Below are 54694 nucleotides of genomic sequence, written 5' to 3'. Positions count from 1 at the left end.
GGCTGAGCTGGGCGCGCAGCAGCTTGATCGCCACGTCCCGCCCGCTCTCGCCGCGTCCCAGGAAGACGACGCTCTGGCCGCCCTCACCGAGCCGCCCGCGTACCTCGTAGGGGCCCAGCCGCACCGGGTCTTCGGGCAGCAGGGGGCGAACGGCCGTCATCGGTTTCCTCCGTCAGGTGCGGACCCGCCACGGAAGCTCTACCCGCGGGCGGGCCGGGAGGCGCATCCTTCCCGTAGGTCGTTAGACGTCTGTGATCGGCCGGACGTTCTCGGTGACCGGCGACGGATGAGAACCGGCCGGTGACAGAGGAGAACGGAGGAGAACCGAGGAGAGGCCGGGCGGGCGGGGCGCTCCCACCCCAGGGCGCCCCGCCCGCGTTCCGGGAACGGCGTCAGGCCAGCGCCCAGCGGGCCTGGGTGCGGACGCCGGGGTCGGGGTCGGTGAGCGCCTCGGTGAGGGCGACGACGACCTCGGGACGGTCGCCGGCCCACCGCTCCAGGGACTGCACGGCCGCGCGCCGCACGTCGACGGTCTCGTCCCGCAGCGCACGGATCAGCGGGCGCACGGCGATCTCGGGGGCGGCCTCGGCGAGCGCGAGCGCGGCCCGCCGCCGGACCTGCCAGCCGGTGTGGACGATGCCGGTCACGACGCGGCCGGCGAGCGGTTCGGGCACGCCGAGCGCGGCGGCGGCGTCGAGGGCCGCCATCCGGACGACCGGGTCGTGGTCGGCGAGCAGGTCCTCCAGGGCGGGCAGCCCGGCGGTGCCGCCGAGCCGGGCCAGCCCGTCGGCCACCGCCACCCGGACCTCCCGGGCGGGGTCGTCGGCGGCCTCGGCGACCTCGGTGACGGCGGACAGGGCGACGAGCCCGAGGACGGCCTGGAGCCGCACCTGCGGCTCGCCGTCGTTCAGGCCCTGGGTGTAGAGGTCGCCGGCGCGCGCGATCTGATCGGTGTCGGGGGCGGTGGACGTGTCATGGGCGATCGACATGGATGTGCCTCCAGGAAGCGTCGGATCCGGTGGACGGGCATCAGCGACGCGGACAGAGCATGCTCGCCTGCCGCCTGAGGTCGACGTGATGCCGCACGGTGAGGTCCTCGCTCGGATTCACGCCCTCCATGCTGGGGAGGATTCCCTATAAAGTCAACCGGATTTATAGGGTACTTATGCCTTCTCCAGGAAGCCGGTGCGGTCCTCGTCCAGCAGCACCGCCAGCTCCGCGGCCAGCCCGGGGTGCTCGGCCAGGTCGGGATCGGCCTCGACGAGCAGCGTCGCCTCGTCCCGCGCCTTGCGGATCACGTCCTCGTCCTTCTGCAGCGTGAGCAGCCGCAGGCTGGAGGCCCGCCCGGCCTGCGCGGCGCCCAGCACGTCGCCCTCGCGGCGCTGCTCCAGGTCGAGCCGCGACAGCGCGAACCCGTCGGTCGTGGAGGCGACCGCGTCCAGCCGCTCCCTGGCCTTGCTGCCCGGCTCGGCGTCGGTGACCAGCAGGCACAGGCCCGGCAGCGTGCCGCGGCCGACCCGGCCGCGCAGCTGGTGCAGCTGCGACACCCCGAACCGGTCGGCGTCCATGATGATCATCGCGGTGGCGTTGGGGACGTCCACCCCGACCTCGATCACCGTCGTGGCCAGCAGCACGTCCAGCTCGCCGGCCGTGAAGCGGCGCATCACCGCGTCCTTCTCGTCCGGGTGCAGCTTGCCGTGCAGCACGCCGATCCGCAGCCCGGCCAGCAGCTCCTCCAGGCGCGGCAGCAGCTCCATGATCCCCAGCGGGGAGCGGCGCTCGCCCTCGTCCGGGGGCGGCGGGGCGTCGCCCTCGTCGCCCTCCCGCTCGCCGATCCGCGGGCACACGATGTAGATCTGGCGCCCGCCGGACGCCTCCTCCCGGATCCGCTCCCACGTACGCGCCAGGAACGCCGGCTTCTCCGGCGGCACCACATGCGTCCTGATCTCGGAACGGCCGGCCGGCAGCTGCCCCAGCACCGAGGTCTCCAGGTCGCCGAACACCGTCATCGCGACCGTGCGCGGGATCGGCGTCGCCGTCATGACCAGCACGTGCGGCCGCCCGCCCGCCACCTTCTCGCGCAGCGCGTCCCGCTGCTCGACCCCGAACCGGTGCTGCTCGTCCACCACCACGAGCCCCAGATCGGCGAACTGGACGTGCTCCTCCAGCAGCGCGTGCGTCCCGACCACGATCCCGGCCGCGCCCGACGCCGCGTCCAGCAGCGTCGCCTTGCGCGCCTTGGCGCCCTGCGACCCGGTGAGCAGCACGACCCGCGGCGCCACGTCGGCGCCGCCGATCTGCCCGGCCTGCCCCAGCTCGCCGAGCATCCCGCTGATCGACCGGAAGTGCTGCTGCGCCAGCACCTCGGTGGGCGCCAGCAGCACCGCCTGCCCGCCACCGTCCACCACCTGCAGCATCGCGCGCAGCGCGACCACCGTCTTGCCCGCCCCCACGTCGCCCTGGAGGAGGCGGTGCATGGGGTGCTCCAGGGACAGGTCGTCGGCGATCTCGCGGCCGACCTCGCGCTGGCCCTCGGTCAGCGCGAACGGGAGTCGGGCGTCGAAGGCGTCCAGGATGCCGCCCTCGATCGCGGGACGGGACTTGGCCGGGAGCGCCGCGGCGGCCAGCCGGCGCTGGGCCAGGGCGATCTGGAGGACGAACGCCTCGTCCCACTTCAGCCGGTGCTTCGCGCGGCCCAGCTCGGCCCAGTCCTTGGGCCGGTGGATACCCTCGTACGCCTCGCGAAGCCCGATGTAGTGGTGCCGCTTGAGGGTCAGCTCGGGCATCGGGTCCGGGCCGAGGTCCAGGTTGTCCAGGACCGTGCCGACCGAGATGGAGATCGTCTCGATGTCCAGGCCCTTGGTGGACGGGTAGATCGGGATGATCTCGTCCGCCCATTCCTGCGCCGCCTCGTGGCCGGCGCGCGCGGCGACCACCTTGTACTGCGGGTGGGCGAGCTGGCGCTGGGCGCGGCCGGAGCGCGGCCGGTACGTGCTGATCTTGCCGGCGAACAGCCCGCGGGTGCCCGGCGACAGGTCCTTCTCGGGCTTGTACGAGCCCTTGCGGCCGAAGAAGCTCAGCTTCAGCTCGCCCGTGCCGTCGGTGACGGTGATCTCCAGGACGTACCCGGGGCTGCGCGACAGGGTGCGGCCCTGGACCTTCACCACCTCGGCCATCACGGTGACGTGCTCGCCGTCGGCCAGCTCGTTCAGCGGGGTCAGCTCGCCGCGGTGCGCGTACCGGCGCGGGTAGTGGTGCAGCAGGTCCCCGACCGTGTGCAGGTCGAGCCCCTTGGCCAGCACCTTGGCGGTCTTGTCCCCCAGCACCTTGCGCAACGGCTCGTCGAGTTTCGCCACGATGCCCTTTCTACCGCGCCGGTCGGTCACTCGCGCCGGTTCGTCATTCGACGCCGATCAGGAGGGGGTAGAGCACCTGGCCGCCGTCGTAGACGCCGACCTCCACGTCGGGATGCCGGTCGCGCAGGTGCGCCTCCAGCAGGGCGGTCAGGCCCTCCGGCGCGTACGTGCCCGAAATCAGCGTGACCAATTCGCCACCGCCCGACAGGAGCCGGTCCAGGACGTGCCGGGCCACCTCGGCAAGATCCTCGCCGATCATCGCCACATCGCCCTCGATCAGGCCGAGGACGTCGCCCGGCTGGCACAGGCCCACGCTGGTGAACGCCTCCTCCGCGGCGACCTCCAGGTTGCCGAAACGGGTCGCGCCGGCCGCCCGGGTCATCGCGATCACGTCGTCGGCGAACCGGCGGAGCGGATCGTGGACGGCCAGCGCGGCCAGCCCCTGGACGGACGCCTTGGTCGGCACGACCGCGATCCGCGCGCCGCTCTCCCGGGCGCGTTCGGCGGCGGCCTCGGCCAGCGCCGCCACCTCGGGCTCGTTCGGCAGCACCGCCACCTCGTCGCCGGCCGCCAGGATCGCCTCGGCCAGCAGCGCCAGCGGCGGCAGCGCGCCCGGCTCGCGGCGGACGACCTGGGCACCGGTGCTCTCGAACAGGGCGGCGAGGCCGTCGGCGGCGGTCACCGCGACGACCGCCCGGCCCGTGCAGGGCGCCTGGGACCGGTCCCCGGCGTGCAGGTACGTCACCCGGATGCGGTGCGGGCGGCCCGCCGACAGGCCCGCCTCGATCGCCGCGCCCGCGTCGTCGACGTGCACGTGGACGTTCCACAGCCCGTCGCCGCCGACCACGACCAGGGAGTCGCCGAGCGCGTCGAGGACGGCGCGCAGCCGCGGCACCCGCTCGTCGGCGGCGTCCAGCAGGTACATGACCTCGTAGCCGGGGCCGGCGGGCTCGGCGCGGCCCTCCCGCACGGTCCCCTCGCCGGGGGTGCGGGCGGGCACCTCGTACCGCTCCGGGTACTCCTCGGTGATCACGGCGGCCAGCGCCTCCAGGACCACGCACAGCCCCGCGCCGCCCGCGTCCACCACGCCGCTGCGCGCCAGCACGTCCAGCTGGCCGGTGGTGCGGCGCAGCGCCTGCCGGGCGCCGGCGACCGCCGCGCGGGCGACGCCGGCCAGGCCCGGTCCCCGCTCGTCCAGGCCCGCCGCGGCGGCCGACTCCAGGACGCTGAGGATCGTCCCCTCGACCGGGCGCTCGACCGCGCCGCGGGCCAGCACCGACGCGTACCCGAGCGCCTCGGCCAGCGCCGCGCCGTCCCCGGCCGTCTCCGGCCGCCCGACGATCTCCGCCAGCCCGCGGAACACCAGGCTGAGGATCACCCCGGAGTTGCCGCGCGCCCCCAGCAGCGCGCCCCGGGTCAGCGCCTGCCACGCCTCCCCCGTGCCGGACCCGGCGGGCAGCGCCGCCACCGCGTCCGCCGCCGCCAGCACGGTGAGGTGCAGGTTCGTGCCGGTGTCCCCGTCCGGTACGGGGAACACGTTGAGCGCGTCGATCTCCCCCCGGGTGCGGCCCAGCGCCTCGGCCGCCAGCCCGCTCCATCGCCGTACCGCCGCCCCGTCGAGGACCTCGCCCACCCTCGCTCCCCTTCGCCGTCCGCCACGGATACCTCATATCGTGCGGACCGTTCCCGTGGGAATCCGGCGGAACCCGGCGGCCGCGCGCGGTCGCGGAAACGAGGCTTGCGCGGCCCGGCCGATTCGCCTAGGGGGCCGGGCGTGGGCTAACCTGATTCGTGCGCCTCGTCCGGGGCGCTTTCTGAGCGCCCCCAAAGTGCCCGGCACACGGCATCGCGGGTCGCTCCGTTTCACAGCATCGACACCCACTTGGAGTTTCCCGTGGCTTCCGTCTGCGACGTCTGCGGCAAGGGACCCGGTTTCGGCATGCGCGTCTCCCACTCGCACCGCCGCACCCCGCGCCGCTGGAACCCCAACATCCAGCGCGTGCGCGCCGTCGTGAACGGCAGCACCAAGCGGATCAACGCCTGCACGTCGTGCATCAAGGCCGGCAAGGTCGTCAAGCCGACGGTCTGACCCGCGAAGGCCCTCGGCCGGCTCACCGATCTCCCGGTGAGCCGGCTTTCTGCCGTTCTCAGCCGCGCAGCCGCCAGGCGTGGTCGACGGGGCCGATTCCGGACCCGAGGGGGAAGCCGGCCGCGATCGCGCCCGTGACGTACTCCTTGGCCTTGCCGACCGCGCCGGGGACGTCCTCGCCCAGCGCGAGGTACGAGGCGATCGCGGAGGCCAGGGTGCAGCCGGTGCCGTGGGTGTGCCGGTTGTCGTGGCGGGACGCGGTGAAGCGGTGCTCGCGCTCGCCGTCGAAGAGCAGGTCGGCGGGCTCGCCGGGGAGGTGCCCGCCCTTGATCAGGACCCATTCCGGGCCGAGCGCCTTGACCGCCTCGGCGGCCTCCCGCAGCCCGGACTCGTCGGCGACCTTCACGCCGGTGAGCTGCTCGACCTCCCACAGGTTCGGGGTGACGACGGTCGCGACCGGCAGCAGCGCCGTGCGGACGGCGTCGACGGCGTCCGCGGCGAGGAGCGTGTCGCCGTGCTTGGAGACGCCGACGGGGTCGACCACGACAGGCGCCCCCGCGTCCGCGAGGCCCGCCGCGACGGTCTCCACGAGCGTCGTGGACGCGAGCATCCCCGTCTTGACCGCGTGCACGCCGATGTCGGACAGCACCGAGTCCAGCTGGGCCCGTACGGCCTCGGCGGGCAGTTCCCAGTAGCCCTGGACGCCTAGGGAGTTCTGCGCGGTCACCGCCGCGATGACGCTCATGCCGTGGACGCCGAGGGCGAGCATCGTCTTGAGGTCGGCCTGGATGCCGGCGCCGCCGCCGGAGTCGCTGCCGGCGACGGTGAGCGCGAGGGGCGGGGCCGCGGAGGCGGGAGCGGGCGGGACAGGGTTCTGCGTCATGGCGCCCACTTTAAGGCCCTATGTACGCTTCCCTACACGCGGTGGCAGGGGGAGCCGTTCATCCTGCACACCGACGGGCGGGCGATCTTGCCCTTGGCGACGAACGTGATGCGGACCGACTGGCCCGGGGTGAGCGCGGGGGCGCCGGTACGGCTGCGGACCCAGGCCACCTCGCCGGTGCGGACCACGGCCGCGCCGCTCGCGGACACCACCGGCGCGTTGGGGATCTTGAAGCCCAGCGTCCACTTGGGCACCGGGCGCTGCCCCCGGTTGGCGACGGTGGCGGTGAACCGGAAGCCGGCCGGCGTCTCGCTCACCTTCTTGAAGGCGACGACGAGGCCGTCGGCGCGCTGCGCGTCCCGGCTGGCGCGGTCGCCCGGCCCCCGCTGGGACATCTGGTTCTCCTTCACGCCGGTCTGCGGCGTCTGCGGGGCGCCGCCGGCGAAGTTGAGGGAGATCTGCTGCGTGCTCATGGCGTACGAGACGACGCCCACGGCCAGCACCAGCGCCACGATCGGCAGCAGCGGCACCGGCGTCATCGAGAAGATCCTGAACCGAGGGCGGCCGGAAGGAGGTTCCGCTTCGTCCTGCGGGACCTCGTCTTCGGGTTGTCCGAGCCTGGTGTGTCGTCCCATCCCATCCCTCTTCGATCACAGGATGTATACCAAACCCGCCCCAAGCATGCCTACCAGACGAGCAAAGGGGTCCTTCGGGAGAAGGGGTCGCCCGCATGCTCTCACATGGCCTCACCCGCGGAAGTGGTCCCAGCCGGATCCGCTGTACGGACCCCCGTCGACCAGCACTCCGGCACCCTCCGCGACCGTGCCGACCACCGTCCAGGACGGCGGCGGGACGGTGTCCGGGCCGATCGTCGCGGCGAACGCGTGGTCCTCCCCGCCGGTGAGGACGTGGCGGAGGCCACCCCGGCCGAGCACGGGCGGCACCGGGACGCGCGCCGTGTCGACCTCGATCCGCACGCCGCTGGCCTTGGCGATGTGGCCGAGGTCCTGGAGCAGGCCGTCGCTCACGTCCAGCAGGGCGGTGGCGCCCATCGCGCGGGCCTCGTCCCCGGCGGTGTACGGCGGGCGCGGCCGGCGGTGCGCCTCGATCAGCTCGGCGGGCCCCTCCTTCCCGCTCTCCAGCAGCTCCAGGCCCGCCGAGGACAGGCCGAGCGTGCCGCGCACCGCCACCAGGTCGCCGGGGCGGGCACCGGCGCGGGTCAGCGGCGGCCGGCCGCCGAGGTCGCCGAGCGCGGTGACCGCCAGCATGATCCGCGGGGCGGCGACCACGTCGCCGCCGGCCACCGAGGCGCCCGCCAGCCCGCACTCCTCGGCGAGCCCGGCGTACAGCTGCTCGGCCCACTCCACCGGCGTCTCGGCCGGGACGGCCAGCCCGACCAGCAGCGCGGTTGGCCGGGCGCCCATAGCGACGACGTCCGCGAGGTTCTGCGCGGCGGCCTTGCAGCCGATCTCGTACGGGCCGGACCAGTCGCGGCGGAAGTGCCGCCCCTCGGCCAGCAGGTCGGTGGTGGCGACGGCGCGGCCGTCGGGCGCGCACACCACCGCCGCATCGTCGCCGGGCCCCAGCTCCACCTGCGGCCCCTGCGGCAGCCGGTCGGTCAGCCTCGTGATCAGCCCGAACTCGCCCAGCTCCCCGATGGTGCTCATCGGCCCCCGTCCTCGTGCGTGCTCCCCGGCGCCGGAACGGCACCCGGACGGCCCAGGGGCGCCCCCGGGCGCCCGCCGCGGCCGCTAACACGATACGGTGACCGTCCGACGGCATTTTCTCCGCCCGGGGAGGACGTGATGGTGCAGGCCTACATCCTCATCCAGACCGAAGTGGGCAAGGCGGCCGAGGTGGCCGGCGAGATCGCCGGTATCTCCGGCGTAGCCCTGGCGGAGGACGTGACGGGACCCTACGACGTGATCGTCCGAGCGGAGGCGCGCAATGTCGACGAGCTGGGCAAGCTCGTCGTCGCGCAGATCCAGGCGGTCGAGGGGATCACCCGCACGCTCACGTGCCCGATCGTCCACATCTGACCGCTCCCTACCGCGAAGCTCCCCCGTGCTCCGACGCTCCACCGCGCCCAGACGTCCCGCCGGGTCCGGGCGTCCCGCCGCCCGTGCCCTGGCGCTGCTGCCGGCGGCGCTGCTGGCGGCCGGGTGCGCGGGCGGGGCCGTCCAGGTCCCGGTGCCGGAGCCGGACGCGGCGGGCGAGCGGCTGTGCTCGGGGCTGCGGCTGCCGGAGAAGGTGCACGGCCAGTCGCGCCGCGACACCTCCCCCGAGTCGCCGCTGACGGCCGCGTGGGGCTCGCCCGCCATCGCGCTGCGCTGCGGGGTGCCGCGCCCCGCCGAACTGCGGCCGGAGTCGCAGCTGATGACGGTGAACGGGGTCGACTGGTTCGGCGTGCCGGCCGACCGCCCGGTGACGTGGACGGCGGTGGCGCGGCAGGCGTACGTCGAGGTCACCGTGCCGGCGAAGTACACCCCGCCGGGCGATGTGCTGATCGAGCTGGGCCAGGCGATCGCGGCGACGATCCCGAAGAAGCCCGAGGGCCAGATCTGAGTCCGGCCCCCGGGCCTCCCGGGCGCGTCGCTCACCAGATGGCGACGGGGCCCTCGCCGCGCTTGTAGTAGCCGGGCAGCGGGCCCTTCAGCGAACGGTCCATGCGCCGCTTCATCCCGTCCGACAGCACCCCGGCCTTCATCATCTCCACGAAGACCGCGGTGGCGTTGCCGAGGTCGAACCAGTCGCGCTGCCACGACCACTGCCGGTTCCCCGCGTACCGGAACCAGCTGCCGCCGATCCCCGCGACCTCGTAGGCGCCGCCGTCCTCCCGGCGGACGTCGGCGATCTGCTTCCAGAACCCGACGACCTCGCCCTTGCGCTCGTCGACCAGGATGCTCTGGTACGGGTAGGTCCAGCCGTCCAGCCCGCCCATCTCCTGGCCGAGCGCGATGTCGCGGATCTCGTCCCGGCCGATCGCCATGAAGTCCTGGCTCGGGCCCATGTTCCAGCCGTAGGTGGCGTCCTCGGTGTAGAGGTCGGCCAGCGGGCGCCAGTCGCCCGCCTCCTCGCAGCGCCTGTTCTCGTCCAGCCAGTGCTGGACCATGTCGTCCATCTCTTCGCGGGAGAATTCCGGCATCACATCTCCTGAAGCTTGATCGCCTGGGTGGGGCAGTAGCGGACGGCGGCGGCCACCTCGTCGCGGTGGTCCTCGGACGGCTCCGCGTCGAGGACGCGGACCTTGCCCTTGCCGGGGACCTCGAACACGTCCGGGGCCTCCAGCTCGCACATGGCGTGGCCCTGGCACAGGTCCAGGTCCACCTCGATCCTCATCGGCCTCATCGGCCCGTCACCTCCGCCTCCTGCGGTAGCGCGCCTTGCAGGGCCGGGCCAGCTGGACGACCATCTTCGAGTGGTCGTTGCGGTAGGTCTCCGGCGGCTGCGCCAGCTCGAACTCCCAGTCCCGCAGCAGCACGGAGAAGATCGCCTTCAGCTGGATCATCGCGAAGTTGGCGCCCACGCAGCGGTGCCGGCCGGCGCCGAACGGCACCCACGTCCACCGGTTCAGCAGGTCCTCCTCGCGCGGCGCGATGTAGCGCTCGGGGCGGAACGCGTCCGGCTCGGGGAAGTCCTCGGGGATCCGGTTGGAGACGGCGAGGCTGCAGCCGACCATCGTCCCGGCCGGGATGCGGTGGCCCACGACCTCCTGGTCGGACTGGGCGACGCGCAGCAGCAGGATCAGCGGCGGGTGCAGCCGCAGCGCCTCCTTGATCGCCGCCTCCAGCCGCGGGATCGCGCGCAGCGCCTGGAAGGACACCTCGCTGCCGTCCGCGTACAGGCCGTCCAGCTCCGCCACCACGCCGGCCAGGACGTCCTGGTGGCGCAGCAGCTCGATCAGCGTCCACGCGGCGGTGCCGGAGGTGGTGTGGTGCCCGGCGAACATCATCGAGATGAACATGCCGGTGACCTGGTCGGCGGAGAACTTCGGCGAGCCGTCCTCCTCCTTGATGGACATCAGCACGTCCAGGAGGTCGCGGTCCTCGCGCGGCGGCCGCGGGTCCCGGCCGTCCATGATCCCCTGGACCAGCGCGACCAGGCCCCTGCGCGCCTCGTCCCGCTTGCGGAAGCTCTCGATGTCGGCGTACGGGTCGACGTACGCGATCGCGTCGGTGCCGCGTTCGAGGTCGTGGTACAGCTCGGCGAACCGGCCGTCGAGCTGCTCGCGGAACTTCTTCCCGATCAGGCACGCCGACGAGGTGTAGATGGTCAGCTCGGCGAACCAGTCGAGCAGGTCGATCTCGCCCTCGTCGCCCCAGCCGGCCGTCATCCGGTCGACCTCGGCGGCGATGGTGGCCGCGTGCCCCTTGAGGAACGACCCCTTGAGCGCCTGGTTGTGCAGGGCCTCGCGGCGCTGCTCGGGGGTGGCGTCGAAGACCACGCCCTCACCGAAGATCGGAGTCATGAACGGGTACGCCTCGGCCTGGTCCAGCTCCTCGTCCGGCGACCGGAAGAAGAACTCGTTCGCCTCGGCGCCCGACAGCAGCACCACGCGCCGGCCGGCGAGGACGAACTCGCCGACGTCGCCGCACTCGTCCCGGACCCGCCGCATCAGCCCGATCGGGTCGGTGCGCAGCTCTTCGAGGTGATCGGGGCCGCCCGAGACGACGGGCGGCGCGAGAAGCTCGGTCATCTCTCCTCCGTGCCTTTCTCTTCCAGGGGGGCCTCGGGCTGGACCTCGACCATGTGCAGGTGGGCGCCGCGCGGCGTGCCGACCACCGTCGCCACGACGGCGGCGACGTCGGAGGGCCGCAGGAAGTACGGGTGCCGGGCCGCGCCCCACTTGACCCAGTCCTCCAGGACGTTCCCGGTCGTCCCGGCGTCCCAGCCCATGCCCATGCCGGTGGCGGTGGGCCCGGGCCGGATGATCGACGCGCGGACGCCGGTACCCTCCAGCTCCATCTGCATCGTCCGCGCCATGCCCTCGACGCCGTTCTTGGCGGCCACGTAGGCGCCCGTCCACGTCCGCGGCACCCCGACGGTGTCGGAGGAGATGAAGACCACGTCCCCTCGCCGCCGCGCGACCATCCCGGGCACGAAGGCCGCCACGAGCCGGTGCACGCCCACCAGGTGGACCTGCACCTGCGCGAGGAACGCGTCGGGATCCAGCTCGTGGACGCGCCCGGCCGCCAGGTCCCCGGCGCCCGACACCACGATCTCGGCCGGGCCGAGCGCGTCCTGCGCCGCCGCCGCGAACGCCTTCACCGAGTCGGAGTCGGCGACGTCCAGGTGGTGCGCGAACGCCTCGCCTCCCCCGGCCCGGATCGTCGCCGCGAGCTCCTCGCACTTCTCGACCCGGCGGGCGCCGAGCGCGACCGGGTGCCCGGCCGTCGCCAGCGCGGTCGCGGTGGCCTCGCCGATGCCCGACGAGGCACCGGTGACGATCGCCGGGCGGCGTCGCGGGTGGGGTTCGAATCTGGGCACGGCTACCGGACCTCCAGTCGTACGGGCAGGGTCGCGAAGCCGCGGACGTTGGCCGCGTGGACCCGTTGCGCGCGGGCTTCGTCGACGTCGTAGGAGGACGCCGCGCGGACCAGCTCGCCGAGCGCGATCCGCGCCTCCAGCCGGGCGAGGTTGGCGCCCAGGCAGAAGTGGCGGCCGGCGCCGAAGCTGACGAGCTGGGAGGTGTCGCGGTCCAGGTCGTACTCGGCGGCGCGGTCGAACACGCGCGGGTCGCGGTTCGCGGAGCCCACGAGCAGCAGCATCCGGTCGCCCGCCGGGACCTTCCGCCCGTACAGCTCCTGCTCCTCGGCCACGGTGCGGGCCAGCATCTGGCTGGACGTGTCGTACCGCAGCGTCTCCTCGACCCAGTCGTCGACGCGCGCCGGGTCCTGGAACGGCTTGGCGCCCTGCGCGGGATTGCGGTGCCCCCAGTAGAGGGCGTTGGCGAGCAGCTTGGTCGTGGTCTCGTTCCCGGCGACGACCATGAGGAAGAGGAACGCGATGATCTCGCGGTCGTCGAGCCGGTCGCCGTCGATCTCGGCGTCCAGGAGCGCGGAGGTCAGATCGTCCCGCCTGGCCTTCTTGCGCTCGGCCAGCATCTCCTCGTAGTAGCCGACGAGGATGAGGGCGGCCTCCATGCCGGCCGGCGGCACGTCGTTCAGGCCGTCCTCGCGGTGGACGACGAGATCGGCGAGCCGCCGCACCTCCGCCCGGTCCGCCTCGGGGACGCCCATCATCTCGGAGATGACGTCCATGGGCAGGAGCCCGGCGAAGTCGGCGACCCAGTCGCCCTCGCCCTTCTCCAGGAGCGGGTCCAGATGCCGGCGCGTGAGCCGCAGGATGTCGTCGCCCATCTCCTTGACCCGCCGGGGCGTGAACCCCTTGGAGACGAGCGCGCGCATGCGCGTGTGCCGGGGCGGGTCGAGCGCGAGGAACGACATCGTCTTGGACGCGTGCGGGCCCCACGCGCTCGGCTCGACCGAGACGCCGTTGGAGCTGGAGTACGCGCCGTGGTTCCGGAACGCGGCGGACACGTCGGCGTGCCGGGACAGCGCCCAGAAGCCGATCTCGTCGTTGCGGTAGAGCGGCGCCTCTTCCCGGAGCCGCTCGTACGTCGGGTAGGGGTCTTCGTGGATGGCGTAGTCGAACGGACTGTAATGGACCGGGCTGTCATGGACCTGAGCGGTCCGGGGGGACGGGGAGGAATGGCCCATGGCCGTCACCTCATTCGGGGTCGGGCAGGATGAGCTCTGCCATCTCGGCGAGCCGGTCGGCCATCCGGGCGTACGAGGTGTAGCCCATTCCGGCGTGCACCAGCGCACCGGCGTACGCGAGTTCGAGCGCGCCGAGGATCTTCGGATCGGCGCCGTCGCCCATGGCCGCCTCCAGCCGCCGCCTGATGGAGACGCCGATCCGCATCCGCAGCTCGCGGACATCGGGGTCGCTCCCGAGCATCGCCGCCGTACAGGCCGCGGCCAGCTCGGGCTCGTCGGACACCAGGAGCGCGACCTCGCGCAGCACCTCGTTCACCCGCTCGCGGCGCGTTCCGCCCGCCGGTACCGGCGGGAGCGCGTTGAGCCGCCGCCAGAACACCTCGGTGATCAGGTGGTTCTTGGAGGCGAAGTAGGTGTAGGCGGTGGCGGGGGCCACGCCCGCGCGCTTGGCCACGTTCCGTACGGTCAGGCCGTCGAAGCCGGTCTCGCGGATCTCCTCCACCGCCGCGTCGGTCAGCCTCCGCACGGTGTCGGCCTGCCGCTCGGTGAGACGCCGGCGGGTGGACTCGGTGATCAGCTCCTGGTTTCCGGACACGTGTCCAGACAATAGTTCAGCAAACGCCCGGCGGCAACCTCCCCCGCCGCCGCGGGCATGGAACTGATCTCCGTGCCCTGGGACCATGGGCCGATGCCGCCCGTCGAGGTCTCCGCGCGCGAGGCCGAGGTGCTCGCCGCCGTCGGCCGCCACCTGACGAACGTCCAGATCGCGCACCGGCTGCACATCTCGGTGCGCACGGTCGAGAGCCACGTGTCGTCGCTGCTGCGCAAGTACGGCGTCCCCGACCGGCGGGCCCTGGCCATCCTCGCGGCGCAGGAGCGTACCGGCGAGGAGGCCGCCCCGATGGCGGGCCTGCCCGCGGCCCGCACCTCGTTCGTCGGGCGGGCCGCCGAGCTGGCGGAGATCGAGGCCGCGACCCGGACGGCCCGGCTGGTCACCCTCCTCGGCCCCGGCGGCGCCGGCAAGTCGCGGCTGGCGGCGGTGGCCGCGGCGGCCTCCCGGCACGGCGGCGCGTTCGTGGACCTGGTGCCGGTGCGCGGCGGGTTCGTCGCCCGCGCCGTCGCGGCGGCGCTCGGCGTGACCGAGAGCCCGCGGGCGCCCCTGGAGGCGGGCATCGCCGAACGCCTCGGCCGCCGCCGCGCGCTCGTCGTCCTCGACAACTGCGAGCACCTGCTGGACGCGGCCGCCGGGTTCGCCGACCGGATCCTCGCCGCCTGCCCCGGCACCCGGATCCTGGCGACCAGCCGCGAGCGGCTCGGCGTCCCCGGCGAGCGGATCGTCCGGGTGGGGCCGCTGTCGTCGGACGCCGAGGCGCTCTTCACCGACCGCGCCCGCGCCGCCGACCCGGGATTCACCGCCGACCCGGCCACGCTGGCGGAGATCTGCGCCCGGCTGGACGGCATGCCGCTGGCGATCGAACTGGCCGCCGCCCGCAGCGCCGCGCTCGGCGCCCCCGGCGTGCTGGCCGCCCTGGACGACCGGCTCCGGCTCCTGGCCGGCGGCCGCGGCCGCGACGAGCGGCACCGCTCCCTGCGCGCGGTCCTCGACTGGAGCCACGACCTCCTCGACACGGAGGAACGGGACCTCTTCCGCCGCCTGTCCGTCTTCGCGGGCGACTTCGACCTGAACGCGGTACTCGCCGTAACACCAACGACAGACCCGAACGCGCCAGGCACGGACGCGGTTGACGCAGTCCCGGCAGACTCGGACGCGGCGGGCGCAGGCTCGGCAAACCCGGACGCGACAGGCACGGACGCGACAGACTCCAGCGCAGCAGACTCCAGCGCGGCAGGCGCGCCAGACACGACAGACTCAGGCGCGGCGGACGCGGCGCGCGCGGCAGACTCGGGCGCGGTAGGCGCGGTAGGCGCGGCAGACGCGGTGGGGGCGGCAGACGCGGTGGGGGCGGCTGTGGTGGCTGATGTGTTGGGGCGGTTGGTCGACAAGAGTCTGGTCGGGAAGGTGGCGGCGGGGCGCTGGCGGCTGCTGGAGACCGTGCGCGCGTTCGCCGCCGAGCGGCTCGTCCAGAGTGGCGAGCGGGACGCCGTCCACCGCCGCCATCTGCGGTGGGCGGCGGCGACCGCCGCCCGTTCGGCCGCCCGGATCGACGCGCCGGACGCCGGTGAGGCGGGTGTCCGGGAGGCCGTGGCGGAGTTCGACGCCGTCGCCGGGGATCTGCGGGCCGCGCTGGCGCGGGCGCCGGCCGATGCCGGGGACATCGCTCATCGGCTGGCGCGGGCGCTGGGGCGGCTGGCGTACGCGCGGCGGTTCCAGGCCGAGGCGTACGAGCACTTCCTGGCGGCGGCCGAGCGGGCCGCGTCCCCGGCGGAGGCGGCCCGGGACCTGAAGAGCGCGGCCGACTGCGCGCATGTCGTCCCGACGGGCGGCGAGCGGCATTTCGCGCTGCTGTGCTCGTCCGCCGAACGGTCCCGCGCGGGCGGGGACGCCGCGGGCGAGGCCGTCACGCTCGCCACGGCGGTCGTCACCACGGCCCGCAACCCCGGCTGGTACACCGTCCCGCACGGCGAGCTGCGGCGGCTGCTGGACCGGGCCGAGAGCGCCGGCGCGCGAGGTCCCGAGGTCGCGGCCTGGCTCGCCGCCGCCCGCGCATGGCTCGCCTCGCCGGAGCCGTACAGCGCCGACCGCGCGCTGGCCGGGGAGGCGCTCGCGGCGGCGCGCGCCGCCGGTGACCCGGTGCTGGTCAGCGCCGCGCTCGACGCGACGATCAGCGCGGCGCTGCGGGACGGGCGGCTGCGGGACGCGGCGCGCGGCGGCCGGGAGCGCCTCGGCCTGCTGGCCGCGCTGCCGGAGCACGACCCGCGCTGCGCCGCCGAGATCGTCGACATCTTCCATGTGGCGGCCAACTGCGCCACCGCCGCCGGGGACCTGCCCGCGGCGCTGGACGCCGGCCGGCGGGCGCTGGCCGACGACCTGCTCGGCGGGCAGTACTTCCTGTCGACGAACACGATCGTCCTGCCGCTGGCGCTGAGCGGCGCGTTCGACGAGGTGCTGCGGCACGCGGAGGCGGCGCTGGAGAGCTGGCGGCGGGCCGGGGGCCCGGACAGCGGGATGATGCGGCCGGTCGCCGTCGGCCCGGCGCTGGTGCACGGCCTGCGCGGCGAGCGCGAGGAGTACCTGGCGTGGCGGGAGCGGGCGTCCGGAACGGCCGCCGGGCAGGTGTTCGACCACGCGACGCTGACCGGCTTCGTCGACGCCCGCGTCGCCGTGCACACCGGGCGGCTCGACTCGGCCGCCGATCTGGCCGGCGCCCTCGCGGACGACCGCACCCTCTACCGCGGCTACGCCCACGCCGCCGGAGCCGAACTCGCCGTCGTCGCGGGCCTGCCCGGCGCCGCGGAACGGGTCGCCGCCGCCGGACCCGCCGCCGAGAACGCCTGGGCCGCCGCGTGCCTGGCCCGTACGCGGGGACGGCTGCACGGTGATCCGGACGAGCTGGCCTCCGCGGTCGAGCAGTGGGAGCGCATCGGCGCCCGCTTCGAGCGCGCGAGCACGCTGGTGCTCCTGCCCGGACGCGCCGCCGAGGGCCGCGCGGAACTCGCGGCCCTCGGCTGCCTCTGACCGGATCTCCCGGCGCGGCGGGTCAGGAACGGCTCGTCCGCCGCGTCCCGCCGCCGCCCGCGAGCAGGGGCGCCAGCATCAGCGCCGCCACCAGGCCGAACGCGGCCGGGTAACCGGTGTGGACGGCGATCAGGCCGAAGCCGGCGGCGCCCAGGCCGATCCCCGCGTCGTAGGCGACGTTCCACAGAGCGCTGACCGTGCCGTACGACGAGGGCGGCACGCGGTCGAGCATCACGGCCATGCTCGCGTTGCCGGTGAGCCCGAACCCGATCCCGAACAGGACCATCCCGGCCAGCACCGCGAGCGGCTCGGACACCAGAACCAGCGCGGCGATTCCCGCGGCCGAGATCAGCAGGCCCGGCACCAGCTGCCGCGCCGCGCCGTTCCGGTCGCCGCGGCGCCCGGCCCACCACCGGGTGGCCGTCGCCGCGAGGGACTGCGCCAGCAGCGCCCACGCCGACACGCCGCCGGCCGCTAGCGGCAGGAACGTCGCGGTGACGCCCGTCGCGACCGTCACCGCCGCGAAGATCCCGCAGGGGACGAGCAGCGCGGGCGTGCGGGCCGCCGCCAGGACGCCCAGCGGCTCCTCGGGCGCGGGCTGCCGTCCGGGCAGCCGCCGTACCGCCGCCAGCCCCGCCAGCGCGGACACGCCGGCCAGCACGAACACGACCCGGTATCCGGCCGCGTCGCCGAGCCACAGCCCCAGCGGCAGCGCCACCACGCCGGGCACGCCGCACGCCACGCCGTACACGCCGAGGCCCTCGCCGCGCCGCGCCGCGGGCACGATCGAGGCCACCAGCGCCCCGCCCAGCACCACGGCCACCGCCAGCCCGGCGCCGCGCAGCAGGCAGGCCGCCAGCACCGTCGCCATCCCGCCCGACACCACCAGCGCCAGCGCGGGCGCCCCCAGCAGGACGAGGCCCGCGCCGAATACCAGCCGGTACCCGTACCGGCGCACGCACCGCGGCACCGCGAGCTCGGCGGCCACGGTCGCCGCCATCATCACGCCCGTCGTCAGCCCGGCCCCCACGCCGCCGGCCCCCGACGCCTCCGCGTACCGCGGCAGCGCCGAGAACAGCAGGTAGAAGCTGGTGGCCGACCCGACACCGGCGGTCATGACCAGCAGGAACGCGGGGGTCAGCAGGCGTTCGCGGTCCGTCCGGCCCGTCCGGTCCAGGGTGGTGGTGGTGCTCATCGCGTGGCCTCCTCGGCAGCCGTCCTACTGCCGAGAAGGGTCGCCCGGACCGCCACGGACGGGCATCCGTGGCCACCACGGATTCGCCACCGGCCGGTGGTCAGCGGATGAGGTCGGCCGCCCGCCAGGCCAGCGCCATGACGGGCGCGTTCAGGTTGCCGGAGACCAGCACGGGCAGGACGGAACCGTCGACGACGCGCAGGCCGGCGACGCCGCGGACGCGGAGCCGGGAGTCGACCACGTCGTCGTCGTGCGGGCCCATCGCGCAGGTCCCCACGGCGTGGTAACCGCAGTAGCCCCGCGTCAGCGCCGCCTCGACGAGGTCGTCCCGGCTCCGGACGGCGGGGCCGGGGACGGTCTCGGCGGCGATGCTCTCCGCGATCGGGCCGGTGGCGAACAGCTCGCGGATCCTGCGGACGAGGTCCGCCCCGACGGTGCGGTCGTTGTCGGTGGCGAAGTACCCGGGGTCGATGTCGAGGGGCGCCGCCGGGTCGTCCGAGGTGATGCGGACGCTGCCCTGGCTGTCGGGGCGCAGCGCGTACGCGATGCACATGATGCCCGGCTCCCGTTCCGGCGTCGGCGAGCCCGCCGGCGCCGAGCCGAGGGACAGCGGGACGACCTGCACCTGCGCGTCGGGCCGGTCCAGCCCAGGACGCGAGCGGAAGAACCCGACGAGGTCGAACGCCGGCGCCGCCAGCACTCCCCCGCGGGTGGCGAAGTACCTCAGCATCGCCATCGCCTGCCGTGGCCGCGTGTTCAGCAGGCGGTTGTACCCGCGGTCCTCCTTCAGCCGGAACTGCAGGCCGGCGGCCCGGTGCTCGCGCATCCGGGCGCCGACGTTCGGGCTGTCGACCAGCACGTCGACGCCCGCCGCCTTCAGCGTGCCGACAGGACCGATGCCCGAGCGCTGCAGCAGTGCGGGGGTGGCGACGCCGCCCGCCGAGACGATCACCTCGGCGGCGGCGCGGTGATCGGCCGTGCGGCCGCCGCACCGTACCCGGACACCGGTGGCCCTGCCGTTCTCCACCAGGACGCGCAGCGCGAGGGCCCCGACCATGACGGTCAGGTTGCCGCGGTCCTCGACCGGACGCAGGAACGCGCGGGCCGCGCTGACCCGGCGGCCGTCGCGGACGGTCGCCATCGCGTAGCCGATGCGTTCGCCGTCGGTGGCGTTGTAGTCCTCCACGCGGCTCCACCCCAGCCGGGCCGCGGCTTCGAGGACCTCCTCGCACAGCGGTTCCGGCCCGGCGGCCGGCGAGACGCCGAGCGGTCCCCCCGTACCGCGCGTCCCGCCGGCGCCGAGCCGGTGGTCCTCGATCCGCCGGAACGCGGGCAGCATCGCGTCCCAGCCCCAGCCGGGGTTGCCGAGCCGTTCCAGCTCGTCGTAGTCCGCCTGGCTCCCCCGGTTGTAGATCAGGCCGTTGATCGCGCTGGTGCCGCCGAGCGTCCTCCCCCGCGGCCACACCTCGCCCCGCCCGGACGCGCCGATCGGCCGGGTCGGGTACGCCCACGCGTACCGCGGGCTCTCCATCAGCCGGGCGAACCCCTTGGGCATCGCGATGGCCGGGCTCCTGTCCCGCCCGCCCGCCTCGATCAGCAGCACCCGGCAGGCCGGATCGGCCGAGAGGCGATGGGCGAGCACGCAGCCCGCCGAACCCGCCCCGACCACGATGTAGTCGTACTCCGCCACGCCACCTCCGACCTAACGCCCGCCGACGCAGCATCACCGCGCCGGCGCGTCCGCCGCAACGCATTCGGCTGGAGCCGAAACGTCACCGGCCGTTGGCGTTGATCAGTTCGAGGCCGAGCGGGGTGGCGTGGTGGAGGACGGCCCTGCCGTCGCGGCGGCTGGTGACCAGGCGGGCCGCCCGGAGCGCGGCGGCGTGCTCGGACGCCGAGGCCGGGCTGATGCCGACCTGCCGGGCGATGTCCTTGGTGACGGTCGGCCGGGCCAGGAGCCGCAGCACGGCCGCCCGCGTGGGGCCGAGGACGCCCGCGAGCGGATCGCGGCCGGACCCAGCGCGCAGGACGGTCCGCGTCCGCGACGGGTAGACCAGCAGGACCGGCTCGTCCGGGGACTCGGCGACCAGCGGCGGGCCCGTCCAGAACGCCGTCGGCACCAGCGCGAGCCCGCGCCCCCGCAGCCGCACCTCCCGCCGCCCCGGCGTGGCGATCTCCAGGCCGCCGTCGCGCCAGGCCGCGCCCGGCACCAGCTCGGCCAGCATGCCCGCCGTACCGCGCCGGGCCAGCACCCGGCCGTGATGGGCCAGCTCGGCATGGTGCCCGGCGCGGATCTCCGGCCAGTACGGCCGCAGGATCGCGGCATGGGCGCCGCGGAACCCCCGCATCACGTACCGCACGGCGTCGCGGTCCCCGGCGGCGACCGAACGCGCCCACGAAGGCGCGGCGCGACCGCCGGCGCCGGACCACAGCCCGGCCTCGTGGCGCATCCCCGCGGGCGTCAGGCCCCACGCGATCTCCAGCGCCTCATCGAAGTCGCCGCAGACGGCCGTGGTCGAGAGCGCCCCGGAGAAGCCCGCGCCCAGCTCCCACACCGGCCGGGCCGACTCGGGAAGGCTCGCCAGCGCGGCCCGCCGCCACCCGTCCAGGCGGGGCACGGCATCCGCCCGGCGCAGCGCGACCAGCGCGAGCTTCAACTCCAGCATCGGCGCGGGCTCGGGCAGGAACCTCGTCCGCCCGAGATCGTCCGCGGTGAAATGGATCCGCAGCATTGGCGACCGCCTCGTCCGCGCGGTGCGAGCCCTGGATCGTCCAGGGTACTCAGCGGGCGGCCGTCACACGCGCCCGGAAACCGCGAACCTCGTCCGATTCCCACGCGCCGGTGAAGCCCGTCCACCACACGTTCTGCTCGCCCGGCGCCGGCACGCTCAGCCGGTCGACCAGCGTCGATGGCGCGCCCGCCTCCCGGAACGCGCACTGCGCGGCGTACAGCGCCATGGCCCTGGTCACGATCCCGACCGGCGCGGGATTGACCACGCGCAACGTCCCCTGGTCCGGCGCCAACTCGAAGAACTGGTCGGCGGTCAGCTCATCGGAATGCGCCTTCAGCGCCCCGGCCGTCTTCGCCACGCACGCCTCCCGCACCTTCGCGAGCCCAGGCGGCCCGGACGGAGAAGGCGTACCGCCCGCCGCCTGCGTACCGGAATCGCACCCCGCCACTAACGCCACCAGGAACAGAACGGGCACGACACCCGTGAGAGTCCTCATGCCGCCGATCCTCCCCCGCCGAACGCTAAGGAGCATGCCGAGCCGCCAAACGCGCCCACACCCACTTCCCTCCCCGCGGGTCGCGCGTGTACCCGCAGCAGGTCGAGAGCGCCTGCACGAGCGGCAGCCCCCAGCCGCCGTTCCTGTCGTACGACTCCTCGGCCAGATCGAGATCCTCCAGCCCCAACTCGACGACGGCCTTCGGCTCGGGAAGCCGCGAACTGGAATCCCAGACCGCGATGATTACCCCTTCGGCATCGCGACTGAGCTGAAAGCGAATCTCCCTCAGCGGCGTCGCCTTCGCGGCATTCGTGACGAGTTCCGCGACGACGAGCAGCGCATCATCGAGAATGCCAGAACAGTCCCATTTATTCAGCTTTTGCCCGGCCAACGTCCGCGCCAGCCCGATCGACGCAGGTGTCCCCAGCAGGGGGATGAACAGGCAGTCTGTCTTCGGTGCCAGCATTGTCGCCTCCTGGACGCAGTTCCCGAATTCCGCGTCCAAGATTCGCTCGCACTTTCTAAGCTTGCGCGGTACTCACGGAGACCGAAAACACTGGAGGAGCAATGCCGCTCGTCCGCGAACCCCTCGACCCCCGCATCTCGATGTGGCACTTCCTCGCCTTCTACCTACGCTGGTGGCGAGAGAAGGAAGGGCTGTCACTCACCCAATGCGGACAGGTGATCGGTGCCGCCCGTTCGACTGTTTCCAACATGGAGGCGGGCAGGCAGCGGCCGCACGACGACTGGATGCGCATGCTCGACCTCAAGTACGGCACGGGCCTCCTCTTCCAGATCCTCCTCTGGTACGCCCGCATGGCCCACAACCCCGACTGGTTCCGCCAGTACGCCCAACTGGAGATGCAGGCCCTGGCGATCAGAGTCTTCCAAGGTGGCGGCATACCGCTTTACCTACAGACGGACGAAGTCACAGCACACAACCTGGAGAACAGCCGCCACGACGACAACAAGCCCGACCTCACCGACCACCTCGCGCGCAAGAGTTCACTCCTCGACAAGGATGGTGCGCCGGACATCTGGGTCATTCTGGACGAAGCAGTACTCGCTCGCCCGATAGGCACTGCCGAGATCATGAGAAACCAGCTACGCCACCTGCTCGACATAATGACCCTTCCTCGCGTCAGCGTGCGCATCATCCCGTTCTCAGTCGGGCCCCACCCCGGAGCCGACGGGTTCTTCCAGGTCATCAGCCTGGAAAGCCGAGACGTCGCCTATGCGGGCGCCCAGGGCGGCGGCCGCCTCATCGAGTCGCCGAGCGAAACCCGGGCACTACGAGATAAATTTGACCGCATCGGCGCGAAGGCGTCCTCCGAGGACGACTCGCACAACATCATCAAGCACTACTTGGAGCGGTACTCATGACCGTGTTGTGGCGGAAGAGTTCGCGAAGTGTCGTCGGTGACGACAAGGTGTGCGTCGAGCTGGCGCGCATCGCCGACAGCGTGGGCGTCAGGGACTCCAAAAACCCGGATGGCGGTCACCTCACCCTGGCCCCAGAGCAGTTCGCCTCCCTCGTGAACCAGATCAAGCGCGGCTCGTACGACGACTGACGGCGCAGCCTGGCGCTTGCATGCGGACGGGCGCGTCGGGTGCGGACGCGAGGTACGCACCCGACGCCCGCCGCCCTGGGGAGAGAAAGCATCCGTTCGTGCCTTCACACAGAGACCCGTCGCAGACGCCTGAAGCAGGACACATGGCCGTTCAGTGGAAGAAGAGCGCCCACAGCGACGGGGTGGACGACAAGGCGTGCGTCGAGCTGGGACGGCTCGCGAGCGGCGTCGCCGTCAGGGACTCCAAGAACCCGGGCGGCGGTCACCTCACCCTGCCCCCAGAGCAGTTCGCCTCCCTCGTGAACCAGATCAAGCAAGGCGCGCACGCCGGCTGACGGCGCAGCCTGGCGCTTGCATGTCGCAAATCATGGAGCGGGACACATGGCCGTGCAGTGGAAAAAGAGCACACACAGTGGCGGCGTCAACGACGAACAGTGCGTCGAGTTGGCGCGTCTCGCACAGGGTGTGGGGGTCAGGGACTCCAAGAACCCGGATGGTGGGCACCTCGCCCTGAGGGCCGATAACCTCGCCGCCCTGCTTCACCAGATCAAGCGAGGCGCGTACGACGCTTGACGGCGCATCATGGCGACCGCATCTCCTGGTGATCGCGGTGGTGGATGGTCGAGGGTTCAGGTCTGGGTGAGGCGTTCGGCGTGGCCGGTCTCGTCGTTCCGGATCAGATCAGGTCCGGTGCTGCGGAGCTGCCAGCGTGTGATGGTGCCGTCCGGGCCGGCGAGGGCCTCCCGGGACAGGGCTGCTTCGATGCGGGTGCGGACTTCGGATTCGGACGCGGGTTCGGTGGCGAAGAGCACCCGTAGTCGTACCTCGTCGCCGGAACGCTCGGCGGTGGTGTGGTGGGGCGCGAGCGGGCACGGCGGCTCGTGCTCCCAGTGACCGCAGAGCGCGGCGGTAACCGCTGCTCCCGGCGCTCGCACGTCATCGTCGGCCGCCATGCTCACCACTGCGTCATGGACGAATGCTCGGCGCATGGGGTCAGTATCCATCCGAGTCGGAGCCGGGTCCGGTTGTCGGGTGCGGGTGCGACACTCGTCCTCCATGACGGCACCGCCCCTGTGGAACGACGACCTGTTTCCGTTCCCCACTCCGCCCGCGCTCGCCAAGGTGGTCGACATCGCTTGGGAGGAGGGGTTCCTCGCGACGGATCTGTACGAGGAGGGTCTGTACGACGCCATGCGCGTCCAGACGAGCTTCGCGCTGCCGTTCGAGCTGTGCGAGGTGCCGCTCGCGCCGCCGGGGTGGGAGGACTGCTACGCGGGGGAAGTGTTCCGCCGGCACCATGTGCCGTTCATGTCCGTGCCGGAGCTGCTGCCGTTCGCCGATCTGGGGAACGGCACCTGCGTCGGGTGGGTGTTCCCCGCGCCGGAACTCGGGCGCACCGACCATCCCGTCGCCTCCTTCGGCCACAAGGAGCCGGGCGTCATCGGCCGGAACACTCTGGACGGTCTCACCTTCCTGCTCTCCCTCGCCCTGCGCGGCGGAGGGGAGCGCCGCCGCGCCCAGGTGGCGCGCCTGGCCGCTGAGCTGGGTGTCCGCCCCATTCCGGAGTACGGCGGCGATGCGGTTGTTTCCCTCGATCTCGCGCCGCCGGCCGGGTGGCGCCACGAGCCCGACCCGTCCGGCATCGGCATCGGCGTTCTCGCGCCGGACGACGCCTTCGCCGACGAGTACCCCGCCTTCACCGGGGGCACGAATGTCGTTCTGGCGGACGCCTCCCGGATGCTCGACGCGGGCTACCCGGCGAGCGCGCTTCTGGGACTTACCGCCGCGTATCACGAGGATGTGCGGCTCCTCCCGGCGCTGCATCCCTTGTGGGCCCGCGCTTACGACGATCTCGGCCGGACGCTGCTCCGCGAACGTCTCGACGTCATGGTGGAGGACCACCGGAGCTGAGGCATGTCCTAGCGCTCGTTCGCGGGGAAGTCCGCCGATCGGCTCACATCGGCCCATTTCCGGGTCTCGGCGGTGCGGATCTCCCCGGCCTCCAGGGCCAGGGTGAGGGCGTCGCCGCCGAGGACGAGGCGCCGTGGCGGGTCGTCGGCGGCCACGACGTCGATGATGATCCTGGCGGCCCGGGCCGGGTCGCCGGGCTGGGTGCCGTCGTTGTCGCGCCGGTAGCGGTTGATGGCGCCCACCGTCTCCTCGTAGTCGGGGCCGACCGGGTGGAGTTCCATCGAGGAGCCCTGCCAGTCGGTACGGAACGCGCCCGGCTCCACGATGACGACCTTCACGCCGAACGGCGCGACCTCACTGGCGAGCACCTCGGAGAACCCCTCGACCGCGAACTTGGCGGTCTGGTAGGCGCCCATCCCGGGCGTGCCGCCCACCCGTCCTCCGATGGACGAGAACTGCACGAAGACGCCCGACCGCTGTGCCCGGAGGACGGGCAGCGCGGCGCGCGTGACGTTCACGACGCCGAAGAGGTCGGTCTCGATCTGGGCGCGGAAGTCCTCGGCCGCCATCTCCTCGATCGGCGCGCTGTTGGCGTAGCCGGCGTTGTTGACGACCACGTCGAGGCCGCCGAAGGCGCCGGTGGCCTCCCGTACCGCGCGGGAGGCCGCGGCGGCGTCGGTGACGTCCAGCGCCACCGCTCGGACCCGGTCACCGTGGCGGGCCACCAGGTCCTCGAGCTGCTCCGGACGCCGCGCGGTGGCGGCGACCCGGTCGCCCGCCTCCAGGACGGCCTCGGCGAGCCGCCGTCCGAAGCCGCGCGACGCTCCGGTGATCAACCATGTGCTGGGCATGGGGTCGTTCCTTCCGTTCGGGATTCGGGCCGTCAGGCTCTCCCGGCGACCTAACTGTCTCATCAATGTAGCACTTAGATATTCAAGTTGGTCAGTGTTGCGGCAGTAAGGTCGCCATGTGCTACGTGGACGGTAATGTTGGGAGGGTGAGAGCAGACGCGGCACGCAACCTGGAACTTGTGCTGAGCACGGGCGCCCGCCTGCTCGCCGACGACCCCTCGGCGAGCATCGCCGCCATCGCCGCGGCGGCGGGCGTGGACCGCCGTACCGTCTACCGGCGCTTCGCCTCCCGCGAGGAGCTTCTGGCCGCCGTGTACCGGGCGCGTTACGACGCCGTCGAGAAGGCCATCGAGGCCGCCAGGCTGCGGGAGGCGCCGGTCGCGATCGCGCTGCACCGGTACGTCGAGGGGATCATCGCGGTCAACCGCGCGTGGCCGGTGGAGATGGGCCGCATGCTCACGGAGGAGACGCTCCGCGAGCGCCGCCGGCGCCTGATCGGCGAGGTCGACGCCTTCCTGCGGCGCGCCACCGACGAGGGCCTGCTGCGGTCCGACCTCCCGACCGGCTGGGTCGGGACGCTGCTGCCGCCGCTGATGCTGCACGCCGCCGAGGAGCTGTCCGACCTGAGCGCCGCCCAGGCGGCCGACGTGGTGGTCGAGACGCTGCTGCGCGGTGTCGGCGCGCAGCGGCCGGGCGATCGGTCAGGCGGCGGGCGCTGAGGATTCACCAGGCCCGGTGCGGGATCGGCGTGGAGGGTCAGGGGGTGAGGAAGGCCCGGGCGTGCTGCGCGACGATGTCCGGCCGTTCGTCGGCGATGAAGTGGCCGCAGTCGGGAACGAGGTGGATGTCGAGGTCGGCGTAGGGCTGGTGGCCGTCGAGCACCCGGTGGCTGAGGAAGACGTCGCGTACGCCGAACACGAGCCGGGTGGGCACGGCGAGAGGGCTCCGGTAGCGGCCGCTCATCACGGCGCGGAACTCGCGCGTGACGAACGTCCGGTAGAGCTGGATCCCCGCACGGGTCCTCGCGGGCTCGGCGTAGCGGTCGGTGAAGGCGTCCATGGTCCGCTGATCCCACACCGTCCGGTCGTGGACGCCCAGCCGCAGTATCACGCGGGCGAACGAACCGTTGCGCAGCGCCAGACGGCCGATGCCCGGAGCGATGATGACCTGCTGGTACCAGAAGCGCCACAGGTGCGGCAGCGCCGCGAGCGGCCGCGACCACGGGTGGACGATGTTGAGCGCCAGGAAACGGTCGAAACGCTCCGGTGCCTTCAAGCAGAGCAGGAAGCCGATCCAGCCGCCCCAGTCGTGGCCGACCAGCTTGACCCGGTCGAGGTCCAGGGCGTCCATGACCGCCAGGACGTCCCGCGCCATCTCCTCCTTGGCGTAGCCGTCCGGCGGCGCGTCCGACCAGCCGTGCCCGCGCAGGTCGATGGCCACGACCCGATGGTCGGACGCGAGCACGGGGATGAGGTGCCGCCACTCGTACCAGTGCTGCGGGAAGCCGTGCAGCAGGACCACGGTGTCGCCGGAGGTCCCCGCCTCCGCGACGTGGAACCTCATGCCCCGTGCCTCGACCCACCGGTGGGTGACGCCTTCGACGTACGGCGGTTCATCGTCCATGACCGGGCCTCCGATCTCCCGTCCAGGATCATCTCACCGCCCGCCCCGGCGCTCGGGCGAGGCGCCGAATCCGGCCGGAATGTCAGCCGGTCTCGAACGACAGGTGCGCCGAGAGGGCGCGGAGGAAGTCGGGCGCGTCGAAGATCCGGCCGGCGGAGGCGACGCCGGTGGCCCTGGTCCGGCCGGTGAGGACGCGGTGGACGGCCTCCACCGCGAGGGGCGCGCTGATGGCGTAGATGTCCCGGCCGCTCGCCGTGGCGCGGCGTTCGGTGCCGCCGGAGCGGACGGCGACGTCGACGAGGAACGTCTGGTCGGAGCGGCCGCTCCCGTCGGCCGCCGCCGGCGACGGCGTGTCCGGGGCCGACAGGTCCTCGACGGCCTCGACCGTCATGTACGAGCGCACCTCGGGGACGGCCAGGTGGCTGGGGATCGTGACGACGTCCGCCATGCTGAACTCCCCGATGACGGGCCGGACGCCCATCGGCTCGGGGAACGTCCACTTCAGGGACGGCAGGTCGTCCTGGTGGTACTCCAGCCGCCCGCCGGTGAAGCGGACCCGGCGGCCGCCGCGCCGTTCCCGCGAGACGGTGCCCGAGTCCCGCGTTCCCGCGGTGGGGTGCCAGCTGCTCAGCGCGTACGCGATGTGCGCCTCGTCGGCGGCGGTCCAGTCGCCCATCGCGGCGGTGGCCAGCAGGTCGCCGAGGCCGCCGAAGAAGGCCATCGCCGGGACGATCACGGCCCCGGCGGCGCGGGCCCGCTCGCCGAAGTGCGCGAACGTGTCGGCGTTGGCCTCGATCTCGGCCGCCACGTCCACGTACGGGACGCCGGCGCGCAGCGCCGCCTCGATCACCGGGGCGGCCGTGGCGGCGAAGGGCCCCGCGGTGTTGACCACGGCCGCCGCGCCGGCCAGCGCGCGGTCGAGCGAGCCCGGGTCGTCGACGGACGCGGGCCGTACGTCGAGCCCGGGGAAGTCCGCCGCCAGCGCTTCGAGCTTCCCGGCGTCGCGGCCGGACAGGACCGGGACGAACCCGCGGTCCCGCAGCTCGGCCACCACGAAGCGCCCCGTGTGGCCGTACGCGCCGAATACCGTGACCGCCTGGCCAGTCCCCATCGTCGTCTCCATCGTTCTTGGTGATCCACTCGTTCTCGGTCGATCCACTACGACGATCTTGGCGGGGACGGCCGGGCCGTACGAGTGTCTGGAACGCCATGGCTCGTACAATTCCGGACATGAGTATCTCGGGCACGAGAATTCCGGCATGAAGACTGTCGCGGTCGCCGTCACCGAGGGGATGCTGCATTTCGAACTGTCGGTGGCCTACGAGGTGTTCGGCCCGGCGCCGGCCGCCGTGACCGGCCCCTGGTACGACCTCGCCGGATGCGGGACGGGCGCCGTCCGGGCCGGCCGGTTCCTGCTGGAGCCGGACCACGGGTTAGACCGGCTGCCGAGCGCCGACACGGTGATCGTTCCGGGGTGGGCGGACGTCGACGCGGACCCGCCCGGCGACCTCATCGACGCATTGCGCGCGGCCCATCAGGGAGGCGCGCGTGTCGCCTCCCTCTGCACGGGCGCGTTCGTGCTGGCCGCCGCGGGACTGCTGGACGGGCGGCGCGCGACCACGCACTGGGCGCACACCGACGTGCTGGCCGCGCGCTACCCCAGGGTGGACGTCGATCCGGACGTGCTCTACGTGGACGACGGCAGCGTGCTCACCTCGGCCGGCAAGGCCGCCGCGATGGACCTGTGCCTGCATCTGGTCCGGCTCGACCACGGTTCGGCGGTCGCCAACACGGTCGCGCGCCGGCTGGTCGTACCGCCGCACCGGGCCGGCGGCCAGGCCCAGTTCGTCTCCTCGCCGGTGCCGGAGCAGGACGACCACCCGCTGGCGGCGCTGTTCCCGTGGGCGATCGAGCGGCTGGACCAGCCGCTGACCGTGGAGGACCTGGCCCGCCAGGCCGCCATGAGCTCGCGCAACCTCGGCCGCCATTTCCGGTCGGTGACCGGCACCACCCCGTTGCAGTGGCTGCTGGTCCAGCGGATCCGCCGCGCCCAGGAACTGCTGGAGACCACCGACGACGGCGTCGAGACGATCGCGGCGGCGACCGGGATGGGCACCGGCACGACGCTGCGCCGCCACTTCAACCGCACGATCGGCGTGCCGCCCGACGCGTACCGCCGTACCTTCCGCCGCACCTCCGGCGGCGCATCCGATCGCACGTCCGACCGCGCCTTCCGCATCGAGCGCTCGGCGCGGGGCGCCGGTCAGGGGCCTTCCGGCTCCGGTACGCGGCCGGCCGACCAGGGTCCCGGGACGTCCAGCAGCCCGAAGACCTGGCCGGTGCGCTCCTCGGGCCAGGCCGCGGTGGCGCGCTGACCCCGGAGCCACCCGCGGTCGCGTTCCATGAGCCGCAGCACGGCGAACAGGAGCACGTCGTCATCGAAGATCCACGGCTGTTCCGCGTAGGTGATCTCACCGTTCAGGAAGTCGAGCACGAGCCGGCGGTCGTCCCGGATGCGCCGGTCGGCGGGGATCAGGCCGTGGTCGCCGACGGCCAGTCCATGGCTCCGCGCGCCCGGCGGTACGGCGGGGGCGGCCAGCCGCGCGATCACGGTGCCGGGTGCGGGCCGGGCGGCCTGGTCCTTGTCGAGGCAGGCGGCGACCAGGGCGGTGAGGTCGGACGGCAGGTGCCTCAGCGCGGCGAGGTCCGGCTCCTCGTGGACGATCCGGTAGACGACGGCGTCGGGGCGGCCGGTGCCGAACGGGCCGGTTCCCGAGGCCGCGTAGGCGAGGACGGCGCCGAGGGAGAACACGTCGCCGGCGGCGCCGATGTCCCTGCCGCGCGCCTGCTCGGGGGACATGAAGCCCGGCGTTCCGATCACCACGGTGCTGGTGGTGGCGTCCAGGGCGCGGGCGATGCCGAAGTCGATGAGGCGGGGGCCGTCGGCGGCGATGATCACGTTCCCGGGCTTGAGGTCGCGGTGGACCAGGCCGGCGCGGTGGATCGCCGCCAGTCCCTCGGCGAGGCCGGCGCCCAGGATCCGGAGCCCGGCCTGCTGGAGCGGCCCGTGGGCCTCGATCGCCTCGTGCAGGGACGGCCCCTCGATGTAAGCGGTGGCCATCCACGGCGGGTCCGCGTCGGGGTCGGCGCCGACCACCTGGGCGGTGTAGAAGCCGTTCACCCGGCGGGCCGCGCGGACCTCCTGGGCGAACCGGCGGCGGAACGCGGGGTCCCCGGCCAGCTCCGGCCGGATCGTCTTGACCGCGACCGGCCTGCCGCCGGGCGAGCGTCCCAGGAAGACCCGGCCCATGCCACCGCCGCCGAGGCGGCCCACCAGCCGGAAGGGTCCCGCGGCGCGCGGGTCGCCCGCCGCCAGTTCCTCCACTCGGCCTCCCCATCGGCGCCACCGAACGCAATTCTCCCCGCGGTACCAGGGTGGCCGTCAAGGTCCCCGCCCGTCCCCGTCTCCGAGTGGACGAGCCGGAGACCGGGGGGGCGGGACGTCATATGGGCTGGAGCCCGCGGCGACCGAGTGGCAGTGCACGCACGGCGTCCCCCGCCGACCACCTGGACCGCGTCTCACCCGACGCGGGCGCGCCCGCCGTGAACGGGCTCAGTCGCCGCGGCGGCCGAACTCCCGGTCGAGGACGTCGCGGGCGACGGCCGAGCCGAGCCGGGTGCCGTCATCGGAGGCGCTGCGGTAGTGCACGCCCGCCCAGATCCGGGCCTCCCCCAGCTCGGCCCTCGCCTTGGCGAGGCTGTCGTAGCGGCGGGTCGTGCCCGAATCGGCGCTGTAGGCGCTGAACGAGACGTCGTCGCGGCCGAAGAACTTCCCCCAGCCCGTCGTGACCGCCGAGGTGTAGCAGGCGTGCCCGGACGGGTACTCGGTCGACGGCGCCGTGGTCCGCAGCGGCGTCCAGGACGGGTCGGCGCGGGTGGCGGGGTTGCCGTCGGTGTCCGCGAGCGGGATCGCCGTGACCGGGCGCCAGAAGCTCCAGTGCCACTTCTCCTTGTAGCAGGCGACCAGCGCGTCCGCCGCGGCCACGCCCGCCATCGCCAGCAGGCGCGCCGTCTGCAGCTCGCCGAGCCGCCGGGACGCGGCGAGCTGCCGGCCGATCGACCATTCGACCTGGCGGGGGTCGTCCCACCAGATCGCCGCGTCGGTCTGGTCGGGGGTCCGCGACGTACTGGCGGCCGAGCCGAGGGACTGGACCTCGTTGAGGTCGCGCGCGTAGGCGGCGCTCCTCAAGGCGGGCGGGCCCGGGGTGCGGTAGTCGTCGGCGTCGCGGATGACGAACGGCTTCAGGGTGGCGTACCAGGCGCCGACCTGGAGGAAGCCCGGCGGGGTCGGCCGCCACTCGCCCGGCGCGGTGCCGACCCGCCATTTCGCGTCGGAGAACGCGCCGTCGTCGCGGCGGGCGTCGATCATCGCGGCGGCGGCGGCCTCGCCGACGGCGACGCCGCCGCGTTCCGAACGGCCGTCGGGGATCGCGCCGAGCGCTTGCTCGTACTGCGCGCGCAGGGGCTCGGCCTGGTCGGGGAAGAGCCAGCGGAGCGTGCGGTACGCGGCGGTGGCGACGGCCGCGGGGGTCGAGTCGCCGGGCCGGCTGCGGGGCGCGACCAGGTACGGCTCGTACGGGGCGCCGGCGACGGCGTTGACCGCGTCGTACACGGCGCCCTGCACGATCGCGAAGCTGCGCGCGGCCGCCGTCGGCGACTGCCGGGCCCGGTCGAAGATGGCGGTCTCGGTGTGGACGTCCCAGGTGAGGACCGCGCTTGTCGGGTGGGCGCCGGTGGGGAGGGCGCGGGACGCGGTGGACGGGCGGGCCTGTGCCGTACCGGGCGCGGTCGCCAGCGGCGCGGCGAGAATGAGCGCGGTAATGGCCGCCGCGCCGCGCGTTCCACGGGATTTGCCAGGCTTGCGAATGGACTGTGACATGGGAGCCCCCATCGGCTGTTCTGCACCGGCTCAGACGAGGAACTCAGTGTCCGGCCGCGGTCGAGTCCGGGCAATGCGATGGTGCCAGCTAATTCGCGCGGGCGGACGCGTTCGAGCGGAACGAGGCGAGTACGCTCGGGCAGAAAGTTGGTGGTGAGCTGGTGCGACGCTGGTACCGGCTTCGCGTTGTTCCGTCATAGGCGGGCCGGAATGGGCCACGGCCGGCCGCTTCCATCGCCGCGCCCGCGTCCGCGCCGGTGAACCGGTATCTCTTCGCCGTGAATGTCGGGATTGGCCATGGAATTGCGGGGGATGCCCATCCGATTCCGGTCGGCACGTACGTCCGAAATTCCACTGCCGCGCGAACTCCGCGGGAGCCGTTCCGGCGCGTCGCCGTACGACCCGCGGCAGGTGCTCGGGACGGGGCTCTCCGAGGACCTGCCGCGGGCTGATCTGCGTCCCGCACTCCAGAAGGTGCGTCAGAAGGGGTACGGGAGGGCGGGCATGCGGGTCCGCCAGGCCTTTTCCAGGGCTCCGTTCTCGATGATGGTGGTCAGGGCGCCGTCCAGGTCGGCCAGGACGTCGGGGCGGCCCTTGGCGACGGCGACGCCCCAGCGGTTGCCGGTCGGGACGGTGAACGCCAGGTCGAAGGCGGGGTCGTCGCCGAGCGGGACGAAGACGACGTCGTCGTCCACGACCGCGTCGACCTCGCCGGTGCGGAGGGCGTCCAGCATGTCGCCGAAGACGTCGTCGGTCGCGCCGCCGAACGGGACGGCCACGGCGCCCTCGAAGGTCTCCGCGAGGGCCATGTTCGTGCTGCCCTCGATGGCCGCGACGCGGAGGCCGCGCAGGTCGGCCGGCGACGCCACGGGCGTTCCGCGGCGGACCAGCACGGACTCGTTGAATACGGCGTACGGGCGGGTGAAGTCGACCTGGCGGCGGCGCGACTCGGTGATGCCCTGGCCGCACCAGACCGCGTCGACCTCGCGGGACCGGAGGGCCGGGACGAAGTCGGCCCAGGGCGTGAACACCCATTCGACGGAACGGTCCAGGACGGCCGCGCACAGGGCCGCGACGTCGGGCTCGTAGCCGTCGCGCGTGACGCCGTCGGGGCTCTTGGAGAACAGCGGGGGCGCCTCGGCGTCGATGCAGGCGAGGCGTAGCGGCGCGGCCATTACGGAAGGTGCTCCATGTACATGTCGCGCTCCCAGTCGGTGATGTGGCCGCAGAAGCGGGCCCACTCGTCGCGCTTGAGGTCCAGGTAGAGGCCGGTCAGGTCGGCCGGGAACGAGCCCTGGACGATCTGGTCCGCCTCGAACGCGTCGAGGGCGTCGCTGAGCGACAGCGGCAGCGGCTCGAACTTCGACGGCGACCCCTCGTAGCTGCTGCCGGACTGCGGGGCGCCCGGGTCGATCGCGTTGTCCAGGCCGTCCCTGATGGCGGCGAGGAGGGCCGCGTGCGACAGGTACGGGTTGACGCTCGCGTCCGGGATCTTGAACTCCAGCCGGCCGTTCGCCGACAGCCGCACCGTGCAGGTCTTGTTGTCGAAGCCCCAGTTGATCTGCGAGGGAGCGAACTGGCCGGCGTCCCAGTACCGCTTGTACGAGTTCACCGTCGGCCCCATCAGCGCCATCATCCCGGCGGCGTGCGTCAGGATCCCGCCGACCGCGTGCCTGCCGGTCTCGGTCAGGTGCATCTCGGTGACGTCCGGATCGGCCAGCACGTTCTCGTCGCCGCGCCACAGGCTGAGGTTGTGGTGGCAGCCGTTGCCCATCACGCCGGTGGCGGGCTTGGGCATGAAGCTGGCGGTCACGCCCAGCTCGCGGGCGACCTGGCGGCAGATCTGCCGGTACGTGACGAGCCGGTCGGCGGTCACGTCGCAGTCGTCGAACAGCCAGTTCAGCTCCAGCTGGCCGGGGTCCTCGTAGTCGCCCTCGATCATGTCGAAGCCGAGCGCCTGGCCGTACCGGATCACCCGCTGGAAGACCGGCCGCATGACCTCCAGGCAGTCGATGTGGTACGACGAGCTGGAGCCGGGCTTGACGTGCACCTCCATCCCGGGGCCCGTCCAGGTCATCTCGGGCTCGCAGCCGCTGCGCAGCCGCAGCCCGGTCGCCTCGGTGAACGCCTCGTGCGCGCGGCGCAGGTGGGTGCGGCCGTCGGTGGCGAGGGCCTCCCCGCCGACGCCGGCGCGGTGGGCGGGCTCGTACACGCGGCAGAAGAAGCGCCCGACGGTGGTGTCCCAGGGCAGGACGGCGAACGTCTCGGGGTCGGGCATCGCGGTGAACTCGGCGGCCTCCGTACCGCCGCCGAGCAGGTTGCCGAACCGGTCGACCTGGAGGTCCGACATCGCGGTGCGGTGCAGGTTGACGCCGCGTTCGAGGTTGCGGGCCAAGTGCCGGGCCGGGACGACCTTGCCGACGACGCGGCCGGTCAGCGAGACGGTCTGGTAGTAGAGGAACTCGACGCCGGACTCCTCCACCCGGGCGAGGAGGTCGGCGGACGCGGCGGCGTTGCGCTGCCTGTGCTCGTCGAGGGGGGTCGTGCTCATGGGTGGGACCTTCCGTTCAGCTGACGAGGTCGCGGTACTGGCGGTGGCGGGCGGCGGGGATGCCGACGAGGGCGACGCCGACCATCCGGCGGTCGCGGTAGTACGCCATCGCCACGCCGCCCTTCAGTGCGCGGGGATGGTCGAGGCCGCCGTCGAGCAGCTCGCAGCGGTCGCCGAGGCCGGGCGCGCCGAAGCTCTGCACGCGGACGTCGTACTGGTCGCTCCAGAACGACGGGACGGGCGCGAACGGCGCGTCGTCGGGCGCCCGCACGCCCAGGTGCGCGGCCAGGGTGGCGGCGGCGCGCTTGGCGGTGTCGGTCGGGACGCACCAGTGCTCGACCCGGCGCGGCACGTCGTCGTAGCGGGGGTTGGGGAAGCGGGCCACGTCGCCGACCGCGACCACGCCGGGGCGGCCCTCGACGCGCAGCAGGTTGTCGCACAGGACGCCGTCGTGCAGGTCGAGGCCGTTGCCCTGCAGCCATTCGACGTTGGCCTGCGAGCCGATCGACTCGACGACCAGGTCGGCCGGGACGAGGGTGCCGTCGTCGAGGACGGCGGCGGTGACCCGGTCGCCGTCGGCGAGGAACTCGGCGACCATGCGGCCGGTGATGAACCGGACGCCCTGGTCCTCGTGGTGGCGCCGCAGGACGCGGCCCAGCTCGGGGCCGAGGGCGCGCTCCATCGGCTCGGCGCACGGCTCGACGACGGTGACCTCGCAGCCGGCGCGCAGCGCGGTGGCGGCGACCTCGCAGCCGATGAAGCCGCCGCCCATGACGAGCACGGAGCGCCCCCGGACGAGCCGGTCGCGCAGGTCGACGGCGTCCTCCAGCGTTCGAAGCACGTACCGGCCGCCCTCCGGCCCCGGTACGGTCGCGCGGCGCGGCCGCAGCCCGCTGGCCACCACGAGGCCGTCGAAGGTGAGGCGGGAGCCGTCGGCCAGCTCCAGCCGCCGGGCGGTCAGCGACGACCGGACGACGGGGTTGCCGAGGATCCAGCGGGCGTCCTCGACGCTGCGGCGGCGCCGGAACACGGCCGCGGCGTGCGCCTCGGCCAGCCCGCCGGCGCCGACCTTGCCGGCCAGCAGCTCCTTGGACAGCGGGGGGCGGTTGTACGGGAGGTGCTCCTCCGCCCCGACGATGGTGATGGCGCGGTCCCAGCCGGCGGCGCGCAGCTGCTCGGCGGCGCGCAGCCCGGCCATCCCGGCCCCGACGATCACGACATGGCCGCCCATGTCAGCCCTCGATCAGGATGGCCTGGACGGGGCAGACGTCGGCGGCGTCCTCGACGTCCTCGCGGAGTTCTTCGGGCGGGGCGTCGTCGTACTCCAGCTTCCCCTCGTCGTTGATGCGGAAGACGTCGGGGGCGGCGATGGCGCACTGCCCGTGGTCCTGGCAAACGGCCAGGTCGACGACGACCTTCATGCGGTGGTTCCTCCTGAACGGCTGGTGGCCGGGGTGAACGTGATGGGCAGGGCGATGGGGCCGGTGTTGCCGCTGAGCGGCAGGGTGCGGATCTCGCCGCCGGGGCGCGGGTCGCGCATCCGGCGGGCCAGCAGCGGGAGCGCCTCGCTCATGTCGCAGCGGGCGACGAAGTGGCCGAGGCAGTGGTGGGCGCCGCCGCCGAAGCCGAAGTGCGGCGGGCGCTCGGCGGTGATGTCGAAGCGGCCGTCCGGGACGGCGAGCGGGTCGGTCCCGGCGGACTCGGTGAACAGGTGGACGGTGGTGCCGGCGGCGATGTCCAGTCCCTCGAACGTGAAGTCCTCCAGGGCCTCGCGGGTCACCCACGTGGTGGTGGGCGCGACCCGCATGACCTCCTCGACGGCGGCGGCGCCGAGCTCGGGCCGTTCGGCGAGCACGCCCCACTGGTCGGGGTGCCGCATGAACGTCTGCATGGCCAGGCCGAGCTGGTTGCGGGTGGTGTCGAACCCGCCGAAGATCAGCAGCACCATGGAGTCGCGCAGCTCGGTGTGGTCCAGCCGGTCCCGGTCCTTCTCGGCCTGGACGAGCCGGGTGACGAAGTCGTCGCGCGGCTCCCGGGTGCGGTCGGCGATCAGCTCGTCGACGTAGCCGTACAGGTTCGCGAGCGCCGCCTCGATCTTCGGCAGGTCCTCGGCGATCGTGACGCCCATCGCCAGCCCGATCGTGGCGGAGTCGCGGGCCAGCACGGGCCACTCCTCCTCGGGGAGGCCGAGCATGATGGCGATGACGCGGGCGGCGTACGGCTCGGCGAACTCGGTCATGAACTCGCACCGGTCCGGCTCGGCGAACCCGTCCACCAGCTCCCCGGCGAGGGCGCGGAAGCGCGGGACGAGCCCGCCGATGAGCCGGCGGGAGAACGCCGGGTTCATCAGCCGGCGCAGCCGGTGGTGGTCGGCGCCCTCCTTGTTGAGCACCCAGTTGGCCCACCAGTCCGCGAACGGGCCGGTGGTGATGCCGTGGTGCGCGGGCCACTTGACGCTCCCCTGCCGGAGCCGGGGATGCTTCAGCAGGCGGCTGACCTCGTCGTAGCGGAGCACGGCGACGCCGTAGTTGGTGCGGGCGTACCAGCCCTGCTCGCGGGCCTTCCTGACCTCCGCCGACTGGACGGAGAACGTCGGATCGGCGATGTTGAAGTACGGGGCTGCGGTGGTCACGCTCCTGCTCCTTGCTTGGCGGGGATCGCGTCGCCGGCGGGGGCGTCGCCGCGGCCGTAGTGGCGGGTCACGGTCATGTAGACCAGGCCGAGAACGATCACGACGGCGCCGCCGAGGGGGACGATGTAGTTGTCGTACCAGGGCACGTCCGGCGTCCGCGGCCACGACATGTTGATCATGGCGAGCACGCCGTACACCAGCGCGGCGGCGTTCACGACCAGGCCCCAGCGGCCGAGGGTGAACGGGCCGGACGGCCTCCAGCCGCGCAGCCGGGCCCGCAGCGCGGCGAGCACGACCATCTGGAAGCCCAGGTAGATGCCCAGCGAGGCGAACGAGATGATCTTCGTGAGGGCGTCGGCGGAGACCTTGGAGCCGATCACCAGCAGCGCGGGCAGCACGGCGGCCAGCAGCAGCGCGTACGGCGGGACGTGCCGGGCGGCCGAGAACCGGGCCAGGATCCGGCTGCCGACGATCATGTCGTCCCGGGCGTAGGCGTAGGTCAGCCGGCTGGCGGCGGCCTGCAGGCTCATCGCGCAGGAGACGAACGAGATCAGCACGATGCCGAGGATGACCTTGACCATCGTCGGCCCGAACGCGGCGGTGAGCGCGGTGGTGACCGGGTCGGCGTCCTTGCCGGAGATGACCGCGCCGAAGTCGGCGACCGACAGCACCAGCGCGAGGGTGATGAACGTGGCGGCCGCGCCGCCGACGTAGATCGTCATCCGCATCGCCTTCGGGATGCGGCGGGCCGGGTCGCGGACCTCCTCGGCGACGTCGCCGCAGGCCTCGAAGCCGTAGTACTGGTAGATGCCGATGAGCGAGGCGGCCAGGAACGCGGCCGCGTACGAGCCGCCCGCGCCGGTCCCCTGGCCGTCGAAGAGGACCCCGAGGCCGTGGTGGCGCTCGGTCGCCAGCAGCCAGACCCCGACGACCAGCGCGCCGACCAGCTCGGCGGAGAAGCCGATGATCGCGGCCAGCGACAGCCAGCGGGTGCCGGACAGGTTGATCAGGGTGGCGATCAGCAGGACGGCCAGCGCGCAGCCGATCGTGGTGGTGGCGGTGGGCTCGAAGCCGAGCATCGACGCCGCGTACGGCCCGGCGCCGTAGCTGACGCTGGCGATCGTGGCCAGCAGCGCGAACAGGTAGATCCAGCCGCTCATCCAGGCCCAGCGCCGTCCCCAGAGCCGCCGGGCCCAGGGGTAGATGCCGCCGCTGACCGGGTACTGGGAGACGATCTCGCCGAAGACCAGCGCCACGAGCAGCTGGCCGATCCCGGCGATGACGAGCGCCCACAGCATCGGCGGCCCGGCGGTGGCCAGCGAGAACGCGAACAGGGCGTAGATGCCCACGACCGGGGACAGGTAGGTGAAGCCCAGGGAGAAGTTCGCCCACAGGCTCATGTCGCGCCGGAAGTGGGACTCGTAGCCGAGGGCCGCGAGCCGTGCGGAGTCGTCGTCGTGCGGAGGCGCGGCGGCCGGTGGGGCCGCGTCGGGTGTGGTGGACACGGAGTCCTCCCTCGTCGGGGTCCTGGCATGTGCCCGGACCGCCCGGCCTGCGAAACTGACGCCGGCGATGCCAATGCTTCGAGAGCCGCAGGTACTCTCAGGGCGAAAAGATATGGCGCCAGATATTTTCTTGGCAAGGGGGCCGGCGACATCCGCGGCCGCCGGTTCCCGGCCGGTGCGCCCGCCACGGCCGGGAAACCCGTGGGAAGGGAGAACGATGCCCGCACCGGACGCGTCGGCGACCGCCCGGCTCGCCGTGTTCGCGCCCCTGGAGAACCGGGGCCGGGCGGAGACGATCACCCGCCGGCTGGCCGACGCGATCTCGCTCGGGCTGCTGGCCGACGGCGAGCAGCTCCCCAGCGAACCGGATCTCGCGGCGCAGCTCGGGGTGGCCACCGTGACCGTCCGGGAGGCGCTGAGCGACCTGCGCGCGCAGGGCCTGATCGTCACCCGGCGCGGGCGCGGCGGCGGCAGCTTCGTGAAGGCCCCGCAGGGGGACGAGACCGCGGGGCTGCTGCGCCGCAGGCTGGCCGACCTCACCGTCGCCGACCTGCGCGACCTCGGCGACCACTACGCGGCGCTGGCCGCCGGCGCGGCGCTGCTGGCGGCCGACCGCGCCTCGCAGGACGACCTCGGCCGGCTCGGCGAGGCCGCCGACGCGTTCGCCGCCGCCACCGGGCCCGGCCGCCAGCACCACACCGACGGCCGCTTCCACGTCGAGGTGGCCGCCGCGGCCCAGTCCGCCCGGCTCACCCGGGAGGAGATCCGGCTGCAGAGCGAGATCGGCCCGCTGCTGTGGCTGCCGGGTGCCGACGAGCGGACCCGCCGCCGCCTCGACCGGCAGCACCGCGAGATCGTCGCGGCGATCGCGGCCGAGGACGGCGACCGCGCCGCCGCGCTCGCGCGGCGACATGTGGCCGAGGCGGTCGAACGACTTGTGGAGCTCCACCTCGGTCTCGTAGAACCGTGAAGCGCACCCAATCATCGACCGTCCACCGATAGAGACCACCGCCGACGCCAGGGGCTCACCAGTGAACCAGCGACTCGCCCAGACCGCCGGCCGCGACGTCGGGGAGGTGTTCGACGCCGTGCTGCGGTCCGTCGAACGGCTCAGCCGCACCGTGGTCGGCCTCGTCCGCGAGCACGGGCGGCCGGCCCGCCGCGACCTGGAGCCGCTGCGGCTGGAGATCCTCGGCGTGCTCGGCGGGCACGCGCCGCTGGTCACCGGCACGGGGTACGTGGCCGCGCCGGACGTGCTGGCGGACGCGCCGCTGTGGCTGGAGTGGTGGCAGGCCGGTGACGGCCCCGATCCCGAGCGCCTGGTCGTCGACCTCGACCCCGACAGCCTGGGCTTCTACGACTACACCGACAAGCCGTGGTACACCGTCCCGGCCCGGACGGGCGCGGCGAACGTGCACGGGCCGTACGTCGACTTCCACGGCACCGACCAGTACATCCTGACGATGTCCGCCCCCGTCCTGGACGAGGGCCGGTACCTCGGCATCACCGGGGCCGACCTCTACCTGCGCCGGGTGGAGAAGGCCGTGCTGCCGCTGCTGCCGCCGGGCGCGATCCTGCTCAACTCGCAGGGCCGGGTGATCATCTCCCGGTCGGCGCGGCACGTGACGGGCGCGCTGCTGCGGCGCCTCGACATCAGGGCGGTGGAACGGACCGGGGCGCCGGTCGAGGTCGAGGGCGGCGGCGTGCTGGCGCCCTGCGGCGAGCTCCGCCTCTTCCTGCTGACGCCCTGAGCCTCAGCCCGCGTTCCGGCGGCGGCGGGGCCGAGGCCCGCTCTCGGCGACGGCGTCCTTGATGGTCCGCTCCAGCAGCGCGAGCGCCGCGGCGATCTCGTCGCGGCGCTCGCGGTCGAGGCCGTTCAGCAGGGCCTCCTCGTTGGCGAGGTGCTCCGCGAAGACCTCGTCGATCAGCTCGATCCCGGCCGGGGTCAGCTCCGCGAACATCACCCGCCGGTCGCCGGGGTGCGGGGTGCGGGTGATCAGCCCGGCCTTCTCCAGCCCGTCGAGCCGCCCGGTCATGGCGCCGCTGGACAGCAGCGACGACTCGGCCAGCTCCGAGGGGGTCTTGCGGTACGGCGGCCCGCCGCGCCGCAGGTTGGCGAGGACGTCGAAGGAGCGGGGCGTCAGCCCGTACGGGGCGAGGTAGCCCTCCAGCTCGTGCCGCGAGAGCTCGGCGACGCGGCGCAGCCGGCCGAACACGCCGATCGGCGACGGGTCGAGGTCGGGACGCTCCCGCCGCCAGTCGTCGAGGACCTTCTCGACCGTGTCCATGGCACCGTCCGTGGGTGTGCGAGCTCATCCGGGGTGGGGTCGCCGCCCCGCCGGGCGGCACCGGAGGAAGCGTAGCGGAAAAACCGCACGGCCTAAGATACCTTGACACAAGTAATTTTACTCCCAGATACTTCGCCCCAAGTAAACGCGCTCTGATGGGGTCACCATGCACACAGTCGTTGCCACTTCCCGCCGGCGCCGGCGCCGGCTCGTGGCGGGCGCCGCGCTCGCCGCGGCCGCCGCCCTGACGCTGGCCGCGTGCGGCGGATCGGGAACGGAGAAGGACGCCAGCGGGAAGATCAAGCTCGACGTCCGTACCGACGTGTTCTACACCGGCGCCGTCCTTCCGCTGGTCGCGGGCGTCGACCAGGGCATCTACGCCAAGCACGGGCTGAACGTCACGCTGAACCCGGGCAAGGGCTCGGCCACCACGCTGCAGACCGTCGCCAACGGCTCCGACGACCTCGGCTACGCCGACGCGGGCGCGCTGGTGCAGGCGGCGGGCCGGAACATGCCCGTCCAGATGGTGGCCGGCATGGTGCAGCGCTCCCCGCTGGCGATCTTCGCCAAGAAGGACTCCGGCATCCGCACCGCCAAGGACCTGGCCGGCAAGTCCGCCGGGTACACCGCGGGCTCGGCGCCCGAGACGGTGTTCCCCGCGTTCGCCAAGGCGGCCGGGCTCGACCCGGACTCGGTCACGCTGAAGAAGGTCGACGTCCCGGCCCGCGACAGCCTGTTCGTCCAGGGCACCACGCAGTTCACCTTCGGCCTGCTGAACGTCACCGAGCCGAACATGAAGGAGAAGTGCAAGTGCGACCTGGTCGCGCTCGGCTACGCCGACGCGGGACTGGACGTGCTCAGCTCCGGCATCGTCACCTCCGACAAGTTCGCGAAGGAGAACCCGGACGCGGTCCGCAAGTTCCTCGCCGCGACCGCCGAGGCCGTCGAGGCGACCAACAAGGACATCGACGGGGCGGTGGCCTCGTTCTTCAAGGTGGCCTCCACCAGCACCCTCTCCAAGGACGTGGTCAAGAAGCAGTGGGAGGCGTCCAACGCCCTGCTGACCACCGCCGCCACCAAGGGCCAGCCGTTCGGCTGCACCGCCGAGGCGGACTGGAAGAGCACGATCAAGGTCATGGAGCAGTACGGCGGCGTCGAGGCCGGCAAGCTCTCCCCCGCCGACGTGGCCAGCAACGCGCACCTCGCGAAGTGCGCCGACAGCCTCGGAGGGAAGTAGCCGATGACGGCGGCGACCAAGGAAGCGGGCGCGCGCGCCCCGTACGTCGAGTTCGACCGGTTCACCAAGTCGTTCGGCACCGCCGGCGGCGTCGTCACCGCGGTGGACGAGATGTCCTTCGAGCTCGACCGCGGCGAGTTCCTCGCCATCGTCGGGCCCAGCGGCTGCGGCAAGAGCACGCTGCTGATGGCGCTGGCCGGGCTCACCCAGCCGACCTCCGGGCAGGTGCGGGTGCAGGGCGAGGCCGTGCTGAAGCCGTTCACCGACCTCGGGATCGTCTTCCAGAACGCCGAGCTGCTGCCGTGGCGGACCGCGCTGCAGAACGTCCTGCTCCAATCCGAGATCCGGCGCAGTCCCAAGGCGGCGGCAGAGGCGCGCGCGAAGGAGCTGCTGGGGCAGGTCGGGCTCGGCGGGTTCGAGGACCACTACCCCGAGGAGCTGTCGGGCGGCATGCAGCAGCGGGTGGCGCTGTGCCGCGCCCTGCTGCACGACCCGGACATCCTGGTGATGGACGAGCCGTTCGGCGCCCTGGACGCGCTCACCCGCGACCAGATCCAGATCGACCTCCAGCGGCTGTGGATGGAGCGCCGCAAGACGGTCGTGTTCGTGACGCACAGCATCGACGAGGCGGTGTTCCTGGCGGACCGGGTGCTGGTCTTCTCCCCGCGCCCGGCGAGCATCGCCGCCGAGTTCCGGGTGCCGCTGGAGCGGCCGCGGCCGCTGGGCGCGCGCGGCGGCAAGGAGTTCACCGACCTGGTCGGCGAGATCCGCGGCGTCTTCGAGACCCTCGGCGTGCTGACGGAGGAGGGCAAGTGACCGCGACGCACGCGAAGAAGGCGGAGGCCGCGCCGGCGAAGGCTCCCGCGCCGCCGAAGCGGAGCTGGGTGGACTCGCGGTTCGCCGACTGGGCGCTGCCGATCGTGCTGGTGGTGCTGGTGGTCGCCGGCTGGCAGGGCCTGGTGTCGTTCGGCGGCGTCGAGGAGTACGTGCTCCCCGCGCCGGGCGACGTGGTGGCGAAGATGTTCGGCGACTTCGGGGTGTTCGCCGAGGAGTCGGTGCCGACGATCATCGCGATCTTCGTCGGGTTCGCGCTGGCGATCGCCGTCGCGCTGCCGATCGCGGTCGGGATGGTCTACAGCGCGATCGTCCGCAAGGCGATCTACCCGCTGCTGATCATCGCGCAGGTGGTGCCGAAGGTGGCGATCGCGCCGCTGTTCATCATCTGGTTCGGGTTCGGGCAGCTGCCGAAGATCCTGATGGTGGCGCTGATCTGCTTCTTCCCCGTCGTGATCGACTCGCTGGTGGGCTTCCGCGCCGCGCGGCCGGAGAGCCTGATGCTGGTGCGGTCGATGGGCGCGAGCCGGTGGCAGGCGTTCTGGAAGATCCGCTGGCCGTGGGCGCTGCCGAGCATCTTCGCCGGCATCAAGGTCGGCATCACGCTGGCCGTGGTCGGCGCGGTCGTGGCCGAGTTCGTCGGCGCCGACACCGGGCTCGGCGTGCTGCTGATCACCGCGCGCGGCGACATGGACAGCCTCACCGTGTTCGCCTCGATCGCCTGGCTGACTGTGATCGGCTTCGTGCTGTTCCTGCTGGTCGAGGTGCTGGAACGGGTCCTCCTGCCGGGTAAGAAGAGCGGCCGCCGGTTCGAGGCGTCGGGGGCGCTGTGACGAACGGCTCCCAGCGGGCCGTGGTGTACGCCGGACCCGGCCGTGCCGTCCTGGGCGAGGCTCCCATGCCCGCCCTGGAGGTGCGGCCGGGTCCCGGCGTGCTGCCCCGGCGGTGCGACCACGGCGTGATCGTCCGTACGCTCGCGACCTGCGTGTGCGGCTCCGATCGGCACACTTTGCACGGGCCGGGCGCGGTTCCCGGCATGGTGCTGGGGCACGAGCTGACCGGGGTCGTGGTGGAGGCGGGCCGGGACGTGGAGCGGGTCAGGCCCGGCGACGTGTGCTCGGTCCCGTTCAACGTGGCGTGCGGGCGCTGCGGCAACTGCCGTGCCGGGCTCACCGGGCACTGCCTGGCGACGAACCCGTCCCGGCCGGGCGCCACGTACGGGATGGGCGAGGGCTTCGGCGGCTGGGCGGGGCTCCAGGCGGAGTACGCGCTGGTGCCGTACGCCGACTTCAACCTGCACGTCCTGCCCGACCCGGACCAGGCGCGCGAGCGGCTGCTGGACGTGGCGCTGCTCGGCGACGTCCTCCCGACCGGCTACCACGCGGCCAGGGGCGCCCGGGTGGGCCCCGGCTCGACCGTCTACATCGCGGGAGCCGGGCCGGTGGGGCTGGCGTGCGCGGCGGCCTGCCGGCTGCTGGGCGCGGCGCTGGTCGTGGTCGGCGACTTCAACGCCGAACGGCTCGCGCACGCCCGCGCGTCCGGCTTCGCCGCCGCCGACCTGTCGGCCGGGGGCCTGCCCGATCTGATCGCGGAGATCGCCGGCGTCCCGTACGTGGACGCGGGGATCGACTGCGTGGGCGCGTCCGGCGTCCGGGCCGCCGCGCTGAACGACGTGGTCGCGGTGGTCCGGCCGGGCGGCGCGATCGCGATCCCCGGCGTGTATCCGGCGGGACCGCCCGGCGAGCGCCCCGGGCTGGAGGTGTGGCTCGGCGGGATCTGGTCCAAAGCGATCACGGTGGCCTCCGGCGCCACCCCGGCGCGGCGCTACCAGGACGAGCTGGCGGCGGCCGTCCTGCGCGGCGGGCAGCACGCACTCGCCGTGCCGGCGCCGGCCGCGGGCCAGGGCGCGGCCGCGCCCGGCTGGGCGGAGATCAGGAAGGACAACGCGGGCGGCGACTACCACGCCCAGGTCGGCCTGCTCGGCGACGCGGTCCACCGCGCCGGCGGCTGCACGCTCGCGGTCGGGCCCGGCGCGGTGTTCGGCGCCGCCGACGCCGCCGGGCGCGTCGACCACTACCGGCGGTCGGTGGACGCGGTGACCGCCGAGGACTGGGCGCGCTGCGCGCTGGCGGCCGTGGACGTCGACGACGTGTTCCGCGCCTACGTCGACGCGGGCGTGGACGCCGACGGCGAGCAGGCGCCGGTGACCGTCGACGACCGCAGGGCCGCCGCGTCCGCCGCCGACCGGCGGATCGCGCGGGTCGTCTCGTCCGTCCCGGCCGGGACGACGATCCTGGTGGCCGGGCTCTCCGACAACGGCCAGACGCCGCACCTGCGGGTCGCCGCCGCGGCGAACGGCCCGTTCGGCGAGGGCCTGCTGACCTCCAGCGCCACCCGCCAGCCCGGCATGGTCACGCTGACCGACGCGACGGCGACCGTCCTGAAGTCCCTCGGGCTGCCGCAGCCCAAGCAGGCGGTCGGCTCGGCGTGGCGCGTCCAGCCGTCCCGGAAGACGACCGCCGAACGGGTCGAGACGCTGGAGAACGCCGACGTCGCCGCGCAGGCGATCCGGCGCATCCAGCCGACGTTCTGGTGGGTGCTCGCCGGGGCGCAGCTGCTCCTGTACGGGCTCGCGGCGCTGGCGCTGCGGCGGCGGCGCTGGAGCACCCGCGAGTCCCGGGCCAAGATCCTCGCCGGGACGCGGATCGTCGCGCTGGTCGGCGGCGCCACGCCGGTCGCCACGTTCCTGGCCGGGCTGCTCCCCTGGTGGCAGGCCACGCATCCGGCGCCCGCGCTGGTCTGCGCGGTCGTCGGCTTCGCCGGGCTGCTCGCGGGCGTGGCGGTGGCCGGCCCGTGGCGGCGCTCGGTGACCGCGCCCGCGCTGGTGATCACCGGGGTGACCGCGCTGGTCCTCGCGGTGGACGTGATGACCGGTTCGTCCCTGCAGCTGAACGCTCTGATGGGCTACACGGCGCTGGTCGCGGGCCGGTTCTACGGGTTCGGGAACCAGGCGTTCTCGCTGTTCGCGGTGGCCACGATCCTGTCGGCGGCCTGGCTGGCGGAGTACCCGCTGCGCGCCGGGCGCAAGTGGCTCGCGGTCGGGATCGTCGCGGCGGTCGGCGCGTTCGCCGTCGCCGTGGACGGGCTGCCGTCCTGGGGCAGCGACTTCGGCGGCGTGATCGCGATGGTGCCGGCGTTCGCCGTGCTCGGGCTGATGATCGCGGGCAAGCGCGTCTCGCCGCTGCGGCTGGCGCTGTTCCTGGCCGCCGGGGCCGCGCTGGTGCTGCTGATCTCGTACCTGAACGCGCGCAGCGCCAACCCGACCCACCTCGGCCGGTTCTGGCAGGACCTCGCGAGCGGCGACGCGTGGGACACGATCGCCCGCAAGTTCCAGGCGATGCTGCGCAGCCTCGGCTACTGGCCGTTCATCATCCCGCTGGCCGGCGCGGTCGGGTTCCTGTTCTTCGCGCTGGTACGGCCGATCAAGGCGCGCACCCCGCTGCTCGACCGGGCGTACGCGCACAGCGCCACGATGCGGCCCGCGCTGCTGTCGGCGCTGACCATGGCCGCGGCGGGCACGCTGGTGAACGACTCCGGCGTGGTGATCCTGTCGGTGTCGTTCAGCCTCGCGACCCCGCTGATGCTCGCGGCGAGCGTACGGGCGCTGGAGCATGATCACGTCGCCGCCGGCACTCCAGCATCAGAGCGATCAGAATCGCCGTCGTCAGCACCGGGATGATCACCGGCCGGACCACGGTGACCAGCCAGCTCAGCCCGTCCGGCAGGCCGATCAGCTCGGGGTCGCGGGCGGGCAGGTAGGCGAGGCTGAGCGCCGCCGTGTGGGCGAGCAGCAGCCAGTCGAACCGCGACCGGGCCAGCAGCGCCAGCGCGGCCCACGCGAAACCGTCGTACCAGGGCAGCTCGTACGGCGCGGAGAACAGCCACGCCAGCACCAGCGCCGCCGCGATCCGCCGGCTCCGGTCCGTGTCCGGGTCGGCGTCGCGGTCGTGCGGCAGCGCCCTGGCCAGCATCCAGAGCAGCACCAGCAGCAGTACCACGAAGCCGATCTTGATGAGGGTGCGATGCCCGCCGCGTCCCAGCAGCATGTCGACCAGATGCCAGGGGGTGGCCAGCGAGACCGAGTTCGCCGCCCTGGCGACCTGGTCGAACGCGTGCGGGCCCGCCAGCGCGAACGTCACCGCCACCACCGCGCCGGCCCCGCCGAACAGCGCCGCGAGCCGCCACAGCGTGCCGCGGTCGCGGGATGCTTGCCACCGTTCGAGCAGCACCCAGGCGGGCCCGCCGCCGACCAGCCCGGCCGGCAGCTTGATCGCCATCGCGGCGCCGACCAGCGCGCCCGACCCCAGCGTGCGCGGCAGCGACCGGCCCCCGGCGAACAGCGCCAGCGCCGCGACCATCGGCGCGATCGCCAGCGTGTCGTTGTGCGCCCCCGCGACCAGGTGGAACAGCAGCAGCGGGTTGAACGTCCACATCAGCGCCGTGCGGAGGCGCCGCTCCGGCGTCCTCGACGTCCACCACAGGACCAGCGCCGTCAGCACGAACGCCAGCGAGTTGATCAGCGACATCACGAACACGGTCAGCCGCATCGAATCGCCGCCGATCTTCGCGGCGAACGCCTCCTGCGCCGTCGCGATCGGCCCGTACACCGAGGGGGCCTTCCGCCACTCCTCGACCGCGCCGATGACCGGGTCGTGCGGGACGTCCACCGCGCGGGTCGCGTACGGGTCGTGCCCGGTGACGGCCATCCGCCCGTACGCGGCGTAGTTCAGATGGTCGCCGGAGCCGATCGGCGGCAGGAACGCGAACGCGGCCGCGATCAGGACGCCCGCCACGACCAGCGGCCCGGGGCGGCGGCGCCAGCCGCGGGCCACGGCGGTGAAGCACAGCGCGAGGCCGCCCGCCCCGAGCAGCACGCCCGCGACGACCAGGCCGATCACCAGGTACGGCGACGGGTCCGCGTCCAGCGCGAACGGCGGCTGCCCCGGCTCGCCCGGCAGCGCCGGCTGCATGACGGAGGTGCCCAGCAGGGCGGTCAGCAGGAAGCAGCCGAGGCTCGCCGCGATCGCGCCCAGTCCCGCGCGCCCCTGCCAGGGGGTCACGGGCGGCGCTTGGCCAGCCGCGCGGCCAGGGCGGGATCGCGAACGGCCAGCGCGCGGGCCACGTCCCGGAACTGCCGGGCCCGGTGCAGCTGCGCCTTCAGATCGGTGCCGGTCGCCCGGTGCGCCAGCGGCACCTCGACCTCCTCCACCCGGAAGCCCTTGCGCAGCAGGTCGATCGTCAGCGCCGTCTCGACGCCGAACCCGGCGGCCAGCGGCAGCGCCGCGTCGAACGCGGCGCGCGTCAGGCAGCGCTGCCCGTTCAGCGGCTGGGTGGCCTCCCACCCGGTGGCCCGCCGGATGCCCTCCCGGGAGAGCCGGACGACGAACCCGTGCCCGCCGAGCTTCACCGTGCTGGAGAACGTTGCGATCGTCATGTCGGCGGTCCCGGCGCGTACCGGCTCCACCAGCGGCGCGGCCTCGCGCGCCGTCTCGGCCAGGTCGGCGTCCAGGAAGAGCAGGTGCCGCGGGGTCCCCTCGTCCAGCAGCCGGGCGGCCTCGGCGCCGGTCTCCATCGCCGCGCCCTTGCCGCGGTTGCGGCTGTGCCGGACGACCCGGGCGCCGGCTTCTCTTGCTACGCGCCCCGTGCCGTCGGCGGAGCCGTCGTCGACCACCAGGACCAGCCCGGCCCCGGGCAGCTTCCGCGCGGCCTCGACCGTCGCCGCGATCCGGTCACCCTCGTCCTTGGCCGGGATGATCACCGCTACTTCCTGCATACCCGCGATCGTAGTAGTCCTTCGCGCGGCAGGACGGCGCCCCGCGCGGGCGGCGCCCCGCGCGGATCGCCGGAACGGTCAGCCGGCGTCGAGCACCGGTACGGCGTCGACCACGGTGAAGACCGTGTCGAGGCCGGTGACCTGCAGGATGCGCTTGACGGCGGTGCGCGGCGCGGCCAGTTCGAGCGTGCCGCCCCGCTCCTTGAGCCGCTTCATGGCCGACAGCAGGACGTTCATGCCGGTCGAGTCGCAGAAGTCCACGCCGCTCAGGTCGACCACGATGCGGTCGATCTGCCGCTCGCGCAGCAGCCCCGCCAGCGCGGTCTGCAACCTGGGCGCCGTGTACAGGTCGAGTTCGCCGCTCGCTGTGACGAGGGCGTGACCTCCCTGAGACGCGGTCGAGACATTTAGCTCCACGTCCGGCACACTATCGGGCGAACGGCGCCCGGGCCAGAGAGTTCCGCAACTCCCGTGTCGGGATCCCGGGCGAGTCATAACCGGATATGACGTACGTCCGAAATCTTCCTCGAATTTTCCCGCGCACACCCCCTGTCCTGCGGGAATCCACCCGCACGGGCCCGCGAGGTGAGAGAGGCTGAGCACGTGCGACAGCGGCAGAGGCCGGCGGCCGGCGCGACCCCGGCGATCATCCACGGGGGGAGCCGCGCATGAGGACCGGCCAGATCACCGACCCGCGCGAGACCCGCCTCCGCGACCGGCTGGCGGCGATCCGCGCCCGCTCGGAGAAGTCCAGCTCCTGGCGCGCCTCCACGCAGTACCTCTCCCGCCTGGTCAACAGGTCCGGATTCGTCCCCGTCCGCACCCGGCTCTCCCGCGAGGACCTCGCCTTCCTCGCCGCCGCCCGCGAGGAGGTCATCGCCTTCGCCGAGCTGGGCACCCGGCTGCTCGACATGCACCGCCCGCAGGAGGCCGGCGGCATCTCCAGCGACCCCGACCAGCCCATCCGCCGCTGCCGCGCCTGCATGTGGCGCTGGCCGTGCCCCACGTTCAAGGCGATCGAGGAGAGCACCCACGGCGTCCGCGAACTCGGCTGACCGCTAAGGGGCCGGCAGGGGCAGGTGGACGACGAAGCGGCAGCCGGGGCCGGCGTTGGTGACGCCGATGCGGCCGGCGTGGGCCTCGACGATGCCGCGGGCGATGGCGAGGCCGAGGCCGGCGCCGCCGCCCGGCGTACGGGCGGACTCGCCGCGGAACGCGACGTCGAAGACGCGGGGCAGGTCGGCCTCCGGGATGCCGCCGCAGGCGTCGGCGACGGTCACCAGCGCCTCGCCGCCGCGGACCTCGCCGGTGACCTCGATCGTCCCGTCGCCCGGGGTGTGCCGGATCGCGTTCACGACGAGGTTGCGCAGCGCGCGGCCCAGTTCGGACGCGTCCACCTGGACAGGGAGCGCCTCGCTGACGCCGCCGTGCAGCCGGACGCCCTTCGCGCGGGCCAGCGGCTCGGTGCCGGCGACGGCGTCGGCGACGAGGTCGGCCAGGCCGACGCGGGCGCGGGAGAGCCGCAGGGCGCCGGCGTGGATGCGGGACAGCTCGAAGAGGTCGTCGACCATCTCGGCCAGCCGGTCCACCTCGGTACGGATCCGCCCGTGGTAGTCGCGGACGGTCGCGGGATCGGCCACGACCTCGTCCTCCAGCGCCTCGGCCATCGCCCGGAGGCCGGCGAGCGGGGTGCGGAGGTCGTGGCTGACCCAGGCGACCAGCTCGCGGCGGCTCGCCTCCAGCGCCTGCTCGCGCCGGTGCGACTCGGCCAGCCGCTCGTACGCCGCCTCCAGTTCGCGCGATAGCTCGGCGAGCTCGGCGGGCAGCCGGGCGGCGGCGGGCGGCTCGAACCGGTCGGCGCGGACCGCGTCCACCAGCGTCCGGTTCGCGGCCACCAGCCGCCGCCCCAGCAGGACGGACACGGCGAGGGCCACCGGCGCGGCGGCGGTCACGACGGCCAGCACGACCGCGCGGTCATGGTCGTTCAGCACCATCATGAACGAGATGACCACGATGCCGGAGATCGTGGCGAGTACGGTGGCCGCGCCCTGCACGGCCAGCTGCACCGCGACCGAGCGGCCGCGCAGGAAGTGGAGCAGGAGCAGCGCCCCGCCCGCGACGACGGCCGCCGCGAGCAGCGCGTAGTAGGCCACCCACAGCAGATCCTCGACCGGGAGCATCAGGCGTCCTCCACGGGCTCGTACCGGTAGCCGACACCCCATACGGTGACCAGCCGCCGCGGCGCCGCGGCATCGGCCTCGATCTTCTCGCGCAGCCGCCGCACGTGCACGGTCACGGTCGACGCGTCGCCGAACGACCAGCCCCACACGCGTTCGAGCAGCTGCTCACGGGTGAACGCCTGCCGCGGGTTGCGCAGGAGGAAGACCAGCAGGTCGAACTCGCGGGCGGTCAGCGCCAGCCGCTCGCCGCGCAGCCCGGCCTCGTGCGCCGCCACGTCCACGGCGAGGTCGCCGTCGCGCAGCGGACCGCCGGTCGCGGGGACGACCGCGCCGCGGGACCGGCGGAGCACGGACCGTACCCGCAGGGCCAGCTCGCGCGGGCTGAACGGCTTGGTCACGTAGTCGTCGGCGCCGGTCTCCAGCCCCACCAGCCGGTCGGTCTCGGCGCCGAGCGCGGTGAGCATCACGATCGGCACGGCCGAGGTCTCGCGGAGCCGGCGGCAGACCTCCAGGCCGTCCATGCCGGGCAGCATCAGGTCGAGGACGACCAGGTCGGGCGGGTGCGCGCGGGCGTCCCGCAGCGCCTGCGGCCCGTCGGCGGCGCACGCGACGTCGTGGCCGTCGCGTGCGAGGTAGCGGGCCACGACCTCGGCCACCGTCGGATCGTCGTCGACGACCAGGACGCGGCCGGTGGGTACGGGGGTGTTCACGGCCTCACGCTACGCGGCCCCGGACCCGCCGCCCGTTTCCGTAACCGTCTCGTAAGACCTGTTCGCGGCCGGGATTGACGCCGCCGGTTTAATGAGTGGATGCCGCTCCCCAGCTCCCGCTCGTCCAACGGCGCCGTCCTCGGCGCGCTCGCCATCGGCGGGCTCGTCGCCACCCTGGTCAACGCCGTGTCCGGTGTCGTGATCAGCTTGCTGGTCAACGAGATGGACCTCATCGCCCCCGGCACGATCCGTCCGGTCAACGCCGTGGTCGCGCTGATCGTCGGGGCGTGCGTGGGCGCGCCGCTGCTGATGACCCGGCCGTCCGGGCCGATCGGCGCGATCCTGGCCCCCGTGGTCGCCTTCGCGGCGACCATCGTGGGCGACCTCTTCGGCGTCATCGTGTACGCGCTGTTCAAGTCGCCCGGCAGCATCGGTCTCAGCATCGAGATCTACTTCAGGTCGTTCGCCCACCTGGACGCGTTCGGCGTGATCATCCTGCTGCTGGCGCCGGCGACCGCCGGCGGCATCGCGGTGCTGCGGCTGCTGACCGCCGGCAAGAAGCAGCAGCCCGGCGGCTTCCAGCCCGCCTTCGGCCAGCCCGGCCAGCCGCCCGCCGGACAGTTCGGCCAGCCCATGCAGCCGGGGCAGCCCGCCCCGTACGGCGCCGCCCCCGGCCAGCCGGGCCAGTTCGCGCCCCCCGGGCAGCCCGGCCAGCCCGCGCCGTACGGCCAGTACGCCCCGCCCGCCGACCACGCCCAGCCGCCGGCGGCGTCCGCCGACCAGCCGGGCCAGTACGCGCCGCCCGCGGACCAGCCCGCCCCGTACGCGCCCCCGGCCGACCCGGCGCCGTACAGCCCGCCGCCCGCCGACCAGCCGGCGCCACCCGCGCCGCCGTCCGACCCGGGCCCGTCGCAGCCGTCGAGCGGCTGACGCCCGGCGGGCCCCTCAGGGGCGGGACGCGGGGGATCTCAGGGTCGGAGTCGTCCCCGAGGGTGATGACGGTGTCATCGGCACGGCATACCGTGAAGGCATGGCTCGGACAATTCTGACGATCGTTGGTGTCGTGCTCGCCATCTGGCTGGTTCTCAGCGTGGTGGGCTGGCTGATGTCGATGCTGAAGTTCTTCTTCTTCATCGGCTTCGTCGCCGTCCTGGTGTACCTGGCCGTGATGCTGGTCTCCAAGACGTCCAAAAAGGGCTAGTTAGCCCACTCTTCAGGCCTTGTGCCGGACCCCCCGGCGACCGCATGATTCCCTGACCAACAGGCGGTCACCGGGCGAAAGGGGCCACCGTGCCGAGCCTGACCGAGATACTGCGCGAGCGTGCGCAGCGGCATCCCGATCGCGTCGCGTTCCACGCGGGCGATCTCTCCATCACCTACCGTGACTTCGACCGGCGTGCCGACCGGGCCGCGGCGGCGCTCGCCGCGGCCGGTGTCGGCCACGGCGACCGGGTCGCGGTACTGGACAAGAACTCCCTGGAGTACGCCGAGCAGCTGTTCGGCGCGGCGCGGATCGGGGCCGCGCAGGTTCCGATCAACTACCGGCTGGCGCCCGACGAGGTCGCCTACATCGTCAACAACGCGCAGGCGAAGGTCTTCATCGTGGGGCCGGAGTTCGTCCCGGTCCTGGACGCGATCGCCGGGAAGCTGGAGCACACCCGGCACACGATCGTGATCGGCGGGGGCGGCGGGTACGAGGACTACGCGACCTGGATGGACGCCCACGACCCCGGCGGGCCAGTGGACGCGACGGACACGTCCGACGTGTTCGTGCAGCTCTACTCGTCGGGGACGACGGGGCTGCCCAAGGGCGTGATGCTCACCCACGACAACTTCCTGTCGGTGCTGCCGCTCAGCAACGACATCTGGGACATCGGCGACGACACGGTGCTGATGGTCGCGATGCCGATGTACCACGTGGCGGGCAACGCGCTGACCACGTGCGTCATCTTCGACGGGATCACCGGCGTGATCGCGCGCGAGCCGGACCCGACGGCGATCGCCAGGGACATCGAGCGGCGCAAGGTCTCGCACGTCTTCCTCGTCCCGGTGCTGCTGCAGTTCATGCAGCTGATCCCGGAGGTGGCCGAGGCCGACATGTCGAGCCTGAAGCTGCTGCTGTACGGCGCGTCCCCCATCAGCGACGACGTGCTGCGCGGCGCGATGCGGATGCTGCCGACGACGCGGTTCATGCAGGTGTACGGGCTGACGGAGACGACCGGCGCGATCACGTACCTGCCGGTCGAGGACCACGATCCGGACGGCCCGAACGCGCACCGGCTGCGCAGCGCGGGCATCCCCAACCCGTCCTGCGAGCTGAAGATCGTCGATCCGGCGACGCTGGAGGAGATGCCGCTCGGCAAGGTCGGCGAGATCCTGTGCCGGACGCCGCAGAACATGAAGGGCTACTGGGAGATGCCGGAGGCCACCTCCGCGGCCCTCCTGCCGGACGGCTGGTTCCGTACGGGCGACGCCGGCTACCTGGACGAGGACGGCTACCTCTACATCCACGACCGGGTCAAGGACATGATCATCTCGGGCGGGGAGAACATCTACCCGGCGGAGGTCGAGAACGTCCTGATGAACCACCCGATGGTCACCGACTGCGCGGTGATCGGCGTGCCGGACGAGAAGTGGGGCGAGACGCCCAAGGGCATCGTGGTGCTGTCGGAGGACGTCCCGGAGAAGGAGCTCATCGACTGGTGCCGGGAGCGGCTGGCGCACTTCAAGTGCCCCACCTCGATCGAGCGGCGGGACGAGATCCCGCGCAACCCGACCGGCAAGATCCTCAAGCGTGATCTGCGCGCCCCGTACTGGCAGGGCCAGGACCGGGCGGTGCACTGACCCGCGGTCCCGGGGGGGGGGGGGGGGGGGGCCCCCCCCCCGGGGGGGGGGGGGCGGGCGGGCCCGGGGGGGGCCGCC

Annotated in this window: 57 protein-coding genes (1 of these 57 cut by a window edge); 21 read left to right on the top strand and 36 right to left on the bottom strand. The window is 73.4% G+C overall.

The annotated features are described in order from the left end of the window. The 4 genes from AB0881_RS26790 to AB0881_RS26775 form a co-directional block, all read right to left on the bottom strand. On the bottom strand, positions 1–160 hold the start of the coding sequence (locus AB0881_RS26790; protein WP_366621065.1) for a serine/threonine-protein kinase. It extends 1598 nt beyond the left edge of the window; only the first 160 of its 1758 coding nucleotides appear in the window; it begins with the start codon at positions 158–160; its stop codon lies off the left edge, out of view. Between the two features lie 232 nt (positions 161–392). Further along, on the bottom strand, positions 393–989 hold the full coding sequence (locus AB0881_RS26785) for a HEAT repeat domain-containing protein (RefSeq protein WP_366621063.1): 597 nt from the start codon (positions 987–989) through the stop codon (positions 393–395). Positions 990–1163: 174 nt separating this feature from the next. Continuing rightward, positions 1164–3356, bottom strand: coding sequence for an ATP-dependent DNA helicase RecG (gene recG / locus AB0881_RS26780; protein ID WP_366621062.1), 2193 nt, complete (start codon positions 3354–3356; stop codon positions 1164–1166). Positions 3357–3399: 43 nt separating this feature from the next. Then, the gene (locus AB0881_RS26775) at positions 3400–4989 is read right to left on the bottom strand and encodes a DAK2 domain-containing protein (protein ID WP_366621060.1); all 1590 of its coding nucleotides are present in this window, start codon (positions 4987–4989) and stop codon (positions 3400–3402) included. Between the two features lie 261 nt (positions 4990–5250). On the opposite strand from AB0881_RS26775, the gene rpmB reads away from it, so the two are divergent. Next, positions 5251–5445: a 50S ribosomal protein L28 gene (rpmB, locus tag AB0881_RS26770; RefSeq protein WP_030164391.1), complete on the top strand. Its 195-nt coding sequence runs from the start codon at positions 5251–5253 to the stop codon at positions 5443–5445. A gap of 58 nt (positions 5446–5503) precedes the next feature. On the opposite strand, the gene thiD is transcribed toward rpmB, so the two are convergent. The 3 genes from thiD to AB0881_RS26755 all read right to left on the bottom strand — a co-directional run bounded on the left by thiD (position 5504) and on the right by AB0881_RS26755 (position 7995). Further along, entirely contained in the window at positions 5504–6328 is an 825-nt protein-coding gene (gene thiD, locus AB0881_RS26765) for a bifunctional hydroxymethylpyrimidine kinase/phosphomethylpyrimidine kinase (RefSeq protein ID WP_366621057.1), read from the bottom strand. A gap of 32 nt (positions 6329–6360) precedes the next feature. Then, a complete protein-coding gene (locus tag AB0881_RS26760; protein WP_366621055.1) occupies positions 6361–6867 on the bottom strand; it encodes a cellulose binding domain-containing protein in 507 nt (168 codons plus the stop codon). A 207-nt stretch (positions 6868–7074) separates the two neighbouring features. Next, the gene (locus tag AB0881_RS26755; protein WP_366621054.1) at positions 7075–7995 is read right to left on the bottom strand and encodes a thiamine-phosphate kinase; all 921 of its coding nucleotides are present in this window, start codon (positions 7993–7995) and stop codon (positions 7075–7077) included. Between the two features lie 138 nt (positions 7996–8133). Here AB0881_RS26755 and AB0881_RS26750 point away from each other — a divergent pair, with 138 nt between their 5' ends. Further along, on the top strand, positions 8134–8367 hold the full coding sequence (locus AB0881_RS26750; RefSeq protein ID WP_366621052.1) for an Lrp/AsnC ligand binding domain-containing protein: 234 nt from the start codon (positions 8134–8136) through the stop codon (positions 8365–8367). 25 nt (positions 8368–8392) lie between these two features. After that, entirely contained in the window at positions 8393–8893 is a 501-nt protein-coding gene (locus AB0881_RS26745; RefSeq protein WP_366621050.1) for a DUF3515 domain-containing protein, read from the top strand. A 31-nt stretch (positions 8894–8924) separates the two neighbouring features. Here the strand turns inward: AB0881_RS26745 and AB0881_RS26740 are convergent, their stop codons facing one another. Genes AB0881_RS26740 through AB0881_RS26715 form a run of 6 tightly spaced genes read right to left on the bottom strand, consistent with a single transcriptional unit; the run spans position 8925 to position 13642 of the window. After that, on the bottom strand, positions 8925–9473 hold the full coding sequence (locus AB0881_RS26740) for a hypothetical protein (protein WP_366621048.1): 549 nt from the start codon (positions 9471–9473) through the stop codon (positions 8925–8927). After that, a complete protein-coding gene (locus tag AB0881_RS26735) occupies positions 9473–9676 on the bottom strand; it encodes a ferredoxin (protein ID WP_366621047.1) in 204 nt (67 codons plus the stop codon). Before AB0881_RS26735 ends, AB0881_RS26740 begins: the two co-directional genes overlap by 1 nt. A 7-nt stretch (positions 9677–9683) precedes the next feature. After that, positions 9684–11024, bottom strand: a complete 1341-nt coding sequence (locus AB0881_RS26730; RefSeq protein ID WP_366621045.1) for a cytochrome P450 — start codon at positions 11022–11024, stop codon at positions 9684–9686. Further along, the gene (locus AB0881_RS26725; protein WP_366621044.1) at positions 11021–11815 is read right to left on the bottom strand and encodes an SDR family oxidoreductase; all 795 of its coding nucleotides are present in this window, start codon (positions 11813–11815) and stop codon (positions 11021–11023) included. The genes AB0881_RS26730 and AB0881_RS26725 overlap by 4 nt, the downstream gene beginning before the upstream one ends. 2 nt (positions 11816–11817) lie before the next feature. Then, a complete protein-coding gene (locus tag AB0881_RS26720; RefSeq protein WP_366621042.1) occupies positions 11818–13047 on the bottom strand; it encodes a cytochrome P450 in 1230 nt (409 codons plus the stop codon). A 10-nt stretch (positions 13048–13057) separates the two neighbouring features. Continuing rightward, complete coding sequence (locus AB0881_RS26715) at positions 13058–13642, bottom strand: helix-turn-helix domain-containing protein (protein WP_366621040.1); 585 nt, start codon at positions 13640–13642, stop codon at positions 13058–13060. Positions 13643–13735: 93 nt separating this feature from the next. Here AB0881_RS26715 and AB0881_RS26710 point away from each other — a divergent pair, with 93 nt between their 5' ends. Then, on the top strand, positions 13736–16684 hold the full coding sequence (locus AB0881_RS26710) for a LuxR C-terminal-related transcriptional regulator (RefSeq protein WP_366621038.1): 2949 nt from the start codon (positions 13736–13738) through the stop codon (positions 16682–16684). Positions 16685–16706: 22 nt separating this feature from the next. On the opposite strand, the gene AB0881_RS26705 is transcribed toward AB0881_RS26710, so the two are convergent. From AB0881_RS26705 to AB0881_RS26685, 5 genes are all read right to left on the bottom strand, one after another. Beyond that, a complete protein-coding gene (locus AB0881_RS26705; RefSeq protein ID WP_366621036.1) occupies positions 16707–17879 on the bottom strand; it encodes an MFS transporter in 1173 nt (390 codons plus the stop codon). A gap of 100 nt (positions 17880–17979) precedes the next feature. Continuing rightward, a complete protein-coding gene (locus AB0881_RS26700) occupies positions 17980–19569 on the bottom strand; it encodes a GMC family oxidoreductase N-terminal domain-containing protein (RefSeq protein WP_366621034.1) in 1590 nt (529 codons plus the stop codon). Positions 19570–19651: 82 nt separating this feature from the next. Then, positions 19652–20611: an ArsR family transcriptional regulator gene (locus AB0881_RS26695; protein ID WP_366621032.1), complete on the bottom strand. Its 960-nt coding sequence runs from the start codon at positions 20609–20611 to the stop codon at positions 19652–19654. Positions 20612–20660: 49 nt separating this feature from the next. Then, a complete protein-coding gene (locus AB0881_RS26690) occupies positions 20661–20969 on the bottom strand; it encodes a hypothetical protein (RefSeq protein WP_366621030.1) in 309 nt (102 codons plus the stop codon). A 163-nt stretch (positions 20970–21132) separates the two neighbouring features. Further along, entirely contained in the window at positions 21133–21573 is a 441-nt protein-coding gene (locus tag AB0881_RS26685; RefSeq protein WP_366621028.1) for an ATP-binding protein, read from the bottom strand. A gap of 101 nt (positions 21574–21674) precedes the next feature. On the opposite strand from AB0881_RS26685, the gene AB0881_RS26680 reads away from it, so the two are divergent. The 4 genes from AB0881_RS26680 to AB0881_RS26665 all read left to right on the top strand — a co-directional run bounded on the left by AB0881_RS26680 (position 21675) and on the right by AB0881_RS26665 (position 23251). After that, positions 21675–22490: a helix-turn-helix transcriptional regulator gene (locus AB0881_RS26680; protein ID WP_366621026.1), complete on the top strand. Its 816-nt coding sequence runs from the start codon at positions 21675–21677 to the stop codon at positions 22488–22490. Next, positions 22487–22678 (top strand): DUF397 domain-containing protein, encoded by a 192-nt coding sequence (locus AB0881_RS26675; protein WP_366621024.1) that lies wholly within the window; start codon positions 22487–22489, stop codon positions 22676–22678. The genes AB0881_RS26680 and AB0881_RS26675 overlap by 4 nt, the downstream gene beginning before the upstream one ends. A gap of 143 nt (positions 22679–22821) precedes the next feature. Further along, on the top strand, positions 22822–23013 hold the full coding sequence (locus tag AB0881_RS26670) for a DUF397 domain-containing protein (protein ID WP_366621022.1): 192 nt from the start codon (positions 22822–22824) through the stop codon (positions 23011–23013). Positions 23014–23059: 46 nt separating this feature from the next. Next, complete coding sequence (locus tag AB0881_RS26665; protein WP_366621020.1) at positions 23060–23251, top strand: DUF397 domain-containing protein; 192 nt, start codon at positions 23060–23062, stop codon at positions 23249–23251. Between the two features lie 56 nt (positions 23252–23307). Here the strand turns inward: AB0881_RS26665 and AB0881_RS26660 are convergent, their stop codons facing one another. Next, complete coding sequence (locus AB0881_RS26660; protein WP_366621019.1) at positions 23308–23631, bottom strand: hypothetical protein; 324 nt, start codon at positions 23629–23631, stop codon at positions 23308–23310. A 103-nt stretch (positions 23632–23734) separates the two neighbouring features. Between AB0881_RS26660 and AB0881_RS26655 the strand changes: the two genes are divergently transcribed. After that, positions 23735–24589, top strand: a complete 855-nt coding sequence (locus AB0881_RS26655; RefSeq protein WP_366621017.1) for a hypothetical protein — start codon at positions 23735–23737, stop codon at positions 24587–24589. Between the two features lie 8 nt (positions 24590–24597). Here AB0881_RS26655 and AB0881_RS26650 read toward each other — a convergent pair whose 3' ends face one another. Beyond that, positions 24598–25440 (bottom strand): oxidoreductase, encoded by an 843-nt coding sequence (locus tag AB0881_RS26650; protein ID WP_366621015.1) that lies wholly within the window; start codon positions 25438–25440, stop codon positions 24598–24600. A 146-nt stretch (positions 25441–25586) separates the two neighbouring features. On the opposite strand from AB0881_RS26650, the gene AB0881_RS26645 reads away from it, so the two are divergent. Beyond that, positions 25587–26159, top strand: coding sequence for a TetR family transcriptional regulator (locus AB0881_RS26645; RefSeq protein ID WP_366621013.1), 573 nt, complete (start codon positions 25587–25589; stop codon positions 26157–26159). Positions 26160–26196: 37 nt separating this feature from the next. Here the strand turns inward: AB0881_RS26645 and AB0881_RS26640 are convergent, their stop codons facing one another. Together AB0881_RS26640 and AB0881_RS26635 are read right to left on the bottom strand one after the other, a co-directional pair. After that, positions 26197–27063, bottom strand: coding sequence for an alpha/beta hydrolase (locus tag AB0881_RS26640; RefSeq protein ID WP_366621011.1), 867 nt, complete (start codon positions 27061–27063; stop codon positions 26197–26199). Positions 27064–27145: 82 nt separating this feature from the next. After that, the gene (locus tag AB0881_RS26635) at positions 27146–28174 is read right to left on the bottom strand and encodes a saccharopine dehydrogenase NADP-binding domain-containing protein (protein WP_366621009.1); all 1029 of its coding nucleotides are present in this window, start codon (positions 28172–28174) and stop codon (positions 27146–27148) included. A 148-nt stretch (positions 28175–28322) separates the two neighbouring features. Here AB0881_RS26635 and AB0881_RS26630 point away from each other — a divergent pair, with 148 nt between their 5' ends. Next, on the top strand, positions 28323–29438 hold the full coding sequence (locus tag AB0881_RS26630; protein WP_366621007.1) for a helix-turn-helix domain-containing protein: 1116 nt from the start codon (positions 28323–28325) through the stop codon (positions 29436–29438). Here AB0881_RS26630 and AB0881_RS26625 read toward each other — a convergent pair. The 8 genes from AB0881_RS26625 to AB0881_RS26590 all read right to left on the bottom strand — a co-directional run bounded on the left by AB0881_RS26625 (position 29327) and on the right by AB0881_RS26590 (position 38690). Next, entirely contained in the window at positions 29327–30448 is a 1122-nt protein-coding gene (locus AB0881_RS26625) for a serine/threonine-protein kinase (protein WP_366621005.1), read from the bottom strand. The two genes, AB0881_RS26630 and AB0881_RS26625, sit on opposite strands and share 112 nt — an antisense overlap. A gap of 228 nt (positions 30449–30676) precedes the next feature. After that, entirely contained in the window at positions 30677–32002 is a 1326-nt protein-coding gene (locus AB0881_RS26620) for a vanadium-dependent haloperoxidase (RefSeq protein WP_366621003.1), read from the bottom strand. A gap of 479 nt (positions 32003–32481) precedes the next feature. Then, entirely contained in the window at positions 32482–33177 is a 696-nt protein-coding gene (locus AB0881_RS26615) for an ABC transporter substrate-binding protein (RefSeq protein ID WP_366621001.1), read from the bottom strand. After that, a complete protein-coding gene (locus AB0881_RS26610; RefSeq protein WP_366620999.1) occupies positions 33177–34553 on the bottom strand; it encodes a glutamine synthetase family protein in 1377 nt (458 codons plus the stop codon). The genes AB0881_RS26615 and AB0881_RS26610 overlap by 1 nt, the downstream gene beginning before the upstream one ends. A gap of 16 nt (positions 34554–34569) precedes the next feature. Beyond that, on the bottom strand, positions 34570–35784 hold the full coding sequence (locus AB0881_RS26605) for an FAD-dependent oxidoreductase (protein ID WP_366620998.1): 1215 nt from the start codon (positions 35782–35784) through the stop codon (positions 34570–34572). 1 nt (position 35785) lies between these two features. After that, on the bottom strand, positions 35786–35974 hold the full coding sequence (locus AB0881_RS26600) for a ferredoxin (protein WP_366620996.1): 189 nt from the start codon (positions 35972–35974) through the stop codon (positions 35786–35788). After that, positions 35971–37185: a cytochrome P450 gene (locus tag AB0881_RS26595; protein ID WP_366620994.1), complete on the bottom strand. Its 1215-nt coding sequence runs from the start codon at positions 37183–37185 to the stop codon at positions 35971–35973. Before AB0881_RS26595 ends, AB0881_RS26600 begins: the two co-directional genes overlap by 4 nt. Then, complete coding sequence (locus AB0881_RS26590) at positions 37182–38690, bottom strand: amino acid permease (protein WP_366620993.1); 1509 nt, start codon at positions 38688–38690, stop codon at positions 37182–37184. Before AB0881_RS26590 ends, AB0881_RS26595 begins: the two co-directional genes overlap by 4 nt. Positions 38691–38907: 217 nt before the next feature. Between AB0881_RS26590 and AB0881_RS26585 the strand changes: the two genes are divergently transcribed. Both AB0881_RS26585 and AB0881_RS26580 read left to right on the top strand, forming a co-directional pair. After that, entirely contained in the window at positions 38908–39660 is a 753-nt protein-coding gene (locus tag AB0881_RS26585) for an FCD domain-containing protein (RefSeq protein WP_366620991.1), read from the top strand. 61 nt (positions 39661–39721) lie between these two features. Then, positions 39722–40441 (top strand): cache domain-containing protein, encoded by a 720-nt coding sequence (locus tag AB0881_RS26580; protein WP_366620989.1) that lies wholly within the window; start codon positions 39722–39724, stop codon positions 40439–40441. Positions 40442–40444: 3 nt separating this feature from the next. On the opposite strand, the gene AB0881_RS26575 is transcribed toward AB0881_RS26580, so the two are convergent. Continuing rightward, positions 40445–40978 carry a MarR family transcriptional regulator gene (locus AB0881_RS26575; protein ID WP_366620987.1) on the bottom strand — a complete coding sequence of 178 codons (534 nt, stop codon included), beginning with the start codon at positions 40976–40978 and terminating at the stop codon, positions 40445–40447. 166 nt (positions 40979–41144) lie between these two features. On the opposite strand from AB0881_RS26575, the gene AB0881_RS26570 reads away from it, so the two are divergent. The 4 genes from AB0881_RS26570 to AB0881_RS26555 are packed head-to-tail and all read left to right on the top strand — an operon-like array spanning position 41145 to position 46788. Continuing rightward, on the top strand, positions 41145–42215 hold the full coding sequence (locus AB0881_RS26570) for an ABC transporter substrate-binding protein (RefSeq protein WP_366620985.1): 1071 nt from the start codon (positions 41145–41147) through the stop codon (positions 42213–42215). A 3-nt stretch (positions 42216–42218) separates the two neighbouring features. After that, positions 42219–43031 (top strand): ABC transporter ATP-binding protein, encoded by an 813-nt coding sequence (locus AB0881_RS26565; protein ID WP_366620983.1) that lies wholly within the window; start codon positions 42219–42221, stop codon positions 43029–43031. Continuing rightward, positions 43028–43882 (top strand): ABC transporter permease, encoded by an 855-nt coding sequence (locus AB0881_RS26560; RefSeq protein WP_366620981.1) that lies wholly within the window; start codon positions 43028–43030, stop codon positions 43880–43882. The genes AB0881_RS26565 and AB0881_RS26560 overlap by 4 nt, the downstream gene beginning before the upstream one ends. Further along, a complete protein-coding gene (locus AB0881_RS26555) occupies positions 43879–46788 on the top strand; it encodes an alcohol dehydrogenase catalytic domain-containing protein (protein WP_366620979.1) in 2910 nt (969 codons plus the stop codon). Before AB0881_RS26560 ends, AB0881_RS26555 begins: the two co-directional genes overlap by 4 nt. Here the strand turns inward: AB0881_RS26555 and mptB are convergent. The 3 genes from mptB to AB0881_RS26540 all read right to left on the bottom strand — a co-directional run bounded on the left by mptB (position 46670) and on the right by AB0881_RS26540 (position 49299). Continuing rightward, positions 46670–48169, bottom strand: a complete 1500-nt coding sequence (gene mptB / locus AB0881_RS26550; protein ID WP_366620977.1) for a polyprenol phosphomannose-dependent alpha 1,6 mannosyltransferase MptB — start codon at positions 48167–48169, stop codon at positions 46670–46672. The genes AB0881_RS26555 and mptB overlap by 119 nt on opposite strands. Then, on the bottom strand, positions 48166–48882 hold the full coding sequence (locus tag AB0881_RS26545) for a glycosyltransferase family 2 protein (RefSeq protein ID WP_366620975.1): 717 nt from the start codon (positions 48880–48882) through the stop codon (positions 48166–48168). Before AB0881_RS26545 ends, mptB begins: the two co-directional genes overlap by 4 nt. A 78-nt stretch (positions 48883–48960) precedes the next feature. Further along, positions 48961–49299, bottom strand: a complete 339-nt coding sequence (locus AB0881_RS26540) for an STAS domain-containing protein (RefSeq protein WP_366620973.1) — start codon at positions 49297–49299, stop codon at positions 48961–48963. 251 nt (positions 49300–49550) lie between these two features. On the opposite strand from AB0881_RS26540, the gene AB0881_RS26535 reads away from it, so the two are divergent. Continuing rightward, on the top strand, positions 49551–49937 hold the full coding sequence (locus AB0881_RS26535) for a hypothetical protein (protein ID WP_366620971.1): 387 nt from the start codon (positions 49551–49553) through the stop codon (positions 49935–49937). A gap of 3 nt (positions 49938–49940) precedes the next feature. Here AB0881_RS26535 and AB0881_RS26530 read toward each other — a convergent pair whose 3' ends face one another. Further along, positions 49941–51062, bottom strand: coding sequence for a HAMP domain-containing sensor histidine kinase (locus tag AB0881_RS26530; RefSeq protein WP_366620969.1), 1122 nt, complete (start codon positions 51060–51062; stop codon positions 49941–49943). Continuing rightward, on the bottom strand, positions 51062–51772 hold the full coding sequence (locus AB0881_RS26525) for a response regulator transcription factor (protein WP_366620967.1): 711 nt from the start codon (positions 51770–51772) through the stop codon (positions 51062–51064). Before AB0881_RS26525 ends, AB0881_RS26530 begins: the two co-directional genes overlap by 1 nt. A gap of 99 nt (positions 51773–51871) precedes the next feature. Here AB0881_RS26525 and AB0881_RS26520 point away from each other — a divergent pair, with 99 nt between their 5' ends. From AB0881_RS26520 to AB0881_RS26510, 3 genes are all read left to right on the top strand, one after another. Further along, positions 51872–52702, top strand: a complete 831-nt coding sequence (locus AB0881_RS26520) for a hypothetical protein (RefSeq protein ID WP_366620966.1) — start codon at positions 51872–51874, stop codon at positions 52700–52702. 100 nt (positions 52703–52802) lie between these two features. After that, complete coding sequence (locus tag AB0881_RS26515; protein ID WP_366620964.1) at positions 52803–52973, top strand: hypothetical protein; 171 nt, start codon at positions 52803–52805, stop codon at positions 52971–52973. An 89-nt stretch (positions 52974–53062) separates the two neighbouring features. Next, positions 53063–54616 carry a long-chain-fatty-acid--CoA ligase gene (locus tag AB0881_RS26510; RefSeq protein WP_366620962.1) on the top strand — a complete coding sequence of 518 codons (1554 nt, stop codon included), beginning with the start codon at positions 53063–53065 and terminating at the stop codon, positions 54614–54616. Positions 54617–54694 lie beyond the last annotated feature (78 nt).

It is taken from the genome of Spirillospora sp. NPDC029432, from assembly GCF_040703975.1.
Taxonomy (GTDB): Bacteria; Actinomycetota; Actinomycetes; order Streptosporangiales; family Streptosporangiaceae; genus Spirillospora.
The sequence above is the reverse complement of the archived record's forward strand: the minus strand, read 5'-3'. Positions and strand labels throughout refer to the sequence as shown.

What these genes read in the sequence shown, in the direction of transcription:
- AB0881_RS26785 (WP_366621063.1), bottom strand. Translation starts at nt 989, where the DNA reads ATGTCGATCGCCCATGACACGTCCACCGCCCCCGACACCGATCAGATC.
- thiD (WP_366621057.1), bottom strand. Translation starts at nt 6,328, where the DNA reads ATGACGCAGAACCCTGTCCCGCCCGCTCCCGCCTCCGCGGCCCCGCCC.
- AB0881_RS26760 (WP_366621055.1), bottom strand. Translation starts at nt 6,867, where the DNA reads ATGACGCCGGTGCCGCTGCTGCCGATCGTGGCGCTGGTGCTGGCCGTG.
- AB0881_RS26755 (WP_366621054.1), bottom strand. Translation starts at nt 7,995, where the DNA reads ATGAGCACCATCGGGGAGCTGGGCGAGTTCGGGCTGATCACGAGGCTG.
- AB0881_RS26750 (WP_366621052.1), top strand. Translation starts at nt 8,134, where the DNA reads ATGGTGCAGGCCTACATCCTCATCCAGACCGAAGTGGGCAAGGCGGCC.
- AB0881_RS26740 (WP_366621048.1), bottom strand. Translation starts at nt 9,473, where the DNA reads ATGCCGGAATTCTCCCGCGAAGAGATGGACGACATGGTCCAGCACTGG.
- AB0881_RS26735 (WP_366621047.1), bottom strand. Translation starts at nt 9,676, where the DNA reads ATGAGGCCGATGAGGATCGAGGTGGACCTGGACCTGTGCCAGGGCCAC.
- AB0881_RS26730 (WP_366621045.1), bottom strand. Translation starts at nt 11,024, where the DNA reads ATGACCGAGCTTCTCGCGCCGCCCGTCGTCTCGGGCGGCCCCGATCAC.
- AB0881_RS26720 (WP_366621042.1), bottom strand. Translation starts at nt 13,047, where the DNA reads ATGGGCCATTCCTCCCCGTCCCCCCGGACCGCTCAGGTCCATGACAGC.
- AB0881_RS26710 (WP_366621038.1), top strand. Translation starts at nt 13,736, where the DNA reads ATGCCGCCCGTCGAGGTCTCCGCGCGCGAGGCCGAGGTGCTCGCCGCC.
- AB0881_RS26705 (WP_366621036.1), bottom strand. Translation starts at nt 17,879, where the DNA reads ATGAGCACCACCACCACCCTGGACCGGACGGGCCGGACGGACCGCGAA.
- AB0881_RS26695 (WP_366621032.1), bottom strand. Translation starts at nt 20,611, where the DNA reads ATGCTGCGGATCCATTTCACCGCGGACGATCTCGGGCGGACGAGGTTC.
- AB0881_RS26685 (WP_366621028.1), bottom strand. Translation starts at nt 21,573, where the DNA reads ATGCTGGCACCGAAGACAGACTGCCTGTTCATCCCCCTGCTGGGGACA.
- AB0881_RS26680 (WP_366621026.1), top strand. Translation starts at nt 21,675, where the DNA reads ATGCCGCTCGTCCGCGAACCCCTCGACCCCCGCATCTCGATGTGGCAC.
- AB0881_RS26675 (WP_366621024.1), top strand. Translation starts at nt 22,487, where the DNA reads ATGACCGTGTTGTGGCGGAAGAGTTCGCGAAGTGTCGTCGGTGACGAC.
- AB0881_RS26670 (WP_366621022.1), top strand. Translation starts at nt 22,822, where the DNA reads ATGGCCGTTCAGTGGAAGAAGAGCGCCCACAGCGACGGGGTGGACGAC.
- AB0881_RS26665 (WP_366621020.1), top strand. Translation starts at nt 23,060, where the DNA reads ATGGCCGTGCAGTGGAAAAAGAGCACACACAGTGGCGGCGTCAACGAC.
- AB0881_RS26660 (WP_366621019.1), bottom strand. Translation starts at nt 23,631, where the DNA reads ATGGCGGCCGACGATGACGTGCGAGCGCCGGGAGCAGCGGTTACCGCC.
- AB0881_RS26655 (WP_366621017.1), top strand. Translation starts at nt 23,735, where the DNA reads ATGACGGCACCGCCCCTGTGGAACGACGACCTGTTTCCGTTCCCCACT.
- AB0881_RS26650 (WP_366621015.1), bottom strand. Translation starts at nt 25,440, where the DNA reads ATGCCCAGCACATGGTTGATCACCGGAGCGTCGCGCGGCTTCGGACGG.
- AB0881_RS26640 (WP_366621011.1), bottom strand. Translation starts at nt 27,063, where the DNA reads ATGGACGATGAACCGCCGTACGTCGAAGGCGTCACCCACCGGTGGGTC.
- AB0881_RS26635 (WP_366621009.1), bottom strand. Translation starts at nt 28,174, where the DNA reads ATGGGGACTGGCCAGGCGGTCACGGTATTCGGCGCGTACGGCCACACG.
- AB0881_RS26630 (WP_366621007.1), top strand. Translation starts at nt 28,323, where the DNA reads ATGAAGACTGTCGCGGTCGCCGTCACCGAGGGGATGCTGCATTTCGAA.
- AB0881_RS26620 (WP_366621003.1), bottom strand. Translation starts at nt 32,002, where the DNA reads ATGTCACAGTCCATTCGCAAGCCTGGCAAATCCCGTGGAACGCGCGGC.
- AB0881_RS26615 (WP_366621001.1), bottom strand. Translation starts at nt 33,177, where the DNA reads ATGGCCGCGCCGCTACGCCTCGCCTGCATCGACGCCGAGGCGCCCCCG.
- AB0881_RS26610 (WP_366620999.1), bottom strand. Translation starts at nt 34,553, where the DNA reads ATGAGCACGACCCCCCTCGACGAGCACAGGCAGCGCAACGCCGCCGCG.
- AB0881_RS26605 (WP_366620998.1), bottom strand. Translation starts at nt 35,784, where the DNA reads ATGGGCGGCCATGTCGTGATCGTCGGGGCCGGGATGGCCGGGCTGCGC.
- AB0881_RS26600 (WP_366620996.1), bottom strand. Translation starts at nt 35,974, where the DNA reads ATGAAGGTCGTCGTCGACCTGGCCGTTTGCCAGGACCACGGGCAGTGC.
- AB0881_RS26585 (WP_366620991.1), top strand. Translation starts at nt 38,908, where the DNA reads ATGCCCGCACCGGACGCGTCGGCGACCGCCCGGCTCGCCGTGTTCGCG.
- AB0881_RS26575 (WP_366620987.1), bottom strand. Translation starts at nt 40,978, where the DNA reads ATGGACACGGTCGAGAAGGTCCTCGACGACTGGCGGCGGGAGCGTCCC.
- AB0881_RS26570 (WP_366620985.1), top strand. Translation starts at nt 41,145, where the DNA reads ATGCACACAGTCGTTGCCACTTCCCGCCGGCGCCGGCGCCGGCTCGTG.
- AB0881_RS26565 (WP_366620983.1), top strand. Translation starts at nt 42,219, where the DNA reads ATGACGGCGGCGACCAAGGAAGCGGGCGCGCGCGCCCCGTACGTCGAG.
- AB0881_RS26545 (WP_366620975.1), bottom strand. Translation starts at nt 48,882, where the DNA reads ATGCAGGAAGTAGCGGTGATCATCCCGGCCAAGGACGAGGGTGACCGG.
- AB0881_RS26535 (WP_366620971.1), top strand. Translation starts at nt 49,551, where the DNA reads ATGAGGACCGGCCAGATCACCGACCCGCGCGAGACCCGCCTCCGCGAC.
- AB0881_RS26530 (WP_366620969.1), bottom strand. Translation starts at nt 51,062, where the DNA reads ATGCTCCCGGTCGAGGATCTGCTGTGGGTGGCCTACTACGCGCTGCTC.
- AB0881_RS26520 (WP_366620966.1), top strand. Translation starts at nt 51,872, where the DNA reads ATGCCGCTCCCCAGCTCCCGCTCGTCCAACGGCGCCGTCCTCGGCGCG.
- AB0881_RS26515 (WP_366620964.1), top strand. Translation starts at nt 52,803, where the DNA reads ATGGCTCGGACAATTCTGACGATCGTTGGTGTCGTGCTCGCCATCTGG.